Genomic DNA, 57,671 nt, shown 5'->3' with positions numbered 1-57,671 from the left:
ACACTATGTGTTCAACAGGTGTCTGCCAGACAGATGCCTGATTCCAACATCTTCTTATAAGTCATAAATTTCAATGCAATCAGATACCGTTTCGCGCAGGACAGCATGGCTTCGCGTTGTGATGATGGCTATTGCCGCATTCATCTTCAATACCACCGAATTTGTGCCCGTTGGGTTACTCTCCGACATCGCCGCCAGTTTCAATATGCAGACAGCACAGGTCGGCCTGATGCTGACCATTTATGCGTGGGTTGTCGCGCTGATGTCGCTGCCACTGATGCTGTTAACCCGCAATGTTGAACGAAAGCGCCTGCTGATCGTTATCTTTTGCCTGTTTATCGCCAGCCATGTGTTATCTGTCATTTCCTGGAGTTTCTGGAGTCTGGTGGCCTCACGCGTTGGTATCGCCCTCGCCCATGCCATTTTCTGGTCGATCACTGCCTCGCTGGCGATCAGGGTGGCACCGGCCGGTAAAAAGACGCAGGCACTCAGTATGTTAGCGACCGGCACCGCGCTGGCGATGGTACTTGGTTTACCGCTGGGCCGCCTGATCGGGCAGTATCTTGGCTGGCGTACCACCTTTATGAGCATCGGCATCGTTGCGCTGCTGACGCTGATTTGTCTGATTAAACTGCTGCCACCGTTGCCAAGTGAACATACCGGTTCCCTGAAAAGTGTGCCGATGTTATTCCGCCGCCCGGCACTGGTCGGTATGTATCTGCTTACCGCATTGATAGTGACCGCTCACTATACGGCGTACAGTTATATCGAACCGTTTATCCAGAGCGTGGCCCACATGGGTGAAAACTTCACGACTTTCCTGCTGCTTATTTTCGGCGGCGCCGGCATTCTCGGCAGCATTGCGTTCAGTTTGCTCGGCAACCGCTTCCCGGCTGCCATGCTCAGCGGCCCGATCTTACTGGTCACGCTTAGCATGCTACTGTTATTTGTGGCAGTCATGAATCCGGTCGCGATTTCAGTGCTTTGCGTGATCTGGGGGCTGGCGATGATGATTATCGGCCTGGCGATGCAGGTGCGCGTCCTGACGCTGGCGACCGACGCGACTGACGTCTCAATGGCATTGCTTTCCGGTATTTATAATATCGGTATCGGTGCCGGTGCACTTATCGGTAATCAGGTGAGTCTGCATCTGGAAATGAGCAACGTCGGCTATGCCGGTGGCCTGATCGGCTGCGTCGCATTCGTCTGGTGTCTGACAATTTTCAAACGCTATCCGCAGCTGAAAGCGACGAACTGAATACGGATTAGCAAAACGCTCAGACCGAATACAAACCCTGTATTCGGTCTTTTTTATACCCGTTGCTTCAATACGTTAGCGCAATAACTTCAGATTACCGGTCAGCGATTTAATCCATTTTTCCGGCCCCACCAGCCCGACGCCATCTATAACTTCATCGTATAAATCCCGCAGCGGAAAAGCGGTTTCGTACTGTTCGAACTGATGCATAGTGCGGGCAAATGCCGGGAACGGCACCACGCCGTGCTCGCCTCCGGCATCCAGTGCTTTAAACATCAGCGCCTTAATGTGATCGGGCGTGGCCTGCAAAATGGGCAACGGAGTTTTAGAGATAGTATCGGTCGTGACGCCCTTCACATCGCTCAGAGAAGTGCCTGCCAGCATCGGGAATTTTGCTGCTAATCCGATACCAATCACACCTGCTGTATTTGCCAGTAATCCCGGCGGGAGTTCAGGATTGAGGATAATTGCCACCCGCAGGTTATTTGCCATTTTGTCCGCCCTTTTCATCATTATTGATGACAAAAATGATAGCGTTAAGCTGCGGAAAGGTGCTTCCTTTTTGCGCGGTAAAATGCCCTAATTTGGTTATCTCTTTCTAAAAATCACATTTAAAAGGCAGATTATGTCCATATCTGAAATTTCACCGGCAGACCTTCGCATTCTTAAACAACTTCAGGGTTCGGGCAGAATGACCAATCAGGAGCTGGCCGAAAAAGTGGGCATGGCGGCATCACCCTGCTGGCGGCGCATGAAACAGCTGGAAGACAGCGGCGTGATCACCGGCTATCAGGCGAATATCGACCGGAAAAAAATCGGGCTGGGGTTGCTGGCCTTTATCCGGGTGAAAATCGACAGTCACAGCGAGGAAGATGCACAACGTTTCGAGTTACAGGTTGGCGCACTACCTTCGGTAATAGCCTGTTATGCCATTGCCGGAGACGCAGATTTTCTGTTGCAGGTGGTGGCGAAAGATCTCGACAGTTTTTCCAGTTTCGCGATGGAAGTGGTACGCCGCTTACCCGGCATCAAGGAGATGCAAACTTCGTTTGTGCTCAGGGAAATCAAACCGCTGGATGTACTGCCGCTGGAGGGAATTTAAGGACGATGCGACAAAAAACCCATCATTTTCGCGTATGCTGAAACCTCAAGTTTTCAACAGGGATGAGATAATGAGTGCTGATACAAGAACCGTAGAGATTCTGCAATACACCTTACAACCGGGTATGGGAGCCGCGTTTCATCGCATCATGAGTGAAATCAGCGTTCCCCTGCATCGCCGCTGCGCAATCGATGTCGTGTCATTCGGTAATTCGTTGCATAATCCGGACTGCTATTACCTGATCCGTGCATTTGAGAGTATCGAAAGTATGGATAAGATCCTGGAAGAGTTTTATGCAGGCGATGACTGGCGCCTCGGCCCGCGTGAAGAGATTATCGGTTGCATTGAAAACAGCCTGAAAACGATACTGATTTTGCCCCTGCAGAGTGTCGAGGGCTTGCGCGTACAGTGAATAATTTTGAATCAAATGCCGCTTTGAGGGCATGACAACTAGATAGTTATGCGATAAAATTTACATAAATATGCAAAATCCCTTTTACCCGACGCCGGTTTTGCGATATCAATATAGGCATTGAAACCTTAAGCAGACAGACCCCATTCATACAGGATCTAACGATGACAACTATTCTCAAGCACCTTCCGATTAATCAGCGTGTGGGGATTGCATTCTCCGGCGGTTTGGACACCAGTGCAGCCCTGCTGTGGATGCAGAAAAAAGGGGCCATCCCTTATGCCTACACAGCTAATCTGGGTCAGCCTGATGAAGACGATTACGATGCTATCCCGCGTAAAGCGCTGGAATACGGTGCAGAGAAAGCCCGTCTGATTGACTGCCGTAAGCAGCTGGTTGCAGAAGGGATTGCCGCCATTCAATGTGGTGCATTCCACAACACCACCGCAGGTGTCACCTACTTCAACACCACACCGCTGGGCCGTGCCGTTACCGGTACCATGCTGGTGGCTGCGATGAAAGAAGATGGCGTCAATATCTGGGGTGACGGCAGCACGTATAAAGGTAACGACATTGAGCGCTTCTATCGTTACGGCCTGCTGACCAATGCTGAACTGAAAATTTATAAACCGTGGCTGGATACCGACTTTATTGATGAACTCGGTGGCCGTCATGAGATGTCTGAATTCATGATTCAGTCCGGTTTCGATTACAAAATGTCGACCGAGAAAGCCTACTCTACTGACTCCAATATGCTGGGCGCAACGCACGAAGCCAAGGATCTGGAATTCCTCGATTCCGGCGTCAAAATCGTTAACCCGATCATGGGCGTAAAATTCTGGGACGAGAATGTAGTCGTGAAAGCTGAAGAGGTGACTGTTCGTTTCGAGCGTGGTTATCCTGTTGCGCTCAATGGCATAACCTTTGATGACAGCGTTGAGCTGATGATGGAAGCCAACCGCATCGGTGGCCGCCATGGTTTAGGGATGAGCGATCAGATTGAAAACCGTATCATCGAAGCCAAAAGTCGTGGTATCTACGAAGCCCCGGGGATGGCACTGCTGCACATCGCTTACGAGCGTCTGCTGACCGGTATTCATAACGAAGACACCATCGAGCAATATCATGCGAATGGCCGCGTGCTGGGTCGTTTGCTGTATCAGGGCCGCTGGTTCGATCCACAGGCGCTGATGTTGCGTGACTCCGCACAGCGTTGGGTCGCCAGCGAAATCACCGGTGAAGTGACGCTTGAACTGCGTCGCGGCAACGACTACACCATCATGAATACCGTTTCTGAGAACCTGACTTACAAACCAGAGCGCCTGACCATGGAAAAAGGCGACTCAGTGTTCTCACCAGATGATCGTATTGGTCAGCTGACCATGCGTAACCTGGATATCACCGATACCCGCGAGAAGCTGCAAAACTACGTTGAGACAGGCTTACTGACCTCTTCTGCTTCTACCGGTTTACCGCAGGTGGATAACAACAACCTGCCGCGCGGATTGCAGGTGAAGAATAAGTAATTGCTGTTGGTTTAAACGAGCGGGCAGGATGATCATCATTACTGATGCCCTGCCCGCTCAATAATTTGCACCTAATGATTTCGTGTACGGCGTTCAATTAACTGATGTGTTTTCGGGTCGTAATAACGACTCGGCCAGATCACCGCAGGATGCACGCCAATCGCCTGACCAATCAGTATTTCCCCTTTCGGCCACGGACGCGAAAGCGCATTCGATAGCGTCGAAGAACTTAACCCCGCAGCCCGTGATACCGCCGCCAATGTCGTGCCCTTCTTACGCAACGCCGCAATAATATCTGCCTGATGCCAGTCGTGATTATTCATGGGCTTGTGCTCCTGATGCCAGGATCACAGGGGAATGTGGGAAAGGTAAAAAGGTAGGGTTATGTGAAGTTTTCATTTTTCAATTTCCAGTGGATGAGGTGTAAAGCTACCACTGGAGTTCTCACGCTCTTGGGTGGTAGCCCAGACGGGGGTGAGAATACCGGCTCCACTAGCTACCGGCCTGACCGAAGTCAGCCCCGCCTGAGCCACCATAGAACGTCATAAATACCATCAAAAGTATGTATAACGGGTAGGCAAAAGCGGTGAAGCAAAATTTATGCTGTCACTAGTAGAGTAGACGGGTTCTCACGCCCGGCTGCGGATTTTGCCGCAGCGACGCAACTATAGCGTAAAGCGCGTGACTAAACCAAGTGGCTAAGAACGAAACTGAGGTGATGATTCCAGATAAATTTAATGGTTTGCAAGGAGTTGCAAAGACCGCAGGTTTGCTCCTCCCCCTGCGAAGGGGGAGGCTGGGTGGGGGTTTAGCAAACCATAAAATAGTAAAAGCTTCCGCATTCCGATCTGCTCTTAATCCCCCACCCCAACCCTCCCCTTAGCAGGGTATGCAGCTGATTTGCATCGTTTTTAAACTTTTGAGTTCAAAATTTAGACATGCAGAAATGACGTACAGGAAATACGAATAATCGGGATTGGGTAGACAATTTTTGGGGTATTAAACAGATTTGAGGAAGAAGCTTTTGGAGCGGGTGAAGGGAATCGAACCCTCGTATAGAGCTTGGGAAGCTCTCGTTCTACCATTGAACTACACCCGCCTAGGTGTGCGACTGGCATTATAACCGGTTACGACGGCGGAGCAAGACGTGATTGCGGATAAGCGCTGGAGTTTTAAGCAGTTAGCATTTGTCGTGATCTGCAGCATGAAAAAAGGCGCCGGAGCGCCCTTTTGTAGTTTCTGAAGAAAACTTATTTCTGAGTCTGCGGACGCATCGCCGGGAACAGAATGACGTCGCGGATGGTGTGGCTGTTAGTGAACAGCATCACCATACGGTCAATACCAATGCCCAGACCGGCAGTCGGTGGCAGGCCGTGTTCCAGCGCTGTCACGTAGTCTTCGTCATAGAACATCGCTTCGTCATCGCCTGCATCTTTCGCAGAAACCTGATCAGCAAAGCGCTGTGCCTGATCTTCCGCATCATTGAGCTCGGAGAAGCCGTTACCGATTTCACGCCCACCGATGAAGAATTCGAAACGGTCAGTAATTTCAGGGTTCACATCATTACGGCGCGCCAGCGGAGAAACTTCTGCCGGATATTCCGTAATGAACGTTGGCTGGATCAGCTGTGCTTCGGCAGTTTCTTCGAAGATCTCGGTCACGATACGGCCCAGGCCCCAGCTCTTCTCGATTTTGATACCGATAGATTCTGCGATAGCGGTCGCTTTAGCCAGATCGTCGAGATCGGCAACGTCAGTTTCCGGACGGTATTTGCAAATCGCTTCACGCATGGTCAGCTTGGCGAATGGCTTGCCGAAATCGAAGGTCTGGTCGCCATACTGCACCACACTGCTGCCCAGAACGGATTCAGTCAGGGTGCGGAACAGGGATTCGGTCAGAACGATCAGGTCTTTGTAATCCGCGTACGCCATGTAGAGTTCCATCATGGTGAACTCTGGGTTATGACGCGGAGAAACACCTTCGTTACGGAAGTTACGGTTGATTTCGAATACACGATCGAAGCCACCGACAACCAGACGTTTCAGATACAGTTCCGGCGCGATACGCAGGTACATGTCGATGTCGAGCGCATTGTGGTGAGTGATGAACGGACGCGCCGCCGCGCCGCCAGGGATCACCTGCATCATCGGGGTTTCGACTTCCATGAAGCCGTTTTCCACCATGAAGCTGCGGATGCCCGACATGATCTGAGAACGGATCTTGAAGGTTTTACGGGAATCTTCGTTAGCGATCAGGTCGAGATAACGCTGACGGTAACGCGCTTCCTGATCCTGCAAGCCGTGGAATTTATCCGGCAACGGACGCAACGCTTTGGTCAGCAGACGCAGTTCAGAACAATGGACCGACAGCTCGCCGGTCTTGGTTTTGAACAGCTTACCGGTCGCACCCAGAATATCGCCCAGATCCCATTTTTTGAATTGCTCGTTATAGATGCCTTCAGCGAGATCATCACGAGCCACGTAAAGCTGGATACGGCCGCCGACATCCTGCAGGGTGACAAAAGACGCCTTGCCCATGATACGGCGGGTCATCATACGGCCACCCACGGTGACTTCGATGTTTAATGCTTCCAGTTCTTCGTTGGTCTTTTCGCCATATTTCGCATGCAATTCATCAGAGATGCTGTCACGACGGAAATCGTTAGGGAAAGCGATACCGGATTCGCGCAGTAAAGCCAGCTTCTCACGACGAGATTTCAGCTCGTTGTTAAGATCTGGTACATTTTCTGCACTTTGCGCTGCTGGTTGTTGCTCAGACATTTTGGTTCCTCATAACCCGGCTTTCAAACTTGCCTCAATGAATTTATCCAGGTCGCCATCCAGTACGGCCTGCGTATTTCGCGTTTCAACACCCGTGCGTAAATCTTTGATACGGGAATCGTCCAGCACGTAAGAACGAATCTGGCTGCCCCAGCCGATGTCAGACTTGTTGTCTTCCAGCTGCTGTTTGTCCGCATTTTTCTTTTGCATCTCATACTCATAAAGCTTCGCACGCATCTGCTTCATGGCCTGATCTTTGTTTTTATGCTGGGAGCGGTCGTTCTGACATTGGGTCACAATGTTGGTCGGAAGGTGGGTAATACGTACCGCAGATTCCGTTTTGTTGACGTGCTGACCACCCGCACCTGACGCGCGGTATACGTCGATACGCAGGTCGGCAGGGTTAATTTCGATTTCGATATCGTCATCCACTTCCGGATACACAAACGCGGAACTGAACGAGGTATGGCGACGACCGCCGGAATCAAACGGGCTCTTACGCACCAGGCGATGGACGCCGGTTTCGGTACGCAGCCAGCCAAACGCATAATCGCCGATGATCTTGATGGTCGCAGATTTAAGCCCTGCCACTTCACCATCCGATTCTTCGATAACTTCAGTTTTGAAACCTTTGGCTTCCGCCCAACGCAAATACATGCGCAGCAACATGCTCGCCCAGTCCTGTGCTTCCGTACCACCGGAACCAGCCTGGATATCGAGGTAGCAGCTCGCACTGTCGTATTCACCGGAGAACATGCGGCGGAATTCAAGCTGTTCCAGTTTGGCGGTCAGTACATCGAGTTCAGCAACCGTCTCATTGAAGGTGTCTTCATCGTCGGCTTCTACAGCAAGTTCCAGCAGGCCGGTGACATCTTCTGCGCCCTGCAACAACTCATCGATGGTTTCAACGATAGCTTCCAGAGAGGAACGTTCTTTGCCCAGCGCCTGCGCACGTTCTGGCTCGTTCCATACGTCCGGCTGTTCCAGCTCGGCGTTTACTTCTTCGAGGCGTTCTTTCTTGGCATCATAGTCAAAGATACCCCCGAAGAACCACTGTCCGATCGGACAGGTCCTGAATGCGGTTTTTAACCGGATTAATTTCAAACATGATTTTCGCGTCTTACGTTAGATTCGGAGTTGGCCCAATGCCATTCGAACCGCAGATTCTAACGGAATTAGCGGTCTTTTTATAGCAAGGAGCCGTTTTTTTGCAGGGTTTATTGCCGGCGTAAATCGCTTATTTCGGCCATAAATGTTCGATAATCAACTGAACGTTGCGATTTCCACGGAATTCATTGATATCCAGCCGGTAGGCCAACTGCACTTCACGGATACTGCTGTCCGGCCAGAAAGTCGGATCGATATTAAAGGCAATGCCGTCAAGAAGCGGACCACCGCCGACAGGTTCAATCATCAGCTTGAGATGACGCTCCTTCAGCAGTTTCTGTTGCAGGATGCGGAACCTGCCGTCAAAGGTTGGTTCCGGGAACGCCTGTCCCCACGGGCCGCCATCGCGCAGCATTTCAGCTGTATCAAGGGTCAGCTCGCGGGCAGTCAGTTCCCCATCCGACCAGATCACACCTTCAAGATGAGCGGGATCCAGCCATTCGCCCACCAGTTCAGCGAATTTATCGCGAAATTCATCGAACTTGCTCTCTTCAAGCGATAAGCCAGCCGCCATCGCATGGCCGCCAAATTTCATCATCAGTCCGGGATTGAGTGTATCGAGACGCTCCAGCGCATCACGCATATGCAAACCGGCGATAGAACGGCCGGAGCCTTTGAGAATGCCTTCACCCGCTGGTGCAAAGGCTATCACCGGACGGTTAAAGCGCTCTTTCAGGCGTGATGCCAGAATGCCAACCACACCCTGATGCCATTCGGGGTGATACATCGCCAGCCCGAACGGCAGCGCGTCGGTGCTGCGTTCCAGTTTGTCACACAGCGCCAGTGCTTCGACCTGCATGCCCTGCTCTATCTCACGGCGGGTCTGGTTCAGCGCATCCAGATCACTGGCCAGCGCACGCGCCTGCCCGATGTCTTCGCTGAGTAAAAGCGCCACACCAACCGACATATCATCAAGACGTCCGGCGGCATTCAGCCGTGGCCCGAGCGCAAAACCTAAATCACTGGCGCACAGCGTACGGGCTTCGCGCCCGGCCACTTCCAGCAGAGCACGGATCCCCGCCCGGCATTTTCCGGCACGAATACGGTTCAGCCCCTGATACACCATGATGCGGTTGTTGGCATCGAGCGGCACGACGTCAGCCACGGTGCCAAGCGCCACCAGATCCAGATGTTCCGCCAGATTCGGGATAGCCAGGCCGTGTTGTTCAAACCAGCCGCTCTCGCGTAATGCACTGCGCAACGCCAGCATCAGATAAAATGCCACGCCAACACCCGCCAGCGATTTGGACGGAAACTCGCAGCCGACCAGATTCGGGTTAATGATCGCTTCGGCATCCGGCAATGTTTCGCCCGGCAAGTGGTGATCGGTGACCAGCACCTGAATGCCTTTTTCATGGGCAAGCGCCACACCCGCGTGGGAAGAAATGCCGTTATCAACGGTGAGGATCAACTCTGCACCGCGTGACGCCGCCTGTTCGACCACTTCCGGGCTGAGACCATAGCCATCTTCAAAACGGTTCGGCACCAGATAATCCAGGTTCCCACAGCCCATACTGCGCAACGAAAGCAATGTGAGCGCAGTACTGGTTGCGCCATCAGCATCAAAGTCGCCAACGATAATTATGCGCAGACGTTCAGCCAGTGCTTTTTGCAGTAAGGCAACGGCGGTATCAATACCATCAAGTTGCTGATAAGGCAGCATGCCACGTACGCTGCGCTCAAGCTCCTGGCTTTGTGTCACACCGCGGGCGAGATACAGGCGGCGTAAAAGCGGGGAGAGTTCGGCGGGAAGATCCACGCCAGCCGCCGCCTCCCGACGGCGAAGTTGGGTCTGCAAGGTCACGAAAAATCAACCACCGGTTTTATGTGAAGGATCCTGCTGGTCGAGCATGGCAGCCATTTCTTTTGGCGGCTGATAGCCAGGGATCAAAGTACCGTCTTCCAGCACAATGGCCGGAGTGCCTGTCACTCCGAACTGGACGCCCAGCTCAAAGTGTTTCGCAATATCACTGGATTGACAGGTTGCCGGCGTAACATCATCGCCACGCATTGCCGCATCAAAACTGGTTTTGCGGTTGCCTGTACACCAGACCGACTGCATGTCTTTCTCGGTTTTAGAATTCAATCCCTGACGCGGGAAGGCCAGATAACGCACGGTTATACCAAGATCGTTATAGTCCTGCATCTGCTGATGCAGCTTGTGACAATAGCCACAGGTGATGTCGGTAAATACCGTGATCACATGCTTTTCGTTTTTGGCTTTGTAAATGATCATCTCGTTTTGTAATGCATCCATCTTCTTCACCAGCGCTTTGTTGGTGACGTTAACCGGATGACTGCCGCTGACGTCATACAGCGGCCCCTGCAAAACGTGTTTTCCGTCGTCGGTAATGTAAAGGGTGCCGCTGTCGGAAGAGACCGCGCTCAGGCCGGTTACCGGCGAAGGCTGGATTTCGGCATGGCTCATGCCCAGTTTGCCCAGCGTGGCTTTGATGGCTGCTTCGTCAGCATGGACGGCGGAACTCATACACGCAGCCATAAGCGTCAGCAGCATTAAACCTTTTTTCATCATGTCGTCCTTTTTCTCCGGCCTGTTACGCACGGGGATGATGTTGTTGATGTAGCTGTTTGAGTCGTTCAGTCGCTACATGGGTATAGATTTGTGTGGTCGATAAGTCGCTGTGACCTAACAACATTTGCACCACGCGCAGATCTGCGCCGTGATTCAATAAGTGGGTGGCGAAAGCGTGGCGCAGAACGTGGGGAGACAGCCGCTCTGCATCAATGCCCGCAAGGATCGCATAGTGTTTGATGCGATGCCAGAATGTCTGGCGTGTCATTTGCTGTGCCCGGTTGCTGGGGAACACGATATCCAGCGATTGCCCGTTCAGCAGCCACGGCCTGCCATGCTCGAAATAGTTTTCAATCCAGTACACGGCTTCTTCGCCCATCGGCACCAGCCGTTCTTTATTGCCTTTACCGATAACCCTTACCACTCCCTGCCTCAGGCTCAGATCACTGAGCGTCAGCCCGACCAGTTCGGAAACACGCAAACCGGTGGCATAAAGCAGTTCCAGCATAGCTTTGTCGCGCAGTTCAAGAGGCACATCGACACTCGGTGAAGACAGTAAGGCGTCAACCTGCGCTTCGCTGAGGTCTTTCGGCAGGCGTTGCGGTAATTTTGGCGAAGACAGCAACGCGGTCGGATCATCCTGACGCACGGATTCGCGGTTCATGTACTGAAAGAGGCGGCGCATCGCGCTGAGCAACCGCGCTGAGCTGGTGGCTTTATATCCCCCTTCGATCCTCTCAGACAGAAACAACTGCAGATCTTCGGCGCTGACATGCAGCAGATCCGTATTATTATGATGCAGCCAGCCCAGCAGAGATTTCAGATCCTGACGATAGGATGACAGTGTATTTTCAGCAAGATTGCGTTCAATCCAGAGCATGTCCAGAAACTGCTCCGTCAGACTCTGATCGGCTTCGTTGACCGCCCGGGCCATCTGCTCAGGTGTCACATCCCGCTGGCTCGCATTATCTTGTTTTGGCATCCCGACTCCTCTTACTCATGACGGCCATTATGCCTTTCCTGTGCCCGGATCTGCTACACTGCCTGTCATTCGTATTCTGATAACGTTATGGCAGCAAGTATGAAGATCGGACTTTTCTACGGTTCCAGTACCTGTTACACCGAAATGGCAGCGGAAAAAATCCGCGACATTTTAGGTGAAGAACTGGTTGATTTGCATAACATAAAAGATGTTGATCCCGACAGGATGGAAGACTACAACATCCTGATCCTGGGCATCCCGACATGGGATTTTGGTGAAATCCAGGAAGACTGGGAAGCGGTCTGGAATCAACTCCCGACGCTTAAATTACGCGGCAAAATCGTAGCCATGTATGGCATGGGCGATCAGCTCGGCTACGGCGAATGGTTCCTTGACGCGCTCGGCATGCTTTACCATCAGCTGGTTCCCCTTGGCGTGCATTTCATTGGTTTCTGGCCGACGGAAGGCTTTGAGTTTACCAGCCCGAAACCGCTGAGTGCGGACGGTAAACATTTCGTCGGGCTGGCTCTGGATGATGTGAACCAGTTCGATCTCACCGAAGAACGTCTGCAACAATGGTGCGAACAGATCCTGCTGGAAATGGATGCGCTGCTTTAACGCCGCATAAAATCCCGGCGTCAGCTTTCCATGAACATGGCCCTTTCAGCCCGGTTTTGCCGGGCTGCGCGGTGCACCGCTGAGCAATATCTGTCGCAACCGCCGCCATTCTTCCAGACTCATGCTGTCCGATGCCAGCCATAACCGCTGCCTTGAACTGCGCATCGCCTGTGCCAGCCCGCCTTTACGCTTTTCGCGACGCAACGAGAGCAGCACACCATGGCTTATCATCCATACCGGCTGTTTAATCTGCCATTCATGGCCGCGCCACAAAAGACGATTATCTTCAAGCAGGATCATTTCGCCCGTGCGTGCTGTAATGCGCCGCTGGCTACGGATGCATTCAAACAACACCAGCAAAAGCAACGTCATCCATACCGGCCAGTAACCTGCAGGCCAGGGTGCCAGCAAAATAAGCAGCATCACGCCACCGTAACATCCCAGTGAAATGAGCTGACTGCGCCAGGACACCCGGAGATCACATCGCCACAGGGCCACGGGCTTTGTTTCGAGTCTGAATAAGGGCAACCATACGCTGTAATTCGGTGTCTTTCGGTTCACCGTGATTCATCAGCCAGTTGAACAAATCCGGATCGTCACAGGTCAGCAGGCGGACAAACACTTCTTTATCAGTATCGCTCAGCGAATCATATTCATACTCGAAGAACGGCATGATGGAGATATCCAGCTCGCGCATACCGCGGCGGCAAGCCCAGTGAACGCGGGAACGATTATTAATATCCAGTGGGTTTTTGCTTTCCATAACAAGACTCTTTTTTAGGATACACAATGAGAATTCTTTTATATAGAAAGCGATTCTAACAGCCCGTTGCGCAGGGGCGTAATTTTTCAGTGCCCTGTTTTGTCAATCTATGTGATGTGCTGGAAAACCTGATGCAAACCTGTCGCTTATCTTACATTCTCTGGAAGGTATCCTGGAAAAGGCACCAATAACTGTTTTCAAAGCGGGTGGGCTCTTTTACCATGAGGCATCAGTCACATTTCATAGACCGGGATCAGAAAATGGCTAACGACTTTCCCTTTCCACCGCAAAAACCTTCAGCATCCTCCCATCTTCCGCTAACGCTGATTTCACTGGAAGACTGGGCACTGGTGACCATGACCGGTGCAGACACCGTGAAATACCTGCAAGGTCAGGTTACCGCGGATGTCGATGCGCTGGCCGCCGATCAGCATATTCTCTGTGCGCACTGTGATGCGAAAGGGAAAATGTGGAGTGATTTGCGTCTGTTCAAGCGTGGCGATGGTATGGCGTTTATTGAACGCCGCAATGTGCGCGACACCCAGTTAACGGAAATCAAAAAGTACGCCGTATTTTCTAAAGTGACTTTCACTGCCGATGACGATGTGGTGTTGCTCGGTGTGGCAGGTTTTCAGGCCAGTGCTGCACTGACCGGGCTTTTTTCAACCTTGCCAACGGCTGAACAGCAAGTCGTGCAACAAGATGAAACTACCCTGCTGCATTTCTCTCTGCCAGCCGAACGTTATCTGATTGTCACCAGCCCGGAAAAAGCCCGTCAGGTGGTGGAAGAACTGGGTGAGCAGGCACAACGCAACGACAGCCAGCAATGGCTGGCGCTGGATATCGAGGCCGGTTTCCCGGTGATTGACACCCTCAACGCCGTACAGTTTATCCCGCAGGCCACTAACATTCAGGCGCTTGACGGCATCAGTTTTACTAAAGGCTGCTACGCCGGTCAGGAAATGGTGGCTCGTGCGAAATACCGCGGTGCGAACAAACGTGCATTGTACTGGCTGGCAGGTAAAGCAAGTAAAGTGCCAGCACCGGCTGACGACCTCGAATTACAATTGGGTGAAAACTGGCGCCGGACAGGCACCGTACTGGCGGCGGTTCAGCTCAGCGACGGTACGCTTTGGGTTCAGGCCGTACTGAATAATGATCTGGAAGCCGATGCCAGTCTGCGGGTGCGCGATGACGCCACCAGCCAGTTGAGCATTCAGCCGCTGCCTTATTCCCTGGAAGAAACGAAGTAACTTTCAGCATGAAGTCATTTCAGCATATTGCCGCCTTAAAGATATAGGGCGGCAATGGTAAATTTAATCGTTAGGGCGTCGGCCTTGCGCATTCAGCAAATCAACATACGCCTGATCCACCAGTTCCTGCCGGTTAATCCCCAGCCGTTCCAGTAAGTCCTCAGCAATGACAATGCCCTGCTCCGGTGTTTCGTCATCAGCGAGTACGACTTCGAATTCCAGATAATCGCCCAGTCCTTTTACCCTGTCGAGATGCAGTCGGGTTTGTCCGATCATAAAAAGGGTGCGCTGTTTGATGACCCGCCCGGCAGCGCCATAGGCCAGTGTCAGGGTTTCGCGCAAACTGTCAGGATCCTGCGTGGGTGAAAGCGTGTAGAAACTGGTTTTAGGGCCAACCTTGTCAGGGCGCTGATAGAAAATCAACTCACCGCGATCGGGCGCTAATGTGCGTAATTTGAGGCGGCCGTGCGGACACACGAAAAAGGTATCATCCTGATCAATGAGATCCGGCAATCCATCAGATAGCAGCGCAATTTTTTCATACAGTGCGGAAAAATCATCGATCCGGGCTTTAATCTCAATATTTCTGGCCATCACTTACTCCCTTAAAAGTTTATGTTATTTACACGGGTATAATGAACGTTAAATGACCGTACCGTGGTTTTGTGAAGATCATCATCTCCACAGAGCGCAAATTCTTTGTCACTCCTTCACGTATTTCCCCCCATTAGCAGATAAACTCGCAGCATCGGGTGTTGCATGCACCTTTCACATCACGCCAGAAAAGGCCGGAGGCCAGAGTCCAGAATGATATGGATTATGCTTGCTGCAGTAGTTGTGGTTTTTATTGTGGGTTATTGGTTTATGACAGCAGATACCCGAAAAGCGAATGATTCTCTCGCCAGTCTGTTGAAAATAAAGCCGGTTTATATCGATTCCATGCTGCTGGAAATGGGCAAACGTCAAAGCGAGATGTTTATCCGCTCAATCAGCGGCGGCTATGCTGAAGAAATCCGCAAAGCCGCGTATGTCGTTTTTATTTATCAGACATTTATTAAAGACGCTTCAGAAGAAAATATCGTCCGCTGGCGGAACATTTTAGTGCGCGCACATCTGCCGCCACAGTTAAGCAGTGAACACGCAGAACTGGCGTTGTTCTATTTTGCCGAACTGGATATCGAACCCTTCGAGCTGGCGCAATTTCGCCGCGACTACAATGAAACCTATAATCAGATCCATCTGGTTTAAAACGTAAAAAAGCCACTGAGTTCAGTGGCTTTTTTGCATCACCCGCCTGTGTATGAAGATTATCTGAATACGTTATCCAGATAGCTGGCCAGGATCTGGCGTGAACTGAAACCGTGGCAGATGCCGTAGTAGGTCTCATTGTCACTGGAAACATCCAGCGGGAAATTCTTGTAGGCTTCACTGCTGCGAAACGATGCTGTCGGTTCAGCAAAACGCTCACTGCGCTCTTTCAACGCCGGGTGTATTACCAGGGCAGTCCGGCCAAACCGCGCTTCCCGGTTTACATACACATAATGCTCACCCCGGCGGTAACCGTAGGCTTTATCATCAATAAAATCACGTTCAAACCCTGAGGTTTCTAAAACACGTGCCACTTCATCTGGCCGTAAATACATGGTTGCTCCTCGCTTCTTTAACCGCAAGGCGACCTTACCGCAATAACTCTGCCAGACAATGCGTTTATCCCAAATTTCGGCGAATTTAGGATTTATCCAAACGCCTTAACCCTGAAAAGTAAAGGGGTATTACACAGGCGTTTGCCGCGAAGTGTTTACCCACAGTCTGAGGGTCAGCAGCCAGGCAATTACCACCATAAATGCCGCTGCAAGATAAATAGACGGCGTGCCAAAATGCGAAATAATTAACCCGGCCACCGGCCCGGTAATGCCGAGCCCCAAATCCAGAAAAGCGGAATACAGCCCAAGTGCCGTGCCCTGATTTTGCGGCGGCACTTGTTTTACCGCTTCAACGCCCAGCGCAGGGAAAATGAGCGAGAAGCCGGAACCGGTAAGAAAGGCACCCAGTTGCACCGACAACGGATCCTGACCCCACCAGATCATCAGTAATCCCGCGACTTCCAATACAAAAGACACCAGTGAGACCCGCAAACCGCCGAACCGGTTAATCATATTGCCGAAAATAAGGCGCGCACCGACAAATCCGAGGCTGAATAATGTGAGCGTAAATGCCGCCCCGCTCCAGCCTTTATCGGCATAGTAAAGGGTAATAAAGGTGGCGATAACGCCGAAACCGATGGTGCCGAATCCCAGCCCGAGGCCATAAAGCCAGATGCGCCCGACAACAGCTTTGAAGGCAATCCGCTTACCGGCGGTGACAGAAATCGCCGCTTTCATGCAGGCCAGTATGGCGGCAAACGCAGCTGCGACAATAATCAGTACCGCCACACCCATCAACCCGTAAGCATGGTTGAGCAGTACGCCGAGAGGTGCACCGACGGCCATCGCACCGTATGTTGCCACACCATTCCAGGAGATCACTCGCGCGGTATGTTTCGCACCCACTGCACCAATTCCCCACAGCGTAGTCCCGGTGCTGCCAAAGCTTTCACCGACGCCCAGGAAGACACGGCCGACACAAAGCATCAGCAGACTCACCAGCGGAAACGCCGAAAACCAAAACGCCATTGCGTAAAAAATGCCGCTGACTCCGCAGCAAATCAGGCCAAAAATGACCACCCGCTTCGGGCCAAGGAGATCGGCGTATCGTCCGGCATGCGGACGACTGATGAGTGTCGAGAAATACTGAACGCTGATCACCAGCCCTGCCAGCACAGAGTTGTATCCCAGCGTGTTATGCACAAATCCCGGCAATACCGCGAGAGGTAAACCAATGGTCAGATAAACAACGAAAGTGAACAGCATGAACGACAAAATGCGTTTGTTGAGCAGCGCGTTAGAACGAAGCGTACTTAAAGACATGGGCGGACCCGAAAAATGAGATCACAAAGAATAGATTAAACAGTATAAACGGGTTTCGCCTTCAAAACGGGCTAAAAATGTTATGGCCTGTAACGCGAATTTCATTTTGCAGAAGAATCTGAACTGCATCACGCCAGCCCGCACCCCGCCTGTCTTTATGACACAGTGTCATGGACTAAAAAGCGTGGTCATCACAGACCTTTGTCCTTAAAGAACCAGCCGGTACAACATTATGGTCTATGCTTAATTCAGCAGTCACACAAGGAGAGACGGAATGTTTAAGAAAAAAGATAAAATTGAAAAAAATATCGATCAGGACGTAACCCTGCTGGCAGACACGCTGGATGAAGTGCTTCAGTCTGCAGGTGATAAATCCAGGGATGAATTGGATAAAATCCGCAGTAAGGCACAGGGTGTTCTGCGTGAAACCCGTGCTCGTTTCAACAGCGAAAAATTGAGTCAGCAGGCGCGTGATGCGGCGGCTACGGCCAATGATTATGTGAAAGATAATCCGTGGTACGGCGTCGGTGCAGGTGCCGCAATTGGTATTGTTATCGGTGTTCTGCTGGGACGCCGCTAACGTAAAGAGGCAATTTGTGATGTTTCACTCCTGTGTCGGGAATATAGCTTAAAAGCTGAAACATCCGCGTGGCTCCCTCATTGCCGCGCAGTTGCTAAAAAGACGACGGAGCCTTCGGGCTCCGTTTTCTATTTTTGCAACCCGTTAACGTTAAAAATGAATGCGAAAACTCTTTGACTGGCAGGGTTTAAACGTCCCCAGATCACCTTTTTTATGTTGAGAAGAGGCCTGCGTTTCATCCATGCGAACTTCCTGCCATTCGGCCACAGTGACATTAATCTGCAAATTATCCTGCGTGCTTTGCGTTTCCGAGGGGTTATAAACCCGCACAATCAACGCCTCTTCATCTTCGGCTTTTTTCAGGGCGCTTAACACCGTACCCGAAATGCATTTGTACATCAGGCTGAAACGCGACGGGGTCTTGTTTTTCGTCAGATTCAGCTTCATCGCGTCATACGGCATTTTGTTGTAGGTGCGCACCGGCGTCAGATAATCCCGCGCATGTTGCATAACATTTGCCTGAATAGTATCGCCGCTGAAACCGAACAGGGCGAAACGGTAAACCTGTTTGCCCGCCATCTGCGAATCCGGCGTCGGCATTTTAATGCCGGAAGGACGTCCAGGACGCAGCAACAGATTTTCCTTACCCAAAACACCGACGGCGCGAAACAGCGTCAGGGCGAAGATATTATAGGATTCGCCGACCACCTCAAACTCACGCAACCCTTCGGTAAACAGCGCCAGCCCATGATTGCCGTCCTGTAATGCCGCGAAATTCATTAGCTGCCATACCGGTACCGGCGCTTCTTTCCAATTTTCTGCTTCCCAGTTATCCATCGCCGCATCATTTACCGGGCGGGTAATACAACCAAACTGATTGTCGGCCACCACTGTCTGGCTGGCAAACGGCGTCGGGATCAGTACCCGCAACCGGTGATCTTCCGCGCGGTTTTCCAGCGCCAGTTCGATCTCAATCCGGCGGCTGTTTTTCGCCAGCGTCACGTTGATTGTTACAGGCATTTCACGGCTCAAAGTTCGCGTGGCGCGATCTGCCAGCGTCCCCGGCAGCGGCATCGTCAGCGAAATGGTCGCCGTGCTTTGCCACGGCTGATGCTGATAACTCACCTCAGCCGTCAGGCTGCCCGAGGTTAGCACCCATTCGTCACGCGCCGGAGAATAGTCATATTCATCGCCATCGTCAGAGCCGTTTTCCAGTTCCAGTACCTGCTGATAACGGTGGGAAGTCTGTTTATCAAGAATATCCAGCGTACCGTTCGGGTTAACCGTCACGCGGTAATAATCGTTTTCCAGCACCTCTTCGCCCTGCGGCGCGGGCTGCAAAATGCCCGGCTGATGCGGCGTAACGTTCAGGGTGACGTAGCCCATCGCGGGCAGCGTGGCGCAAAGCTGGATGTCGTATTCCATAAAGGGTTCGTAATTGCCGTAATGCACAATCTGCCTGTCCACCAGCCCCGGATCGATTTCCCGCGCTTCGCGGATGAAATAAGGCACCGTACTGCCCTGCCCGTCAGTCAGGCTGAAAGAGGACGCCCTTATCCGCCCGGTGGTATTGACCGTTTCCTGCCGCGGATGCAATGAGAAGTTGAACAGCGTCAGCCGGTCAGCGATGTGACCGTCAGGTTGCAGGTTATCGATGATTTTACGCATCGTGAACTGAATGAGGTTTTCGGCCATGTCGTCAGCGAGAATAAAGCGCGACATAATTTCCTGATGAACCTTGTCGCTGCAACAACAGCCGATGCTGTCATGCGCGTGGTTCTTCATAATTTCCTTCCACATTTTTTCGATCAGGCCATGATGGTAATCAAAACCTAAGCGCCAGGCTATGGAACACAAGGGTTCCAGCACATTGACGATTTTGTTTTCAATCGCTGCGTTGGCTTGTTTGATGTCCATACGGGTAGAGGAAATGGTGCGGTGAACGCGCATGTATTTGCCATCGTTAAATTCCCCCCGCAACAACGCCAGTTGCGGTTTGATGGCATCGATGCGTTCAAAAATATCTTCAAAACGGCTGAGCTGGAAACTGCGCTGCGGGTAGATCCGCCGCAGCATCTCTATGATGGTAAAGATATTTTGCTGCAGCGGCATCTGATCATGACCGTTAGGCAGCAGAATATCGCCGGTCAGCGACGCCGCTTCCAGCACCGGCAGATACTTATCCAGCCGTTCGCGCAGCGCCTCTTCATTCTCGGGTAAATATTTGCCGATGGCATAACCCAGCGGCAGCACCTGCACGGTGACTTCGCTGCCGTCGTTACTCTGCCAGCGGAACTCGGTTTTATCCGTGCCGTGGCGTTCCGAGCAGCCGCGCCAGAACATGGCATGTTGCAGGCCAAACCCGTTAAAGATATGCGGAAGCTGGGAGGACATACTGAAGGAATCCGGCAGATAGCCGATTTTCATGGGCTCACCAAACTCGCGGCAATCACGCATGCCGTACAGCAGGTTGCGCAGGATGGACTCACCACTGACCACCATCGTGTCGGTCTGCGTATACCACGGCCCGATAATCAGCTTTCCGGCCCTGGCCAGCGCCTTCACACGGGGACGGTTTTCCGGGCAAACCGCAAAATAATCTTCGAGGATCGCCGTTTGTCCGTCCATGACGTAAAACGGATAGTCAGCGTCATTTTCCAGACGATCGAGGATCTCCGCCATGTTATTGACCAGCAGGATCCGCGAGGCTTCCGTCGTGAAATACCATTCGCGATCCCAGTGCATATGCGGGGTCAGATGAACGCGGGAAACAGTCATAAAATCATTCCTTTCAAGCCCTGCAGGGCACAATGTGAATTAACCCGAAATTAAGAAGAAGGGATGTCGCCGGTGAAATGTCCCTGTCGTACCGCGTAACCCCGCCAGCTCAGCAAAACCACCGTGGAAATCACCGTGCCCGCCAGCGCGGCACCCAACCAGATAGCTGCCGACAGCCAGCCACCCCATCCGCCATCATGCAGCAGGAACATGGAGAAAATGCCCGCACCTGGCGTGGAAAGGCCGATCCCCGAAGCCCCGACGATCGCGCCAGTCACGACCGATCCCGCCAGGAAGGAGCCGATGACGCGTAGCGGATCTTCAATCGCCATCGGGATCGCGCCCTCGGTGATCCCCGCCAGGCCGAGCAGCCAGGTGGACTTTCCGGTTTCGATTTCAAAAGATTTAAACAGTTGGGGTGCCAGCAGAGTTGACGCGGTCACGGTAAATGCCGAGACCATTTTGGTCGCACCGAAAATAGCGTAAGGGCCGTAAACACCGTTTGCCATCGCGCCCAGACAAAACGCATAAGCCGCTTTGTTGATCGGCCCGCCCAGATCAAAGGAACACATAAAGGCAATCAGCGCGCCGAGTACCATCGCGTTACTGCCGGATAATCCGTTCAGCCATGCGGTCAGACTGGTATTGAGCCACGCCACCGGTTCGCCGATCACAAATAACATGATGCTGCCGGTGACCAGCGTGCCGAGCACCGGATAGAGGTAAAACATAAGGAAGCCGTTGAAGCTGGCGCGCAGGCGGACATGTTTTTTCATCCAGCGCATGACATAACCGGCAATCAGGCCCCCCGCCACACCACCGAGAAACCCTGCGCCGATCATGTTGGCGCACAGTCCGGCGGCAAAGCCCGGCGTCAGCGCCGGTTTGTCTGCCAGCGAATAAGCGGTGTAGGCCGACAGCACCGGTACCATCAGAATGCCCAACATGCCGCCGCCGAGCTGACGGTACATCCACAACCATGACTCTTTCTGCGCGTACAGTTCCTGCCAGCCAAACAGTTGCGCGATCAGCACAGTCACCGCCAGCAACGAGCCACCGGCGACAATCAGCGGCACGGCAAAGGAAATTCCGCTCAGCAAAGCCTGTTTTAAATCTGCTTTTATGCTGGTTTTCTGCGGCTTAACCGGCGCTGAAGCCACGATTTCACCGGGCTGCCGCCGTATCGCCAGCGCCTGTTGCAGCACCGCTTCGGCGTGGCGGATCGGTTCCGCCACCGGCACCTGAACGCAGGGGATCCCGTCAAAACGCTGGCTGTCTTTGATTGCCACTTCAGCGGCAAAAACGCAGGCAACGGCACGATCACATTGCGCGGCAGTGATCGCATTCTCAATGCCGTTAGCGCCCTGCTTTTCCACATCAATGTGGATACCTAATTTTTTCGCCGCTTTTTCCAGATATTCCGCCGCCATATAAGTGTGCGCGATCCCCGCCGGACAGGCAGTGATGCACACTACCCGCGGCGCATCGTCAGGCAAAGCCCTCAGTTTCTGAGTTTCCGGCACAGACTCTTCGCCCAGTAACCTCAGCACCTCCTGCACGTGTCGCGCCACCAGCAGCGCTGCACGGGTTTGATCATCAACCAGCCGCGTGGTCAGTGCCGTCAGCAGTTCCATGTGAGTCGAACCCGCCTCCGCTTCGGGGATCGCCAGCAGGAAGATCATGTTTACCGGCTCCTCGCCATCCACGCCCTGCCACGGCAGCGGATTTTCCAGCGTTGCCAGCGCAAACGCCGCGCGCCGGACACTGGCCGATTTGCCGTGCGGTACCGCCAGTCCTTCGCCCAGCGCAGTCGGGCCTTCGTTTTCACGTTCCGTCACCGCCTGCAAAAAATCCTGTGCGTTATCAAGGATCCCCTGCTGATCGAGTTGCTGAACAAGAAAAGCGATCGCCCGTTCACGGCTGGAAAAATGGCTATTGAGGTGTATCAGTTCGGGAGACGTCAGTAATGTAAGATCCATAAGTTGTCCTGTCTGAATCGATGAAAAACGATATTTGTATTATTTTTGTATTGTATTTGTATTAAACATCAGACCCGCAAGAGATGACTGTGATCCAGATAGAAGATCTTTCGTTGGGTTGTATTGTTTTTGCAGGGTCTGTGAACTGTTACACTCGTCCGAACGTGCCCGACAGGAACCTGAAACGTGAGTAATCAGCCGCTTTACCGCCAGATCGCTTCGCAGATCCGCGATCAGATCCAGCGCGGAGAAATCAAAACAGGCGATGCGCTGCCGACAGAATTGCGTCTGCGCGAGCAGTTTGGCGTCAGTCGTGTGACGGTACGGCAGGCGATCAAGCTGCTGGTCGAACAGGATGTGCTGGAAAGCGTGCAGGGCAGCGGGACTTACGTGAAGGAAGCGAAGGTCAATTACGCTATTTATCAGCTGACCAGCTTTGATGAGAAGTTACAGCCTCTGGACAGACCCTCGCACAGTGAGGTTCTGGCGTTCTCCATCGTGAAACCGCCGATCGGTATCGCCGAAGCGCTGGCACTGGCTGAACAGGCGCGGGTGTATTACATCAAGCGCCTGCGCTATATCGCCAGCAAACCTGTGACGCTGGAAGAAACCTGGATGCCGCTGGACTTGTTCCCTGACCTGACTTACGAGGTGATGCAGGGTTCGAAATATGCCTGGATGGAGCAGACCAAACATCTGGTGATTGACCGCAGCGAGCAGGAAGTTATCCCGCTGATGCCAACCAAAGAGATGGTGTCGCTGCTGGGCGTGGCCGCAGATCAGCCGATTTTACAGAAGATCTCGAAGGGTTTTCTGGCGGATGGCACGGTGTTTGAATTCAGCCGCAATACCTTCCGCACGGATGATTATAAATTCACACTGGTCGCCAGACGGATGCCGCACTGATTAACGGCTGTTTTCAAACACAACAGCCAGCCGTTGCACCAGTCCGTCCGCCTGTTGCTGAGAACTGATATTCACAAACCCCATCAGCAGGCCATTCGGACGTAAAGCCTCACCCCTCACGCGGCGCTCAACCTGCCAGTCAGACAGCGCCTGCACTGCCAGCCCCTGTTCGCGGGCATTTTTCGCGATCAGCGCATCGTCCAGAACGGCATTGAGTGTGGTGCAAAGTTGGATCCCGCCGGTCTGCTGACTGACGCGCAATATCTGCGCCGGAAACGCCGCCGTCAGTGCCTGTTCCAGATAGCCGCGCCGCTCAGCATAAAGCTGGCGCATCCGCTTCAGGTGCCGGTAGAAATACCCCTGCTCGATAAAATCCGCAATGCTGCTTTGCACCAAAGGCGGCGTGCCGCAAATACGCAGCGGACAATACGCCTCGATTTTTTCCACCAGACTCTCCGGCACCACCATATAGCCGCAGCGCAGCGCCGGAAACATCACTTTGCTGAATGTACCGGCGTAAATCACCCTTCCCTGCGTATCCAGGCTTTTCAACGAAGGCAGCGGCTGGCCGTGATAGCGGAACTCACTGTCGTAATCATCTTCAATAACCCATGCCTGCTGATTCGCCGCCCAGTCCAGCAGCGCCAGACGTCGCGATAAGCTCATGGTCACGCCGGTCGGGCTTTGATGCGCAGGCGTCACCACGGCAAAACGGGCATGGGGGAAATGTTTTACCGCCTGCGGCACGTTCATGCCTTCGTCATCGACATTCACCGCCATCGGAGTGGCACCTGCCGCGCGGAAAAATGCCTGCGTCACCGGATAACCGGGATCTTCCAGCCAGACGCCGTCACCCGGTTGCAGCAGGCTGCCGGTAATCAAGTCCAGTAACGGCGCATAGCCACCGCAGATAAATATCTGTTCCGGACGGCAGGTAAATCCACGGGAGAGTTGCAGATAACGGGCGACGGCGTGGCGTAAAACGTCCGTACCGGTCAGCGGCGGATGGCCTAAATCATTCATGCTGGTATGACGGATTTGCCGCGAGACAATGCGCGACCAGATCGCACGCGGGAACGCATCCAGCGCCGGCAGCCCGAGCTGGAAAGGAAGGGAAGAAACTGAAGGCAGCATCGGATTGATGGGTTTACGTGCAGCGTCTTTCCTGATCACCTTTGGCGCAGGTGCGGATAAGCTCTCCGGCGCGCTGACCACCGTGCCAGCCTGCCCGCGGCTTTGCAGAAAACCTTCCGCCATCAGCAGGCTATAGGCATTTTCAACCGTGGCCCGCGCCACGCCGAGCTCGCTGGCCAGCGCACGGACAGATGGCACACGGCTGCCGTGCCTGAGTTGCCCTGCCATGATCGCCTGCTTCACCCGCTGATAAATCTGCCGGTAAAGAGGTTGTTTGTGTCGGGGATCGAGAGGGAAGGCAAGACTGAAGCGGCTCATCATGACCTGCTTAAAGAGACATTTTATGGCCCTGTAGTATAGACCATGTACCGCGTAAAGTAGCGCCTGTTGAGACGCGCTTTGCGTCGCTGTTTAGTCCAGAAATCCCAGAGGAAATCATCATGAATGCACTTCGCCTGCCTTACTATTCCCTGTCTTCTTCCGTGATGGAATCAATGAAAGCGGCGCTCGGCGCACTGGAAAACGGTCCGCTGGATAATGTGATTATCGAGCTGGCTTTTCTGCGTGTGTCACAAATTAATGGCTGCGCGTATTGCCTGGATATGCATTCCAAAGCGTTGCGCAAAATGGATGTCGAACAAACCACACTGGATCAGCTGGCGGGCTGGCAGGTCAGCCATGCATATTCGGAACGTGAACGCGCGGCACTCGCCTGGGCAGAATCACTTACTCTGATTGCCGCCACCGGCGCACCGGATAGCGCCTTTGAACCGCTGAAAGCGCAGTTCAGCGACGTGGAAATCTCGGAACTGACCTTCGCCATCAGCCTGATGAATGCCTTTAACCGCCTCGCCGTCGGTATGCGTCAGTAATTATTCTGTTGTTTTTTTGAACTGAAAAAAGTTTTCTCTCTCCAGCCCGCTCCCTGCGGGCTTTGCCATTTTTGCAACAGGCAAAATTGTAAAATCTACATATTGTGTGGTTGAAAATTTAAATCACCACATCTAGTATTCAAAGCATCGGGACGCCACGATGGCACCGACTATCACGCCTTTCCCCCGGCTGAAGCAGCCGCACAGCGGGAAGGCAAAAATTGTCTCTGATTTTTCACTAAATGGAAATACGAATCATGAGCATTATTATTTACAGTAAACCAGACTGTGTCCAGTGCAACGCGACTTACCGTGCATTAGATAAACAGGGCATCGCTTATCAGGTAGTGGATTTGACTCAGGATGAGCAGGCGCTCGGCCAGGTGCGTGCCATGGGCTATCAGCAGGTACCTGTGATTGTGGCCGGTGACGACCACTGGTCCGGTTTCCGTCCGGATAAAATTTCCGCCCTGCGTCAGCTCCAGAACGCGTTCTGAGGCCCGGCGGATGAATCCGTTGGTCTATTTTTCCAGCAGTTCAGAAAACACCCATCGCTTCGTGGGCAGAACGGGATTACCGGCGATCCGCATCCCGATAGATCGTCAGCCTGAAAAATTGCGGATGGACTTGCCGTATATTTTGGTGGTCCCAAGCTACGGCGGCGGTTCGGCCAAAGGCGCGGTGCCGACACAAGTGATCCGTTTTCTGAACGATGAACATAATCGTTCACTCATCCGCGGCGTGATCGCCGCCGGAAACACCAACTTCGGCGCAGCGTATTGCATTGCCGGCGATATTATTTCCCAGAAGTGTCAGGTCCCTTACCTGTACCGTTTTGAGTTACTGGGAACGCCGGAAGACGTTGCAAAGGTCAGACAGGGAGTAACAGAATTTTGGCAGCGACAGAACTAGCAATTACCGACCCCGGCACCCGCAGCCCGGACTATCACGCGCTTAACGCGATGCTGAATCTGTTCGACGCTAACGGCCAGATCCAGTTTGATAAAGACCGCCTGGCCGCGCGTCAATACTTCCTGCAACACGTCAATCAGAATACGGTTTTCTTCCATAACCTGGCGGAGAAACTACGTTATCTGGTGGAAGAAGGCTATTACGAAGCCGACGTGCTCGGCCAGTATGAATTTGACGACATTAAACGCCTTTTCAAACAGGCTTATGCCAAAAAATTCCGCTTCCAAACCTTTCTGGGTGCCTTCAAGTATTACACCAGTTACACACTGAAAACTTTCGACGGCAAACGCTACCTTGAACGTTATGAAGATCGCGTGTGCATGGTGGCACTGACGCTGGCACGTGGCGACATTCAGCTCGCCAGCCATTTTGTCGATGAGATCATTTCCGGCCGCTTCCAGCCTGCCACGCCGACGTTCCTCAACTGCGGCAAAAAACAGCGCGGCGAGCTGGTTTCCTGCTTCCTGTTGCGCATTGAAGACAACATGGAATCCATCGGACGCTCGGTCAACTCGGCATTGCAACTTTCCAAACGCGGTGGCGGCGTGGCGTTTATGCTGACCAATATCCGCGAAGTCGGCGCGCCGATTAAGCGCATCGAAAACCAGTCTTCCGGCGTGATCCCGATTATGAAAATGCTGGAAGATGCTTTCTCTTATGCCAATCAGCTCGGTGCGCGCCAGGGCGCGGGCGCGGTCTATCTCAACGCTCATCACCCGGATATTCTGCGTTTCCTTGATACCAAACGTGAAAACGCTGACGAAAAAATTCGTATTAAAACGCTGTCGCTGGGTGTGGTTATTCCTGATATCACCTTCGAACTGGCGAAGAATAACGAAGATATGTATCTGTTTTCGCCCTATCACGTCGAGAAAGTGTATGGCGTGCCGATGTCAGAAATCAGTATCAGCGAGAAGTACCGCGAGATGGTGAATGACAAGCGCATTCATAAAAGCAAAATCAATGCGCGTGAATTCTTCCAGGTGCTGGCAGAAATTCAGTTCGAATCGGGTTATCCGTACATGATGTTTGAAGACACGGTTAACCGCGCCAATCCGATCAAAGGCCGCATCAACATGAGCAACCTCTGTTCGGAAATTTTGCAGGTAAATTCGCCGACAATCTACGGCGAAGATCTGTCGTATCAGGAGATTGGTAAAGACATTTCCTGTAACCTCGGTTCGCTGAACATCGCCTCGGCGATGGATTCGCCGGATTTCGGCAATACCGTAGAAATGGCGGTTCGTGCGCTGACGGCGGTTTCTGACATGAGCCATATCCGCTCGGTACCGTCTATCGATCAGGGGAATCAGGATTCGCATGCCATCGGCCTCGGCCAGATGAATTTGCACGGTTATTTGTGCCGTGAGCGTATTTACTACGGCTCGGCAGAAGGTCTGGATTTCACCAACATCTATTTTTGCGCCGTGGCGTTCCACGCAATCCGCGCATCAAACCAGATCGCCATCGAACGCCGGCAGTCGTTTAAAGGCTTCAGCGATTCCACTTACGCCAGCGGCAGCTATTTCGACAAATATGTCGATGAGGCGCAGGCTGAGAAATGGCAGCCGAAAACAGCGCGCGTGCGCGAACTGTTTGCAGACGCCGGAATTGCCATTCCGACGACCGCTGACTGGGCGGCGCTGAAAACCTCCGTCATGCAGCATGGCCTGTATAACCAGAATTTACAGGCGGTGCCGCCAACCGGTTCTATTTCTTACATCAATAATTCGACATCAAGTATTCACCCGATTGTGTCCCGCGTGGAAATCCGCAAAGAGGGCAAAATTGGCCGTGTGTATTATCCGGCGGCGTTTATGACCAATGACAATCTGGATTATTACCAGGATGCGTACGAAATCGGTCCGGAAAAAATTATTGATACCTACGCCGAGGCCACGCAGCACGTCGATCAGGGGCTGTCGCTGACACTGTTCTTCCGCGATACCGCCACCACACGCGACATCAACAAAGCGCAGATTTATGCCTGGCGTAAAGGCATCAAAACCATTTATTACATCCGTCTGCGCCAGATGGCGCTGGAAGGCACCGAAGTTCAGGGCTGTGTTTCCTGCACGCTGTAACCGATTGAAAGGATTTAAAAATGAGCGCAGTAAAACAATTGTTAGTGCCACAACCGGTCAGCAAAGCCATCAACTGGAACAAAATCCAGGATGATAAAGATCTGGAAGTATGGAACCGCCTGACGTCGAACTTCTGGTTGCCGGAAAAGGTGCCGTTGTCGAATGATATTCCCTCCTGGGCGACGCTCAGCGCACAAGAGAAACAGCTGACGATCCGCGTATTTACTGGCCTGACGCTGCTGGATACGGTCCAGAACGTGGCTGGCGCACCCACGCTGATGAAGGATGCGGTGACGCCACACGAAGAAGCGGTTTACTCGAATATCTGCTTTATGGAAGCAGTGCATGCGCGTTCTTACAGTTCGATTTTTTCGACGCTGTGCGCCACCGTTGACGTGGATGAAGCCTACCGCTGGAGTGAGGAAAACGTCGCGCTGCAAAACAAGGCTGCAATCATTTTGTCGTATTACGACGGTGAAGATCCGCTGATGAAGAAAGTTGCCAGCGTGTTCCTTGAATCCTTTCTGTTCTATTCCGGTTTCTATCTGCCAATGTACTGGTCAAGCCGCGCCAAGCTGACCAATACCGCCGATCTGATCCGTCTTATCATTCGTGATGAAGCGGTTCACGGTTACTACATCGGTTATAAGTTCCAGAAAGCCCTGGCGCTGGAAAGCGCAGAACGGCAACGTCAGATTAAGGAGCAGACTTTCGATCTGATTCAGGATTTGTATGACAACGAGATCCGCTACACCGAAGAACTTTATGACAGCGTAGGCTGGAGCGAAGACGTGAAGAAATTTCTGCACTACAACGCCAACAAAGCGCTGATGAATCTCGGCTACGAAGCCCTGTTCCCTGCCAGCATGGCCGACGTCAATCCGGCGATCCTCTCCGCCTTATCGCCAAACGCCGACGAAAACCATGACTTCTTCTCAGGCTCCGGATCGTCGTATGTGATCGGCAAAGCCGTCAACACCGAAGACGAGGACTGGGATTTCTGATTCTCCTCGAGATGAGCAAGGTTTGCTTGTGCTCCTTCCCCTCTCACGAGGGGAAGGTCGGGATGGGGTGTGGGTCAGCGACTCAGTGGCCATTTATACCCCACCCCGGTCTAAACACCTCCCCTTCGCAGGGGAGGGAGCTAAAACCCTCTTTCTGATGTTGCCGTTATTTTTCCCCGCGCTAGTATAGAAACAGTGTTTCAAAACCCTACGCGATCAGAAAAAGGAAACATCATGACGCCTTATACGGCTTCCCCTTCCCGCTATGAAACCATGCAATTCCGTCGCTGCGGCCAGAGCGGTTTAAAACTCCCCGCTCTTTCTCTTGGCCTGTGGCACAGCTTTGGCCATGTCAGCCCGCTGGAATCCCAGCGGGCCTTGCTGCAAAAAGCCTTCGATTTAGGCATTACCCATTTTGATCTGGCGAATAACTACGGCCCGCCACCGGGCTCGGCGGAAGAAAATTTTGGCCGCTTGCTGAAACAGGATTTCGCGCCATATCGCGATGAACTGATCATCTCCACCAAAGCAGGTTACGACATGTGGCAGGGGCCGTACGGTTCCGGCGGCTCGCGCAAATATCTGCTCGCCAGTCTGGATCAGAGCCTGCAACGTATGGGGCTGGATTACGTTGATATCTTCTATTCGCACCGTGTGGATGAAGCAACACCGATGGAAGAAACTGCCGCGGCGCTGGCTTATGCGGTGCAAAGCGGTAAGGCGCTGTACGTCGGGATTTCTTCATATTCGCCGGAACGTACGCAGAAAATGGCGGAACTGTTACGCGAGCTGAAAGTGCCGCTGCTTATCCATCAGCCGTCCTACAATCTGCTAAACCGCTGGGTAGACAAGAGCGGGTTACTGAATACGCTGGAGCAAAATGGCACAGGCTGTATCGCGTTTACCCCGCTGGCGCAGGGGCTGCTGACCGGTAAATATCTTCAGGGTATTCCGGACGGTTCACGCATGCAGGTGGAAGGCAATAAAGTACGCGGTCTGAATGCCAATATGCTGTCAGAAGAGAACCTGAACAGTCTGCGGTTGCTCAATGACATGGCGCAACAGCGCGGACAGACCATGGCACAAATGGCGCTGAGCTGGCTGCTGAAAGATGATCGGGTAACGTCGGTGCTGATTGGTGCCAGCCGCCCGGAGCAACTGGATGAAAATGTGCAAGCGCTGAACAATCTGCGCTTCACCGCTCAAGAACTGGCGACGATCGATAAGCATGTGGCGGATGGTGAGCTGAATCTTTGGCAGGCTTCGTCAGATAAGTAGTGTTATAAAGATCAGCATTCTGAATTAACACTAAAATTAAAGTGTTAATTCAGATGCCGGGGGGTTTTAAATGAATACTGGTTAACGAATAACAATGAGATTATTTTTTGGCTTCCGGTGTTTTAACCGTCGGCTGCGGTGCCACTTTCGGCATCAGTTTAGGCATTTCGGCAAAAGTCACTTTTTCATTTTTCAACTGAGCCGCTAACTCTTTACTGATATCCAGATCTTTCGAATAACTTACCGTCGTTTGGACAGGGAAGATAACATCGATCTTATGGGCAACACGGTATTGTTCAGCCGACTTTTTAACCTGATCTGCAACAACCTGACGCGCCGCTTGCAGCTGTACCTGCCATTGGGCATCCAGAGCTTTAGCATCAGCCTGACGAACCTGGGCTGCTTTTTCCGGTGTCATGGTTTTATAAAGTTCTTCCGCTTGTTTAGCCGTGCCCTGAAGGCTCTTGTAAACCGCTTCGAGATGGGTTTTTTGTTGGGTAGCAAGACCAGATTCATCGACCACTTGTTGAATGTTTACGAATTTCACTTCCTTTTCCCCACCAGTTTGTGAATCACACCCGGAAAGCAAGCTTCCTGCAAGAATGGCTAAAGCAAGCGCTTTGCTGAAACGACGATTAATGACTGAATTCATAAAAATCCTAATTTGAATTGCTATATTAAATAAGAAATGAAAAATTATTATCCATAATTAATCGAACAATTCTAATTAATGAATTCTAAAGCATTCGTTAATCGAAAGCTTAATCCTGAAAATTCATAAGATTAATAAAATCTTCTTATATCGATCAGCATTTTGGAAGTGCTTATTCTTCCCCGGGTAGGAAAATCCCTTTTGTATAGGAAAGGAGAAGGCATCGGCACTCAATTAAAAGGGAATAAGAAGCATTAAGGCTGAATAAGCGCGTTAATACGGGACATGCGGAGGATTATTTCATCGGAAAAATACCCCCGCAATGTGTCTAAAAACAGACGCAGGGGCGTTCTCTGTGTCCCCCTTCGGCTGAAGGGGGGAAGATGTTATGCGAAGAATTTCGCCAGCACGAATAATCCGACGGATACGTTAATTGCGCCGCCTATGCGGGTAGCAATTTGCGCGAAGGGCATCAGCGTCATGCGGTTACCGGATGTCAGAATTGCCACGTCACCGGTGCCGCCCTGCCCGCTCTGACAGCAGGAGACGATCGCCACATCGATAGGATGCATGCCGATTTTCTTACCCACATAAAAGCCGGTGCCGACCAGCGCCATTACGGTGGTCACAATCACCAGCAGGTTCTGAATAGTGAAAGCGTTGATCAGCTCCTGCCAAGGCGTAATGGCCACCCCCACCGCGAATAACACCGGATAAGTTACCGCCGTACGGAAGAATTTATACACCGTCATTGAACCGTGCTGAATAGTCGGCGAAACGCCGTTAGCCAGTTTCACCAGCACCGCCGCAAACAGCATGCCCACGGGCGCCGGCAGGCCAATCCATTTCTGGCCCAGCATTCCGACCATGTACAACAGGATCGCCAGCAGTGCGCCACAGGCCAGCGCATTGACGCCCGGGTTACCGTTAAATTCCTCAGTACCGCTGCCCATCTTGCCGTTGCCCGACGGCATCAGCTGGCCTTCACCCGTCAGATGTGGATAACGTTTCCCCAGCTGATTCAGCACACCCGCCAGCACAATGGCCGTCAGACCGCCAAGCATAACAATCGGCAGAATGCGCCCAAGCGCCACACCTTGCTCCATATGCAGGATGGTCGCGTAACCCATCGACAGCGGGATTGCGCCTTCTCCTACACCACCGGCCATGATTGGCAGGATCAGGAAAAAGAAGGTTTGCACCGGCGGTAAACCTAAAACCGTGCCCATCGCCATACCGGCGATCATCCCGACAACTTCGCCGCACAGCATCGGCACAAAAATACGCATAAAGCCCTGAATCAACACCTGACGATTCATGCTCATGATGCTGCCGACAATAATGCAGCAAATATAGAGGTAGAGAATATTGGTGGATTTATAAAATTTGACCGTGGAGTCAACAACAACATCCGGCAGCAGACCATAATGCACCATCGCCGAAGGAATAAACGTGGCACAAATCGCCGCGGCCCCCAGTTTCCCTACCACAGGTAAGCGTTTACCGAACTCACCGCAGGCAAAGCCGAAGAAGGCCAGCGTGGCGACCATCACCACGATGTCGCTCGGCAACTTGCCGTTCAGGCAGTCAAGCAGGATCAGTACGCCCGCCAGCAGAAAAAATGGCAGCGGGATGATGCCTATTTTGTAGTTATCAAGAATGTGCCACCATTTTTGTCTGGCTGAAAGGCCGGAGGTTTTCGTTTCTTTGACAGCGATGTAGGAATCGTCGGTTGTGCTCATGACATTGCCTCTTTCTTCGGGAGTCTTTTCTTATTGATGGTCTGAGCATATGAAAACGACCGGTCAGCCGGATGTGAGGTTGTTCAAATTAAAATCGCAGGGATAAAGGTTGTTATGGTGTTTATGGTGTTAATGCACCTTGCTTTATAAGGATTATAAGATTAGTAGTAAAACCCACCTTTAACCCTGTCATTACTGTGTGAAATCATCGCCATTTTAATCTCCTGTTCACAACTCTGCTTCTCTGCGATTACGGCTCACATTTTGCCGTGATAGGCTTATTCAATGTATGTTTTAAGTTCGCCTTGCAGCAGGTCGTATGAAATTCAGATTACCTTTTCAGGTAAAACTCTTTTTATCTCTGGTGGTATTTTCCTGCGTGTTGCTGGCACTGCTGGGGGCGATTTTATTTCATATTATCGACCGCCAGTTGCATCATGATCTCGGTCAGCGTGCCCGGGTTCAGGCCAGCGAGATTGCGCTGATGCCAGGGCTGGCGCAGAAAGTTAAGGCGCGGGATATTTCCGGCATCGCGCAGCTTATCCAGCCATTACGCGATAAAAGTGACGCCAGTTATATCGTCATCGGCGACACCCGCGAGCTGCATCTTTATCATTCCGAATCGCCGGATCGCGTAGACCTGCCGATGATCGGCGGTGATAACGCCGGTGTACTGGCCGGTAAAACCATTATTTCTGTGCGTCAGGGCGGCATTGGCGTTTCATTACGCAGCAAAGCCCCGATTCTGGATGCGAATAACCAGGTGATCGGGATTGTTTCGGTCGGTTATCTCACCTCATATATCGACAATATTAATGGCCGCCGTCTGGCGCAGGCCGGTTTATACGGTTTGCTGCTTTTATTATTGTTGTTTATCTTTTCCTGGATGTTTACCCGTAACGTTAAAAGACAGATGTTCTGGCTGGAACCCAAAGATATCGCCCTGCTGGTTCGCCAGCAAAAAGCTTTACTGGAAGCCATGTATGAAGGCGTATTTGCGGTTAACGCTGAAAAGCAGCTGATTTCCATTAACCGGGCTGCGCGTGAATTGCTCGATATCCGCCGGCCCGAAAACGAACTGCTGGGTAAACCCCTGGCGGAGGTGCTTCAGACGCCTCCCGCATTCTTCACGCAAAGCGGCATCAGTGGAAATAACAGTCAACATGATCAGATTACGGTACTTAATCAGCGCCAGGTGATCGTCAACCGCGTGCCAATCGAACTGGAACCCGGTGCAGAGAGTGGCTGGGTATTCAGTTTCCGCGATAAAAATGACATTAATACGCTGAGCAGCCAGTTGAGTCAGGTGAAACGCTATGCTGATAATCTGCGCATCATGCGCCATGAACAGCTCAACTGGACCGCCACGCTGGCAGGTTTGTTGCAAATGCAGCGTTACGATGACGCCATGCACTATATACAGGCGCAATCGGAAGGCGCACAGGCGGTGCTGGATTTCGTCTCAGCGCGCTTTACCTCACCCGCGCTGTGCGGCCTGCTGCTGGGGAAATACGTCAGCGCGCGTGAAAAAGGCGTCGGGCTGAGTTTCGACCCGGCTTGTCAGCTCACCCGCATTCCGGCAGGCATTAGCGAAACCGAGCTGATGTCCGTAGTCGGTAACTTGCTCGATAACGCCGTGGACGCCACGCTGAAAGCGCTGTCGCCGCCTGCACCGGTTGAATTGTATATTTCCGACAGAAACCAGGAACTGCTGATTGAAGTCGCCGATCAGGGCAACGGTGTGGAAGATGCGCTCAAACCGCACCTGTTTGAACAAGGCGTCACCAGTAAGCCTTCCAGCGGACAGGACGCCACGGGTGCAGAACATGGCATCGGCCTGTATCTGGTTGCCGGTTATGTCCGTCAGGCGGGTGGTAGCATCGAAATATCAGACAACACGCCGCAAGGTACGATATTTTCAGTCTTTATCCCGTACCCGGCTGAAGCGTTAACAGGACAGAACCATGAATAACAGCAGCGCACTTGATGTCGTGATTGTGGAAGATGAGCCGCATCTGGCCGGTCTGCATCGTGATTTTATCGAGCAAAATTTTAATCTGCGCGTGGTGGGCATTGCGGCCACACTGGAACAGGCGCGTTCTCTGCTGCGGCTGCATCAGCCGCGGTTGATCTTGCTGGACAATTATTTGCCCGATGGTCAGGGCGTGGATCTGATCGACAGCCCGTTGCTGAAAAGTGTCGAATGTTCGGTCATTTTCATCACCGCCGCCAGCGACATGCAAACCTGCAGCCAGGCAATGCGCAGTGGCGCGTTCGATTACATTATCAAGCCGGTGTCATTTCATCGCCTGCGCAGTTCACTTGAACGCTTCATGCAACTGGTGCAAACCCTGCGTAATGTCAAAGTTGTTGATCAGCGGGCGCTGGATAAACTGTTTAATCTGCCCGCTACCGACACACCTTCAGCGCCTTCAGCCAAAGGCATTGAGCCGAATACGCTGGAACTGGTTCAGCGTGCGTTCACCACCAAACCTGATGTCAGCTGGTCAGTCGAGCAGGTGGTAGAAGAAGTCGGGATCAGCAAAACGACAGGCCGCCGTTATCTGGAATATTGCGTGGAAATTGGCTTTATCGCCGTGGAGATGCAGTACGGAAATATCGGTCACCCGAGGCGCCTGTATCGCAAAATAGCCGATGGCGGGAAATCTGCGTCATGATGTCCAATTGTGTCGGTTTCCCTGAGCGAATTACCCCCTCCCTGCCGGTGTTCTCACCGGCCAATTTCCGGCTTACCCCACCTGTTCAGGCTATTATTTCAGTGCATATTCATGTTTCAGACAACCGGTAAATTTCCGGCTTTCACGCAAATCTGAAATCTCTATTTACACCTGCCAATATGCACCGGCCATCACACGTTAATTTCATTTAAATTACAAAATTCAAACCCGCTAAAACCCCACAAAGAAAAAAGTTATTAATTTTATTAAAATCAACAAATTAACTATATTCTTAACGGATTACCCTGTCCTTTAATTAGGGGGATAACCTCAAATATTTTCACCCGGAAATTTGTCATTAATTGTCAACGCTCACCGGGCGAAATTAGCCACCCCAAATACCAACAAATACATAACCTGGAAATCAATCATGATTATTCCCCGGAAACATTGAGACTTGTCTCAGAATTTCGATGTGTTAGGGTATAACGCGTTCACTATTTCGTTACAGGCAAAATCCTATACGGTCCAACACAAAAACTAGACATCGAGCCGATACGGCTATTTATATCCAAGGAATGCACATTGCATGGCAATTAAAATCGAAGTAAAGAATCTTTATAAGGTATTTGGTGAAAATCCGGACCGCGCTTTCAAGATGATTGACGCAGGTAAGGGTAAAGAAGAAATTTTTGAGAAAACCGGTCTTTCACTTGGCGTTAAGAATGCCAGTCTGGCCATTGAAGAAGGCGAGATTTTCGTCATCATGGGGTTATCCGGTTCAGGTAAATCCACCATGGTACGCCTTCTCAATCGTCTGATAGAGCCCACCCGCGGCGAAGTCCTGATCGACGGCGAAGATATCGCCAAAATCTCAGAAGCAAAATTACGCCAGGTACGTCGCAGTAAAATCAGTATGGTGTTTCAGTCCTTTGCGCTGATGCCACACCTGACCGTGTTGAATAACACTGCGTTTGGTATGGAACTGGCCGGCGTGCCGGTGGAAGAGCGCAACGCCAAAGCGATTGACGCATTGCGTCAGGTCGGGCTGGAAAACTATGCCAATTCTTATCCGGATGAATTGTCAGGCGGGATGCGTCAGCGTGTCGGTTTAGCCCGGGCGATGGCCAACAACCCTGACATTTTGCTGATGGATGAAGCCTTCTCCGCACTCGACCCGTTAATTCGTACTGAAATGCAGGATGAGCTGGTGAAGCTTCAGGCTCAGCATCAGCGCACCATCGTGTTCATTTCTCATGATCTGGACGAAGCCATGCGTATCGGTGACCGTATCGCTATTATGCAGGGCGGCGAAGTGGTGCAGGTCGGCACACCGGAAGACATTCTTAATAATCCGGCCAATGACTACGTTCGCACGTTCTTCCGTGGTGTCGATATCAGTCAGGTCTTCAGCGCCAAAGACATTGCCCGTCGTCGTGGCGCGCTTATTCGTAAAACCCCCGGTTTTGGTCCGCGTGCCGCGCTCAAGTTGCTCGAAGATGAAGACCGCGAATATGGTTATGTGCTTGAACGTGGTCAGAAATTTATCGGCGTGGTGTCGATTGAATCCCTGAAAACTGCGTTGAAAGCCAATCAGTCGCTGGAAAGTGCCCTGCTGGAATCGCCGGCAGCCGTACAGGCGGATATGCCGCTCAGTGAACTGATCTCTCACGTTGCCGCTGCGCCTTGCGCCGTGCCGGTTATCAATGAGGACAATAACTATATCGGCATTATTTCCAAAGCCATGCTACTTCAGGCTCTGGACAAAGAAGGGGGTAACGAATGAGCACTTCAATCCTAAATAACACCATTACACAACACGCTCAGGCCGCTCAGGCACAGGCTCTTGATCCTTCCGTGGATCCGTGGAGTGCTGATAACGCCAGTGGCGGTGTCGCACCGCACGCTGACGCCGCAACCTCTGCCGCACCGGCCGATGCGGGCAGCAGTGATCCGTGGGGCGGCGGCAGCGATGCCGCGACCAGCACACCGGACGCCACACATCACGCCGCGGCCCAGACCAACGACTGGCTCAGCATCGCGCCGGAACATCATCAGCATTTTAATGTTCTCGATCCGTTTCACAGCACGCTGATCCCGCTCGACCGCTGGGTCACGGAAGGGATCGACTGGCTGGTGGGCAACTTCCGTCCGGTATTCCAGGGGATCCGTGTTCCGGTCGATTTCGTCCTGAGTGGTTTCCAGCACGGTCTGGAATCCCTCCCCGCGCCGATTGCGATCCTGGTCTTCGCCTTGCTTGCCTGGCAAATGGCCGGTTTCGGCATGGGTGCCGCCACGCTGGTTTCGCTGGTGCTTATTGGCGCAATCGGTGCCTGGTCACAGGCCATGGTGACACTGGCGCTGGTTCTGACGTCTCTGTTTTTCTGTATTTTGATAGGGCTACCCCTCGGTATCTGGCTGGCACGCAGTCAGAAGGCGGCCAAAATTATACGGCCGTTGCTTGATGCCATGCAGACCACACCGGCGTTCGTGTATCTGGTGCCGATCGTTATGCTGTTTGGTATCGGGAACGTGCCAGGCGTCGTGGTGACAATCATCTTCGCCCTGCCACCGGTGGTGCGTCTGACCATTCTGGGTATTAATCAGGTTCCGGAAGATCTGATTGAAGCAGCCAAATCCTTTGGTTCAAGCCCGCGACAGATGCTGTTTAAAGTTCAGCTACCGCTGGCTATGCCGACCATTATGGCCGGGATTAACCAGACGCTGATGCTGGCGCTGTCGATGGTGGTTATCGCCTCCATGATCGCCGTAGGCGGGCTTGGCCAGATGGTACTGCGTGGTATCGGACGTCTGGATATGGGTCTGGCATCAGTGGGTGGCGCGGGTATCGTTATTCTCGCCATTATTCTCGACCGTCTTACCCAGTCGATGGGTCGCGACAGCCGCAGCAAAGGCGGTCACCGCTGGTTCACCCGTGGCCCTGTCGGTCTGGTGATGAAGCCTTTCACCAGGAAAGCCTGATTCACACACTGCATTTTTCCCGGCGGTCCGCTGCCGGGAACACTCAACAGCTAAAACAACGCAGTCCACTCTTAGGTATTCATAAACAATCCTCAAAAACATTCGGGCAGCCAACGCAGAGGCAACCTGAATGATAAAGAGGAAAAGAAATAAGGGTTCACCATGCGCACAACGCCTATTTGGGCACTAGCCCTGAGCACACTCGTCACATCCTCAACAACGTTCGCTGCCGATTTACCGGGTAAAGGCGTGGTCGTCAAACCGTTGCAAAGCACCATTGCAGAAGAAACTTTCCAGACCGAACTGGTTAACCGCGCACTGGAAAAACTGGGCTACGACGTTCAGCAAACCGGCGAAGTGGATTACAACGTCGCGTATACCGCCATCGCCAGCGGCGATTCCACCTACATGGCGGTGAACTGGGAGCCGCTGCAAAAAGACATGTATAACGCAGCCGGTGGCGACCAGAAGTTCTACCGTCAGGGCACTTATATCAGCGGCGCAGCACAAGGCTATCTGATCGACAAAAAAACCGCCGACAAGTACCACATCCACGATTTGTCGCAGTTGAAAGACCCGAAAATCGCCAGACTGTTTGACGAAGACGGTGACGGCAAAGCTGATATGGCGGGCTGTAATCCGGGCTGGGTCTGCGGCCAGGTAATCAATACCCAAATCAAAGCTTACGGACTGAGCAATACCGTGACGCAAAACGAGGGCAACTATTCGGCCATTATTGCCGACACCCTTACCCGGTTTAAATCCGGTAAGCCGGTTCTGTACTTCACCTGGACGCCTTACTGGGTCAGCAACGAGATGAAACCGGGCAAAGACGTGGTCTGGCTGACCGTGCCGTTCTCGGCAAATCCGGGTTCGCAGAAAGATCTCGATACCACGCTGCCGAACGGTAAGAACTACGGCTTCCCGGTCAACAACGAACACATCGTGGCGAACAAAGCCTGGGCTGAGAAAAACCCGGCAGCAGCGAAACTGTTCGCCATCATGAAATTGCCGCTGGCCGACGTTAATGCACAGAACCTGCGGATGCATGAAGGGGAATCGTCTTCAGATGATATCCGGCAGCACGTTGATGGCTGGATCAAAGCGCATCAGGCGACCTTCGATGGCTGGATCAAAGAAGCTACCGCCGCAGCAAAATAACACATGATAAAAACTGAGGTAATGATGAAAAAGACAGGACTCTGGGCCGTTGCCGCCCTCACCACATTTGCAACAGCAACCCCATTCGCTGCCGAACTGCCGGGTAAAGGTGTCACCGTGACGCCAATTCAGAGCACCATCAGCGAAGAGACATTTCAGACTGAGCTGGTGAATAAAGCGCTGGAAAAACTGGGCTACGATGTACAGCCAATCCGCGAAGTCGATTATAACGTCGGCTACACCACCATTGCGGCCGGAGATGCGACATTCACCGCCGTCAACTGGTCACCGCTGCACGATGAAATGTACAAAGCCGCCGGGGGCGATAAGGTATTTTACCGCGAAGGGACTTATGTGACCGGCGCGGCGCAGGGCTGGTTAATCGATAAGAAAACTGCTGAGAAATATCACATCACCAATATTGAGCAGTTGAAAGACCCGAAACTGGCTAAGTTATTTGATACCAACGGCGACGGTAAAGCCGATCTGACCGGTTGTACACCGGGCTGGGGTTGTGAAGCGGCACTGAATGAACAGCTGAAAGCCTACGGCCTGGAAGATACCGTGACCCACAATCAGGGTAACTATTCTGCAATGATCGCCGACACCATCACGCGTTACAAAGAAGGTAAACCGATCTTCTATTACACCTGGACGCCATACTGGGTCAGCAATGTGCTGGTTCCTGGCAAAGACGTGTTGTGGATGCAGGTACCGTTCTCTGTCGTACCGGGTGATAAAAATGCCGATACCACACTGCCAAACGGTAAGAACTATGGTTTCCCGGTGAGCACCATGCACATCGTGGCGAACAAAGCCTGGGCTGAGAAAAACCCGGCGGCGGCGAAACTGTTTGCCATCATGAAACTGCCGCTGAAAGACATCAATGCGCAGAATGCTGCCATGCATGCCGGTAAAAATTCAGAAGCCGATATCGACGCACAAACCGACGGCTGGATCAAAGCCCACCAGGAACAGTTCGACGGCTGGGTAAAAGAAGCGGCTGCTGCAGCGAAATAACGCTACATCAGATTCAGTCAGGCCAGCGGGCGGGGAGAAATCTCCGCCCGTTTTTTGTGAAGAAAATGTCCATTACAAAACCAAATAGTTGCCATGAAAACTATTCATTGGTTTAATATTTCAACCAAAACGATAATTACCATTCGCTTTCCTCTGCTCCTTCAATAAGATACGTTTATTCATATTATGAAAAAAACTACAGCACATTCTCCACTCAGCCCGGCGCTGATTATTCTGATGGCAGTGGCCACCGGGCTTGCCGTCGCCAGTAACTATTATCCACAACCGCTGCTGGAAACCATCGCCCGGGCGTTCAGCCTGTCGGTGAATCAGGCCGGATTTATCGTCACGGTCGCTCAGCTCGGTTACGCCTGTGGCCTGATGTTTATCGTGCCGCTCGGCGATATGTTTGAACGCCGCAGTCTGATTGTGCTGATGACATTACTTTCTGCTGCAGGTCTTCTGATTACTGCGATGGCGCCCACGCTGACCATCATGCTGATCGGGACGGCGCTCACCGGATTGTTCTCGGTAGTGGCACAAATTCTGGTGCCGCTGGCTGCCACGCTGGCAGAACCGGAGCGTCGCGGTAAAGTCGTCGGACTGATTATGTCTGGCCTGTTACTGGGGATCCTGCTGGCACGTACCGTCGCGGGTGCGCTGGCATCACTGGGAGGCTGGCGGACGGTGTACTGGGTCGCCAGTGCGTTGATGGTCGTGATGGCGCTGGTGTTGTGGCGTAAATTGCCAAAGCACCAGCAGAAAACCGATCTCAATTACCCGCAGTTACTGAAATCTATTTTCACACTCTTCATCCGTACGCCAGTTTTACGCACCCGTGCGCTGATAGGCATGTTCTGTTTCGCCAACTTCAGCATTCTCTGGACCTCGATGGCATTCCTGCTCGCGGGCCCGGCGTATCACTATTCCGAAGGGGTTATCGGCCTGTTTGGTCTGGTGGGTGCGGCGGGTGCGCTGGCAGCCACCCGCGCAGGGAATCTGGCGGATAAAGGCAAAGCCCATCTGACCACCACGGCGGGTCTGATCCTGCTGTTGCTATCCTGGGCAGCGATTGCATACGGGCAATATTCGGTGATCTCACTGATTATCGGTATCATCGTTTTGGACCTTTCGGTTCAGGGCGTCCACATCACCAATCAAAGCGTTATCTATAAAACGATGCCGGAAGCGCGTAACCGCCTGACAGCGGGTTACATGACGACATACTTTATCGGGGGTGCGGTGGGGTCACTGGTGTCTGCTTCGGCTTATCAGGCGGCGGGTTGGTACGGGGTCTCAGCAGCGGGTACTGTCATGTGTGTGCTGAATTTACTGGTCTGGTGGAAAGGACATCAATACACCCTGGCCTGATAACGTACGAAACTACATCAGGAGGGAACCATCACTCCTCCTGATTAGCTTGCGAATAGTCATTAAAGAAATTTATTTGAACCAAAGGGTGTCAACAATACTTACAGTCTGGTAATGTTTACGCCATGAATTATTTGCCGGCAACCATCCGGTTTCACAATGTTTTAAACACCCATGCAAACCAATCCAGATCTCGAAGCACCCGACCCCGTTCGTGTTTCCACTTTCGCACAAGGTATTACCGATAGCCTCCCTATCGTGATGGGTTATCTGCCCATCGCTTTTGCATTCGGTCTCAGCGCCGTCAAACTGGGTTTCACCCCTTCTGAAAGTCTGCTGTTTTCCATTCTTATCTACGCTGGCGCCAGCCAGTTTGTGATCACCGCGTTGCTCAGTGCAGGCATGTCGTTATGGGTTTCCGCCCTGACAGTGATGGCGATGGATGTGCGGCATGTGCTGTATGGTCCTTCACTGCGCAATCGTATTGTGGGAAAACTCTCTGGCAAAAAAACCGCGCTTTGGGCATTCGGCCTGACGGACGAAGTCTTTGCTGCCGCAACGGCCAAACTGATCCGCAATAAACGTAGCTGGAGCGAAAACTGGATGTGCGGCATTGCGCTGTCATCATGGCTTTCATGGGTTTTTGGCACCGCAGTGGGTGCGCTGTTTGGTAATGGTCCGCTGGAAGATTTCCCCGCCATCGAAGCCGCACTCGGATTTATGTTACCGGCGCTGTTCCTGAGTTTCCTGCTCGCGGCCTTTAAGCGCCAGCAGAGTGGAGTGTTTGTCGCCTCACTGACCGGTGCGCTGGGCGGGTTGCTGTTCTGGTCGATTCCCGCCGCCATCGCCTGCGGCCTGGGTGCGGGGTGCCTCGCCGCCTTGCTGCAACGCCCCGTTCCCCCTTCTGCCACGGAGATCACCTCAGATGAGCACTGATGTCATTTTGGTTTGTCTGCTCGTCGGCACCGTCAATTACCTGTTCCGGTATCTGCCTCTGCGCCTGGGTTCGCGGCAGAAGTCAGCACTGAAAAGTGGCCCGTTATCCCGCGTACTCGACAGCATTGGTATCGCATCAATTTGTGCGCTGCTGGTGGTTTCAGGCACCCCAGAAATTCTGCGCGATCAGCAAAAGCTGCTGCCGTCACTGGCCGGTTTTGCTCTGCTGGCACTGATTTTCTGGCGTACCAAAAGCATTGTTATTGCCACCCTGACCGGCGCTGTGGCGTACGGTCTGGTGTTCAAGCTGATGCTGATGGCAGGCTGAAGACCATTTTTATCAGGGGGATAAACAACGGGCGAAGTCCGCCTGTTACAGTCAATATCGAATAATTCACCGGAGTTATGAATAACACTAATTGCTAAAGAATAGGTGATTCATAACATTGATATTATTAATTACCGTCGTTACTATGTCATTCGTAACTAATGAGGCTTCTCATATGGACAGTTCGTTCACGCCAATTGAAAACATGTTAAATTTCCGGGCTAAAAAGCAAAAAGATTTCCCCTATCAGGAAATTTTGCTGACCCGCCTGTGTATGCACATGCAAAGTAAATTGCTTGAAAACCGTAATAAGATGCTGAAAGCGCAAGGCATTAATGAAACGCTGTTTATGGCGTTGCTCACCCTTGATGCACAGGAAAGTCACAGTATTCAGCCTTCGGAGCTCAGCTCTGCGCTGGGTTCATCACGCACCAACGCCACCCGGATTGCGGATGAGCTGGAAAAGCGCGGATGGATCGAACGCCGTGAAAGCGATAACGACCGCCGGTGTCTGCATTTGCACCTGACAGCTGACGGTGAAGCCTTTATTCAAAAGTTACTGCCGCCTCAACATAAGAGCCTGCATTTTCTCTGGTCGACATTAGACGCAGATGAACAGAAGCAGTTAGAAACCCTGACGCGCAAACTGTTAACTCGCCTTGATCAGATGGATGCGACAGCACTACAACAATTCTAGATTTCTGTTCAGGTAAACTACACATGTCACTCCAAGTTCGCTGGAGGCTTACGCCGCTGTTTGCAGTTTTTATTTTGGCCGGCTGCGCTTCCGGTAATAATATTGCTCCTCAGTCGTCGCTGCTCGATACGCAACAGCTTCATCTGCAGCAGGCAAAAGTCAGTTCCCTGACCATCGGTCCCCAGTGGTGGCGCAGTCTTAATGATCCGCAACTCGATAATCTGATGACCACGACGTTGCAGAACTCGCCATCATTACGTCAGGCAGCCGCACGGGTGCGCGAAGCGCAAAGTGTGATGGGCGAAGCCGATGCCGCCAATGGCCCTTATCTGGATTTGAACGGTTCAACGCGTCGTGAACGTGTCGCAAAAAACACGATCCCGCCGTTTCTGACCAGCTATCCCGAAGCGCCAATTTACGACAGCAGCAACAGCCTCGGGCTGAATCTGAGCTATGAGTTTGACTGGTGGGGTAAATACCGCAATCAGGTGAATGCCGCGAAAGCACAGGTGGATTCTGCCCGTGCAGAACAGGCTGAAGCCGCCCTGACGCTGACCAGTTCGGTGGCGTCAGCTTATTATCAGTTGCAGGCAAACCTTGCCTTGCAGGATATTCTGCAACACGAAGTGGATAATAATCAGCACCTTGCCGATTTGCGCAAAGCGCAATATCAGGCAGGCGTCTACGGCGTTGAAATTCCGCAACAAACTCAGGCTCAGGCCGACAGCGCCAAACAGCAGATCATCAATCTGAAATCGCAAACTGAACAGCTGAGACATCAGCTTTCTGCGCTGGCCGGACGTGGTCCGGACGCGATGGACGGTTTGCATGCCGTTGCGTTGCCATCACCCGACACGCTGGCACCCAAAGGTGAACTGACCCTGGATTTACTCGGCAAACGCCCTGACATCGCCGCACAGCGTGATCTGGTGGAGTCCTATTCCCAGAGCGTCAGTGCCGCGAAAAAAGAGTTTTATCCAAGCCTTTCTATCAGTGCCTTCGGGGGTCTGACGACCACCAACTTCGGCGGCACCAGCCCGAATCTTTTTGAAGCAGCCAGCAAAGCCTGGAATATCACACCGGCGATTTCGCTGCCGATTTTCCACGCCGGTGCGTTGCGCTCCAAACTGGGCGAAGAGTCCGCGTTATATGACCAGTCCGTTGAGTCGTATAACCAGACCATCCTGAACGCCATCCAGCAAACTGCGGATGCCATTACTGTCTCGAAAAGCAGCGTTGAACAATTGCAGCAGGCTTCTTCTGCCGCTAAATCGCTGGAAGAGGTGTATCGCGTTTCAGATGCAAGGTACAACGCTGGCGTCATCGGACGGGATGAGCTGTTAACCAGCCAGTCAGCACTCCTGCAACAACAGCAGGCACAACTTACCGCCAGCAGTCAGTTGATGCAGGCAAAAATCAGTCTCGTCCGTGCGCTTGGGGGAGGTTATCAGGCCCCGGCAGCGGATCCAAAATCATAATAAAAGACTCAGTGTGGAGAAGACCATGAGCGCAAATGCCGATACTCAGGCAACGCCGCAAGCTCCGAAAAATAAGAAGAAAACGCGCAAAGTCGCGATGCTCTTGTTAACCGGGATTTTCATTATTATTGCCATCGCCTACCTGTTTTACTGGCTGCTGGTATTACGTCATTTCCAGTCTACCGACGATGCTTATGTGGCCGGTAACCAGGTGCAGATTATGGCGCAGGTGTCGGGCAGCGTAACCGACGTCAATTTCGACAGCACCGACTTTGTAAAAAAAGGTGACGTGCTGGTGACCATCGATCCTACCGATGCTGAGCAGGCGTTCGAACGCGCTAAAACGGCGCTGGCGAACAGCGTGCGGCAGACGCATCAGTTGATCATCAACGGTAAGCAATACCAGGCCAATATCGCGCTGCGTCAGACGCAACTGCAACAGGCGCAGACAGACCTTAAGCGCCGCATTGTGCTGGGAAATGTCGATGCGATTGGCCGTGAAGAACTGCAACACGCACGTGATGCCGTCGATACCGCAAAAGCGCAATACGATGTCGCTGTTCAGCAATACAACGCCAATCAGGCGATGATTCTGGATACCCCGGTCGATAAGCAGCCACAAGTTCTGCAGGCCGCCGCTCAGGTCCGTGACGCATGGCTTGCCCTGCAACGTACTAAAGTGCGCAGCCCTGTTGACGGTTTCGTCTCGCGCCGTGCTGTTCAAATCGGCCAGCAGATCAGCCCGACAACGTCCCTGATGGCTGTGGTGCCCGCGCATCACATCTGGGTCGATGCCAACTTTAAAGAAACCCAGCTGGCGAACATGCGTATTGGTCAGGTGGCCACCGTGGTCAGCGATATGTACGGCGATGACGTGAAATATCACGGTAAAGTGGTCGGCATGGACATGGGCACCGGCGGTGCGTTCTCGCTGTTACCGGCGCAGAATGCCACCGGCAACTGGATCAAAGTGGTTCAGCGTCTGCCGGTACGTATCGAACTCAACGATCAGGAAGTGGCTGAACATCCGCTGCGTATCGGGTTATCCACGCTGGTGACGGTTGATACTCAGAACCGTGATGGCCTGGTGCTGGCCAATAAAGTGCGTAGTGAACCGCTGTACCAGACTTCAGCGCTGACGCTGGATCTGACACCGGTTAATGCCATCATTGCTGACGTTATTCATGCTAATGCAGGCTAAAACATCCGGAGGCCTCTGTGGCAAATAAACCGCTGGTAGGCGCCCCGCTGGCCTGGATGACGGTGGCTTTGTCTATGGCCACCTTTATGCAGGTGCTGGACTCTACCATCGCCAACGTGGCGATCCCGACCATTGCCGGGAATCTGGGTGCCTCGAACTCACAGGGTACCTGGGTTATCACCTCGTTCGGGGTGGCAAATGCCATCTCGATCCCGATCACCGGCTGGCTGGCAAAACGCATCGGTGAGGTCAAACTGTTCCTGTGGTCCACCGTGCTGTTTGCCCTCGCCTCCTGGTTGTGCGGGATGTCCAACAGCCTGGAAATGCTGATTTTCTTCCGTGTGGTACAGGGCGTGGTAGCAGGTCCGCTGATCCCGCTTTCACAAAGTCTGTTACTGAATAACTATCCGCCGGCCAAGCGAAGTACCGCACTCGCGCTCTGGTCGATGACGGTGATTGTCGCCCCGATTTGCGGGCCGATCCTCGGCGGGTATATCAGTGACAACTACCACTGGGGCTGGATCTTCTTCATCAACGTGCCGATCGGTCTGGCCGTGGTGTTCCTGACGCTCAGAACGCTGAAGGGGCGCGAGACCGCCACGCAGATCCGTCCGATCGACAGTGTGGGGTTAGTACTGCTGGTGCTGGGTATCGGGGCTTTACAGGTGATGCTCGACCGGGGTAAAGAACTCGACTGGTTTAACTCGACGGAAATTATCGTGCTGGCGGTCGTGGCCGTGGTCGCGCTGTGCTTCCTTGTCGTCTGGGAGCTGACCGATGACCATCCGATCGTTGATTTGTCCCTGTTTAAATCACGAAACTTCACCATCGGTGTGTTGTGTATCAGTCTGGCTTATATGCTCTACTTCGGTGCCATTGTATTGCTGCCGCAGCTATTGCAGGAGGTCTACGGATATACCGCCACCTGGGCCGGTCTGGCGTCCGCGCCGGTCGGTATTTTGCCAGTACTGATGTCGCCGATCATCGGGCGTTTTGCGCACCGTCTGGACATGCGAAAGCTGGTGACTTTCAGCTTTATCATGTATGCCTATTGCTTCTTCTGGCGCGCCTATACGTTCGAACCGGGGATGGATTTTGGCGCATCCGCCTGGCCGCAGTTTATTCAGGGCTTCGCGGTGGGTTGCTTCTTTATGCCGCTGACCACCATTATTCTGTCGGGATTACCGCCGGAACGTATGGCGGCGGCATCGAGTCTGTCAAACTTTATCCGTACGCTGGCGGGGTCGATTGGTACTTCAATCACCACCACCTTGTGGTCGAACCGTGAATCGCTGCATCACGCGCAGTTAACGGAAAATATCACACCGTTTAATCCGACAGCGACGCAGACCTACCAGCAGCTCGAAGGCCTCGGCATGAGCCAACAGCAAGCTTCAGGATGGATAGCACGGGAGATCACGAATCAGGGATTAATCATCTCTGCCAATGAGATTTTCTGGTTATCCGGTGGCGCATTCCTGGTGTTGCTGATTTTAATCTGGTTCGCCCGTCCGCCGTTCACCAGTGGCGGGGGCGCGGGTGGCGCGCACTGATTCAGATAAACCTTGAGTATCAGAAAATAAAACGGACGCCTTAAGCGTCCGTTTTTTTATGGCTAAAACCAGGTTATTACGCCTGGTTCTGGCGCCACCATTCTGCCAGTAAAATACCGGATGCGACGGAAACGTTGAGGCTTTCCACTTTACCCGTACCACCGATAGAGACACTCAGGTCGCCCTGCTGCCATGCACTGTCAGACAAACCATCACTTTCTTCACCCAATACCAGCACCATTTTGGCCGGTAATTGTGCTTTGCCCAACGCCGTACCTTTATGGCTGGAGGTGGTGACGATGGTGTATCCCGCTTTACGGAAGGTTTCCAGAACATCAAGGAAGTTATCCGCGTTAATGGCTTTAACGTGTTCCGCGCCGCCTTCTGCCGTACGCACTGCCGCACCGGATTCCAGTTGAGCCGGATCCTGAACCATCATCCCGTTGATACCAAAATGCGCACAAGAACGCATGATACCGCCGAGGTTGTGCGGGTTGCCGACGTTTTCCAGCGCCAGTACACAGTCTTTTGCCGGCGCAGTTTGCAGATAAGTTTCCGCATCCAGACCCTGACGTTTTTTAATCAGGAAACATACGCCGCCGTGGTGTTCGGTGCCGGAGGCTTTCGCCAGTTCGTCATCTTCAACCACATGATAGGCTTTGCGGTTAGCTGCCATCCAGCGCAGCGCTTCACGAAAACGCGGAGTGACGGATTGCACAAACCACGCCCGCACAATCGCGTCCGGACGGCTGGCAAACAGGGCCTGACAGGCGTTTTCGCCATACACGCGGGTCTCTTCCTGACGCTGACGACGCAGCTGCTCAGGATCGATAAAACTTTTACCGCTGATACCGCCGTGATCCGGTACGGCATCATCTGCCGGTGGACGTGAGACCGTTTTCCACGGCGAAGAGTACGGGCCATCGTCGTCACGGGCCGGACGACGCGGGCGATCGTCCCCACCACGGCGCGGTGCCGGGCCGCGGGAATCACCACGGGAATCGCTGCTGCGACGCTCATTGCGGCGGGCATCGTCTGGACGGGAACCCTGGCGAGGTTTATCGCCCGGACGTCCTTTATTGTTGGAAGGACGTTTATCGTTATTGCGGTTATCGCCGTCGTCGTCACTGCGGACGTACATCACTTTGACTTTGCCGTTCTTGCCACTGAATGAATCGTTCATTTTTCTCTCCACCTACGCGCAGGGCGCGAAGATTACCTGATGTCTGTGAGCTAAGCCACAGGCTTTGGACCAAAAGCTAAAAACTATCGTAATCATTGAATAAACCACGTTGTTTACATGACGTAGCAACCTCATACTTACAACATACAAGTAACATATCAGCCGTGTTGTTTACCGCTTTTAAGGATAAAACCGGGGTTGTGGTTGATACCATTCTCACGTTAAGCAATGTAGAGGCTATTTTATGAATACGGTTTGTTCATCTTGTCAGGCCACCAACCGCCTGCCTGAGGATCGTATCGACGACGGCGCAAAATGTGGCCGATGCGGCCATGCACTTTTTGAAGGCGATGTCATACACGCGACTGCCGCCACGCTGGACAAATACCTGCAGGATGATCTGCCGGTTGTCGTCGATTTCTGGGCACCATGGTGTGGCCCTTGTGTTAATTTTGCGCCGATTTTTGAAGATGTGGCGCAGGAGCGCGCCGGTAAAATCCGCTTCATCAAAGTGAATACCGAGGCAGAACCTGAACTGAGCGCGCGGTTCCGCATCCGCAGTATTCCGACCATTATGGTGTTTAACGAAGGCAAAATGGTCGATATGTTGAGCGGGGCGATGCCTAAAGCGCCGTTCAATAACTGGCTTAATGAATCATTGTAACGCATAAGCGGTTATAAAGCCCTTGAAGGCCCGTCACTGTACGGGCCTTTTTCTGTTTATAACAGATGTCCCTTGCCTGCCAGCATCGGGGGATTAGAATAACCGTTTTTCAAAAACCGGAATGCCTATGTCAGACAACGCCGTCCTTCGCCTGCGTGAGCAGCGTTTAGCCCGCTCCACCCGCCCTTTTCTTGCACGCGGTTCACGGGCGATACGCTGTCAGCACTGTCTGTTGCCCAAACGCAACTGCATCTGTGCTACGCGCGAAATTCATCAGGCCGCCAGCCGTTTTTGTCTGGTGATGTTTGACACGGAGCCGATGAAACCGAGCAATACGGGTCGCTTAATCGCGGATGTACTGCCCGATACGCAGGCGTTTTTGTGGTCACGCACGCAAACTGATCCGGCTCTGCTGGAAGCCATTGCCGATCCGCAGCGGCAGGCTTATGTGGTTTTTCCGGCCTCTTTCGCCGCACCGCCACGTCAGGTGTTTACCGACGTTCCGGCAGGCAGCAAACCGCCTTTATTCATTATGCTCGACGGTACCTGGAACGAAGCGCGTAAGATGTTCCGCAAAAGTCCTTATCTGGATAATCTTCCCGTTTTCTCTCTCGATGTGAGTGCCAGCTCTGGCTATATCCTGCGTGAAGCCTCACGTCCGGAATTGCATTGCACCGTAGAAGTCGCCGCCGCATTGTTGGAAAAAGCCGGGGATCTCAATGCCTCAGCGGGCCTCTCGCGCCACTTTACCCATTTCCGCACCCAGTATCTGGCCGGAAAACCCCATCATCCGGTGCATCAGCTCACAGCAAAGAACGAAGAAAGCCTCTAGAATCAGTTAAGGATAATTGTTCGGAGTACTCATGAGTCAGCGCGGACTGGAAGCACTACTACGACCTGAATCTATTGCGGTCATCGGCGCCAGCAATAAAGCGGGACGGGCCGGATATCTGATGATGCGCAATCTGCTCGACAGCGGATTCAACGGCCCGGTCTTACCGGTCACTCCGGCTTATCGCGCGGTGTGTGGTGTGCTGACCTGGCGGGACGTCGCCAGCTTGCCGATGTCACCGGATCTCGCCATTCTTTGCACACACGCAGACCGCAATCTTACGTTACTTGAACAACTCGGCGAACGTGGCTGTAAAACCGTCATTGTGCTTTCCTCACAGCCACAACAATTCGCTGAACTTAAAACCTGCGCCCAGCGCTTTTCGATGCGTCTGCTCGGTCCCAACAGCCTTGGTATTCTCGCGCCGTGGCAAAAGCTAAATGCCAGTTTTTCGCCGGTGCCCATTATTCCCGGCAAACTGGCATTTATTTCGCAGTCGGCGGCAGTTGCCAATACCATTCTGGACTGGGCGCAACAGCGTGCCGTGGGCTTTTCCTATTTCGTATCGCTGGGCGACAGCCTGGATATCGATGTCGATGATCTGCTTGATTTCCTCGCCCGTGACAATAAAACCAGCGCCATTCTGCTGTATCTCGAACACATCAGTGATGCACGACGCTTTCTTTCCGCCTCACGCAGCGCCTCACGTAATAAACCGATTCTGGTGATCAAAAGTGGCCGCAGCGGACAGGCGCAGCAATTACTTAATAGCCCGCTAAGCCTTGATGCCGCTTACGACGCGGCGATTCAGCGCGCCGGTTTACTGCGTGTGCAGGATACCCATGAGCTATTTTCCGCTGTTGAAACGCTGAGCCATATGCGGCCGTTACGTGGCGAGCGGTTGCTGGTCGTCAGTAACGGTGCCGCGCCCGCTGCGATGGCGTTGGATCAGTTGCTTTCACGCAATGGTAAACTGGCGCAACTGAGTGAGGAAACCTGTCGAACAGTGCGTGCCATTTTGCCTGAGAATATCACTGTTTCGAATCCGCTGGATTTGCACGATGACGCCACACCGCAGTTGTATCAGGCGGTGATGACCGCTCTGCTCGGCAGCACCGATTACGATGCAATACTGGTGATCCACGCCCCCAGCGCTGCCGCACATGGCACGGTGACCGCCAGCCACGTCATCGACGCAGTGCATACGCATGCCCGGGGTAAATACATCACACTGCTGACCAACTGGTGCGGTGAGTTTTCCTCGCAGGAAGCCCGTAAGCTGTTCACAGAAGCAGGGATCCCGACTTACCGGACCCCGGAAGGGACAGTGACGGCGTTTATGCATATGGTGGAATACCGCAGGAACCAGAAGCAACTCAAAGAAACGCCGGCACTTCCGGCCGACCTTGGGCAGAACACCGGTCAGGCGCATCAGGTGATCGCCCGCACGCTGGCGGAAGGTACGACACAGCTGGATACGCATGAGGTACGCGCCATTTTGCAGGCATACGGCATGAATGTGCTGCCGACATGGATTGCCAGCGACAGCGCAGAAGCGGTGAATATCGCCAGCCAGGTGGGTTATCCGGTGGCGCTGAAATTGCGCTCCCCGGATATCCCGCATAATTCTGAAGTACAGGGCGTAATGTTGTATCTGCGTACCGCCAGCGAAGTTGCACAGGCTGCCAATGCTATTTTTGACCGTGCCAGACAGGCGTTTCCGCAGGCAAAGATCCTGGGGCTGCTGGTGCAAACCATGGCCAACCGGCCGGGCTCACAGGAACTGCGCGTGGTTGTCGAACAGGATCCGGTATTCGGCCCGCTGATCATGTTGGCAGAAGGCGGTACTGACTGGCGACCGGAAAGACAGGCGGCGATTTCTCTCCCTCCGCTGAACATGACGCTGGCGCGTTATCAGGTGGTTCAGGCACTCAAAAGTGGCAAAATTCGTGGCCGTAATGCCCTGCATCCTTTTGATATTCCGGCGCTGAGCCAGTTACTGGTGAACGTGTCGAACCTGATCATCGACTGCCCGGAGATCGAAAGGCTGGATATTCATCCTCTGCTGATTTCCGGCAGTGAACTCAGCCTGCTTGATGTGTCCATGCAGCTTTGTGTACAGGGAGCAGACACCCGATCGCGACTGGCGATTCGCCCTTATCCGCGTGAACTGGAAGAGCACGTTATACTTAAAGATGGTTCACCGGCGCTGTTCCGCCCCATCCTTCCGGAAGATGAGCCGCTGCTAAAAGCGTTTATCCTGAAGGTCACTAAAGAAGACCTGTACTACCGCTACTTCAGTGAGATTAATGAGTTCACACATGAAGATTTAGCGAACATGACACAGATCGACTATGACCGTGAAATGGCATTCGTCGCCATTCATAGTGTGGATAATGAAAACGAAATTATTGGCGTTACCCGGGCGGTGTCTGATCCTGATAATATTGATGCAGAATTCTCGGTGCTGGTACGGTCGGATCTGAAAGGACTGGGGCTCGGAAGACGGTTGCTTGATAAGATGATTCATTACGCGGCAGAGCACGGCCTGCAACGCCTCACAGGCATTACGATGCCCAATAACCGCGGCATGATCACGCTGGCCAGGAAACTCGGATTCGACGTTGATATTCAGATCCAGGACGGCATTGTGAACCTCTCACTGACACTGGAAAAGGCCCGGATTTCGCAGCAGAAAACCGTGAGCCTGCGCCGCGAACAGGCAAAAGATGCGCACATGAGACAGGACTAATGGTATTATCGACCGATTGTGCGGTCACCACTGTCTGCTTGTGCCGCTAAAGCCATTACATAAAGAGAGAAGAAGCGCACTGTGATGTTGTCAAAATTGAAACGTAATAAACATCAACAACACCTTGCTCAACTGCCCAAACTCCCCCAAACGGTTGATGCTGTAAAAACGCTCTACTGCCCTGCAGATTTCCGTAAGACGCTGCTCGAAGCGATTGCCAACGCCACCCAACGGATTTATCTGGTCGCGCTCTATTTAGAGAATGATGACGGCGGTCGTGATGTGCTTTCGGCGTTGTATGCCGCCAAGCAGCGACGTCCTGACCTGGAGATTTGTGTGCTGGTTGACTGGCACCGCGCTCAGCGTGGCCGCATTGGCGCGGCAGCCTCAAACACTAATGCTGACTGGTATTGTCGCATGGCAAAAGAGCATCCTGAGCTTTCCGTGCCGGTGTATGGCGTTCCGGTTAATACCCGTGAAGCGTTAGGTGTTTTGCATCTGAAGGGCTTTATTATTGACGATCAGGTGATCTACAGCGGTGCAAGCCTCAATGATGTTTACCTGCATCGCCATGAAAAATACCGCTACGATCGCTACCAGTTGCTGACTAACGCTCCGCTGGCCAATACCATGATCGACTTTATGAAGAAATCGATCCTGACTGCGGCTGCCGTACAGCGTCTTGATCGTGAAGATCGTCCTAAAAGCATTGAGATCAAAAACGAAACGCGTCAGTTCCGTCAGAACCTGCGCGCCAGCGGTTATCATTTCAAAGACAGTGCAGGAAATGATGAACTGGCAGTGACGCCTATCGTGGGTCTGGGCAAACAAAATGAACTAAACCGGACCATCCATCATCTGATGTCCAGTGCGGAACATAAGCTGACGCTGTGTACGCCTTATTTCAATATGCCTGCGATGCTGGCGAGAAATATCATTCATCTGCTGCGCCGGGGTAAGCAGGTGGAAATTATCGTGGGTGATAAAACCGCCAACGATTTTTATATCCCGCAGGATCAGCCATTCAAAATCATCGGTGCCTTACCCTATTTGTATGAAATTAACCTGCGTCGCTTCCTGAGCCGCTTACAACGTTTCGTTGACAGCGGGCAGCTGATTGTTCGCCTGTGGAAAGATGGCGATAACAGTTACCATCTTAAGGGAATGTGGGTTGATGATCGCTGGCAGTTGATCACGGGCAATAACCTGAATCCACGCGCATGGCGTCTGGATTTGGAAAATGCCATTCTGATCCATGATCCGCATAAGGAGCTGGCATCCGCGCGACACAAAGAGCTGGAAGAAATACGCCAGCACACGCAGGTTGTTTCGCATTATATGGAACTGGAAAGTATTCCTAATTATCCGGTGAAAGTCCGTAAACTTATCCGCCGTCTGCGCAGGATACGTATCGACAGATTAATCAGCCGGATTCTGTAATTGCCTATACTAAAAGCCTGATCATTCTGATCGGGCTTTTTTATATCAGGAAATCCACTTTATGATACAAAAATTATCGTGGGCCCTCAGGCTTCCCGTCATTATTCTGATATCCGCATGTAGCGGATGTACGCATTACGCAAATGACGCCTGGACTGGCAAAGATAAGGCAGAGCACTTTGTAGGTTCCGCTGTATTAGCAGCAGCGGGGGCAGCATACGGTGATCATCAGGGATGGAATGAAGCACGCAGCCGCTCATTTGGATTACTGTTTTCCGTCGGACTTGGCGCGACCAAAGAAGTTTATGACAGCCGCGCGGGTGGCAGCGGCTGGAGCTGGAAAGATTTTAGCTGGGATATTGCAGGCGCAGCCACTGGCTACAGCGCTTATCATCTGACTCATTATTAAAGTGCATCCGTGCACCCTCTCAGCGCGGACTACAGCTGTATTTCCTTTCCCTTACGATGTAATTTCATCGACACAATAAATGCAACGAAACACATTACGCAGACATACCAGAAAAACACTTCTTCAATATTCCATGATTTAAAGGTCAGCGCGACATATTCTGCCGAACCGCCAAACACAGCATTAGCAACCGCATAAGATAATCCCACACCTAATGCCCTGACTTCAGGTGGAAACATTTCTGCTTTTAATAATCCGCTGATGGATGTGTAAAAACTGACAATCAGCAGTGCCAAAACAATAAGCCCGAAGGCAATATAAGGACTGGTAACGGTTTGTAGAATATACAAAATCGGTAGGGTTAAAACAGTCGCCAGACCGCTAAATATCAGCATAGAACTGCGCCGACCTATTTTATCTGACAGCCCGCCAATAATAGGTTGCAGGCACATGAAGACAAAAAGAGCGATAGTCATTAAGGCGCTCGCTGTTTTGGTTTCCATACCGGCCGTATTCACCAGGTATTTTTGCATATAAGTCGTGAAGGTATAGAAAGTCAGGGAACCTGCCGCAGTAAATCCTAATACCATGAGGAATACTTTTTTATGCTTCCATAATCCCGAGAGTGTACCGGCATCTTTATGCTCACGGGTTTGTTTATCTGATGTTTCATTCAATGAACGACGCAGAAACAGCGCCACAACAGCAAGTATCGCGCCCAATGCAAAGGGGATGCGCCATGCCCAGGATTTCAGCTCATCATTTGAGAATATCTGCTGCAATATAACCAGTACCAGAAGTGCCAGTAATTGCCCTCCGATAAGGGTCACATATTGGAATGAAGCATAAAAACCGCGACGGCCTTTAATCGCCACTTCACTCATATAAGTGGCGCTGGTTCCATATTCACCACCAACGGAAAGCCCCTGGAACAGGCGGGCGACCAGCAATAATATCGGGGCCCAGCCGCCTATAGTTGCGTAAGTTGGCAAACAGGCAATCACCAGCGAACCACAGCACATCATACAGACTGAGATCATCATAGAGTTTTTACGCCCATGTTTATCGGCAATGTAGCCAAATAACCATCCACCAATCGGACGCATAAAGAATCCGGCGGCAAACACACCTGCAGTTTGTAATAACTGAGTTGTGCTGTTTCCGCTCGGGAAAAATGAAGAAGCGAAGTAGAGCGAACAAAAGGAATAGACATAAAAATCGAACCATTCGACCAGATTTCCCGAAGAAGCCCCCACAATAGCGAAAATACGTTTCTTCTTATCCTGCTGATCGTGATTCCCAGACTGAGATCCCAGAGTATCCATTGTATTAATATCCCCAATAGTTCCTGTTAAAAACGAGGTTATGGCTATTTTTTATCGATAGGAAATATTGAGTTAAGCAACGAATCGGCGAGTTGGGGAGATGAATTTGAATATTACCTGGAGTTGCGGTGCCTTTTGTGAAGTGAAGCGCAGTAAAAGGTGATTGTAATCACCACCTGATAGCAATAAAGCCAAAAGCCCCGCACTTTCGTACGGGGCTTTTGGCTTTATTTGATGCCTGGCAGTTCCCTACTCTCGCATGGGGAGACCCCACACTACCATCGGCGCTACGGCGTTTCACTTCTGAGTTCGGCATGGGG

53 protein-coding genes and 1 tRNA gene are annotated in these 57,671 nt (G+C 52.4%); 33 read left to right on the top strand and 21 right to left on the bottom strand.

From position 1 onward, the window contains the following. The first annotated feature begins 73 nt into the window (after window positions 1–73). Complete coding sequence (locus tag ETV65_RS20390; RefSeq protein WP_129954907.1) at window positions 74–1,258, top strand: sugar transporter; 1,185 nt, start codon at window positions 74–76, stop codon at window positions 1,256–1,258. A 75-nt stretch (window positions 1,259–1,333) separates the two neighbouring features. Here ETV65_RS20390 and ETV65_RS20385 read toward each other — a convergent pair whose 3' ends face one another. Beyond that, window positions 1,334–1,750: a DUF2000 domain-containing protein gene (locus tag ETV65_RS20385; RefSeq protein ID WP_129954906.1), complete on the bottom strand. Its 417-nt coding sequence runs from the start codon at window positions 1,748–1,750 to the stop codon at window positions 1,334–1,336. 133 nt (window positions 1,751–1,883) lie between these two features. Here ETV65_RS20385 and ETV65_RS20380 point away from each other — a divergent pair, with 133 nt between their 5' ends. From ETV65_RS20380 to argG, 3 genes are all read left to right on the top strand, one after another. Further along, window positions 1,884–2,360 (top strand): Lrp/AsnC family transcriptional regulator, encoded by a 477-nt coding sequence (locus tag ETV65_RS20380; RefSeq protein WP_129954905.1) that lies wholly within the window; start codon window positions 1,884–1,886, stop codon window positions 2,358–2,360. 70 nt (window positions 2,361–2,430) lie between these two features. Next, the gene (locus tag ETV65_RS20375; RefSeq protein ID WP_129954904.1) at window positions 2,431–2,772 is read left to right on the top strand and encodes an NIPSNAP family protein; all 342 of its coding nucleotides are present in this window, start codon (window positions 2,431–2,433) and stop codon (window positions 2,770–2,772) included. Window positions 2,773–2,936: 164 nt separating this feature from the next. Next, complete coding sequence (gene argG, locus ETV65_RS20370; RefSeq protein WP_129954903.1) at window positions 2,937–4,298, top strand: argininosuccinate synthase; 1,362 nt, start codon at window positions 2,937–2,939, stop codon at window positions 4,296–4,298. A gap of 71 nt (window positions 4,299–4,369) precedes the next feature. On the opposite strand, the gene ETV65_RS20365 is transcribed toward argG, so the two are convergent. The 8 genes from ETV65_RS20365 to xerD all read right to left on the bottom strand — a co-directional run bounded on the left by ETV65_RS20365 (window position 4,370) and on the right by xerD (window position 11,712). After that, window positions 4,370–4,621, bottom strand: coding sequence for a helix-turn-helix transcriptional regulator (locus tag ETV65_RS20365; protein WP_129954902.1), 252 nt, complete (start codon window positions 4,619–4,621; stop codon window positions 4,370–4,372). A 72-nt stretch (window positions 4,622–4,693) separates the two neighbouring features. After that, on the bottom strand, window positions 4,694–4,834 hold the full coding sequence (locus ETV65_RS20360; protein WP_129954901.1) for an ash family protein: 141 nt from the start codon (window positions 4,832–4,834) through the stop codon (window positions 4,694–4,696). A 489-nt stretch (window positions 4,835–5,323) separates the two neighbouring features. Beyond that, window positions 5,324–5,397, bottom strand: a tRNA-Gly gene (locus ETV65_RS20355). Between the two features lie 151 nt (window positions 5,398–5,548). Further along, window positions 5,549–7,078, bottom strand: a complete 1,530-nt coding sequence (gene lysS, locus ETV65_RS20350; RefSeq protein WP_129954900.1) for a lysine--tRNA ligase — start codon at window positions 7,076–7,078, stop codon at window positions 5,549–5,551. Window positions 7,079–7,087: 9 nt separating this feature from the next. Continuing rightward, a protein-coding gene (gene prfB, locus ETV65_RS20345) for a peptide chain release factor 2 (protein ID WP_129954899.1) occupies window positions 7,088–8,186 on the bottom strand; the annotation gives its coding sequence in 2 pieces (ribosomal slippage) (window positions 7,088–8,110 and window positions 8,112–8,186; 1,098 coding nt in all). 129 nt (window positions 8,187–8,315) lie between these two features. Continuing rightward, window positions 8,316–10,049 carry a single-stranded-DNA-specific exonuclease RecJ gene (recJ, locus tag ETV65_RS20340; RefSeq protein WP_129954898.1) on the bottom strand — a complete coding sequence of 578 codons (1,734 nt, stop codon included), beginning with the start codon at window positions 10,047–10,049 and terminating at the stop codon, window positions 8,316–8,318. Between the two features lie 6 nt (window positions 10,050–10,055). Further along, a complete protein-coding gene (gene dsbC / locus ETV65_RS20335) occupies window positions 10,056–10,775 on the bottom strand; it encodes a bifunctional protein-disulfide isomerase/oxidoreductase DsbC (RefSeq protein ID WP_129954897.1) in 720 nt (239 codons plus the stop codon). A 25-nt stretch (window positions 10,776–10,800) separates the two neighbouring features. After that, window positions 10,801–11,712, bottom strand: coding sequence for a site-specific tyrosine recombinase XerD (xerD, locus tag ETV65_RS20330; protein ID WP_129955006.1), 912 nt, complete (start codon window positions 11,710–11,712; stop codon window positions 10,801–10,803). A gap of 147 nt (window positions 11,713–11,859) precedes the next feature. On the opposite strand from xerD, the gene fldB reads away from it, so the two are divergent. Beyond that, a complete protein-coding gene (gene fldB / locus ETV65_RS20325; protein WP_013574110.1) occupies window positions 11,860–12,378 on the top strand; it encodes a flavodoxin FldB in 519 nt (172 codons plus the stop codon). Window positions 12,379–12,423: 45 nt separating this feature from the next. Here the strand turns inward: fldB and ETV65_RS20320 are convergent, their stop codons facing one another. Both ETV65_RS20320 and sdhE read right to left on the bottom strand, forming a co-directional pair. Continuing rightward, entirely contained in the window at window positions 12,424–12,876 is a 453-nt protein-coding gene (locus tag ETV65_RS20320; RefSeq protein WP_129954896.1) for a protein YgfX, read from the bottom strand. Then, complete coding sequence (gene sdhE / locus ETV65_RS20315) at window positions 12,857–13,123, bottom strand: FAD assembly factor SdhE (protein ID WP_129955005.1); 267 nt, start codon at window positions 13,121–13,123, stop codon at window positions 12,857–12,859. The genes ETV65_RS20320 and sdhE overlap by 20 nt, the downstream gene beginning before the upstream one ends. Before the next feature lie 278 nt (window positions 13,124–13,401). Between sdhE and ygfZ the strand changes: the two genes are divergently transcribed. Further along, window positions 13,402–14,394: a tRNA-modifying protein YgfZ gene (gene ygfZ / locus ETV65_RS20310; protein ID WP_129954895.1), complete on the top strand. Its 993-nt coding sequence runs from the start codon at window positions 13,402–13,404 to the stop codon at window positions 14,392–14,394. A 63-nt stretch (window positions 14,395–14,457) separates the two neighbouring features. Here the strand turns inward: ygfZ and ETV65_RS20305 are convergent, their stop codons facing one another. Next, window positions 14,458–14,988, bottom strand: coding sequence for a class IV adenylate cyclase (locus tag ETV65_RS20305; protein ID WP_129954894.1), 531 nt, complete (start codon window positions 14,986–14,988; stop codon window positions 14,458–14,460). 213 nt (window positions 14,989–15,201) lie between these two features. On the opposite strand from ETV65_RS20305, the gene ETV65_RS20300 reads away from it, so the two are divergent. Further along, entirely contained in the window at window positions 15,202–15,642 is a 441-nt protein-coding gene (locus tag ETV65_RS20300; protein ID WP_129954893.1) for a DUF1198 domain-containing protein, read from the top strand. A gap of 59 nt (window positions 15,643–15,701) precedes the next feature. Here ETV65_RS20300 and ETV65_RS20295 read toward each other — a convergent pair whose 3' ends face one another. Next, entirely contained in the window at window positions 15,702–16,037 is a 336-nt protein-coding gene (locus ETV65_RS20295) for a DUF2002 family protein (protein WP_013574102.1), read from the bottom strand. 129 nt (window positions 16,038–16,166) lie between these two features. Continuing rightward, window positions 16,167–17,360 (bottom strand): MFS transporter, encoded by a 1,194-nt coding sequence (locus tag ETV65_RS20290; protein ID WP_129954892.1) that lies wholly within the window; start codon window positions 17,358–17,360, stop codon window positions 16,167–16,169. A gap of 274 nt (window positions 17,361–17,634) precedes the next feature. Between ETV65_RS20290 and ETV65_RS20285 the strand changes: the two genes are divergently transcribed. After that, window positions 17,635–17,940 carry a DUF883 family protein gene (locus ETV65_RS20285; protein ID WP_129954891.1) on the top strand — a complete coding sequence of 102 codons (306 nt, stop codon included), beginning with the start codon at window positions 17,635–17,637 and terminating at the stop codon, window positions 17,938–17,940. A gap of 150 nt (window positions 17,941–18,090) precedes the next feature. On the opposite strand, the gene mngB is transcribed toward ETV65_RS20285, so the two are convergent. Then, window positions 18,091–20,718: a mannosylglycerate hydrolase gene (mngB, locus tag ETV65_RS20280; protein WP_129954890.1), complete on the bottom strand. Its 2,628-nt coding sequence runs from the start codon at window positions 20,716–20,718 to the stop codon at window positions 18,091–18,093. 50 nt (window positions 20,719–20,768) lie between these two features. After that, window positions 20,769–22,697 (bottom strand): PTS 2-O-a-mannosyl-D-glycerate transporter subunit IIABC, encoded by a 1,929-nt coding sequence (gene mngA / locus ETV65_RS20275; RefSeq protein ID WP_129954889.1) that lies wholly within the window; start codon window positions 22,695–22,697, stop codon window positions 20,769–20,771. A gap of 186 nt (window positions 22,698–22,883) precedes the next feature. Here mngA and ETV65_RS20270 point away from each other — a divergent pair, with 186 nt between their 5' ends. Further along, complete coding sequence (locus ETV65_RS20270; protein WP_129954888.1) at window positions 22,884–23,603, top strand: GntR family transcriptional regulator; 720 nt, start codon at window positions 22,884–22,886, stop codon at window positions 23,601–23,603. Here ETV65_RS20270 and ETV65_RS20265 read toward each other — a convergent pair whose 3' ends face one another. After that, on the bottom strand, window positions 23,604–25,055 hold the full coding sequence (locus tag ETV65_RS20265; protein ID WP_129955004.1) for a PLP-dependent aminotransferase family protein: 1,452 nt from the start codon (window positions 25,053–25,055) through the stop codon (window positions 23,604–23,606). 122 nt (window positions 25,056–25,177) lie between these two features. Between ETV65_RS20265 and ETV65_RS20260 the strand changes: the two genes are divergently transcribed. The 6 genes from ETV65_RS20260 to mgrA all read left to right on the top strand — a co-directional run bounded on the left by ETV65_RS20260 (window position 25,178) and on the right by mgrA (window position 30,947). After that, complete coding sequence (locus ETV65_RS20260; RefSeq protein ID WP_129954887.1) at window positions 25,178–25,609, top strand: carboxymuconolactone decarboxylase family protein; 432 nt, start codon at window positions 25,178–25,180, stop codon at window positions 25,607–25,609. A gap of 257 nt (window positions 25,610–25,866) precedes the next feature. Further along, window positions 25,867–26,106 (top strand): glutaredoxin-like protein NrdH, encoded by a 240-nt coding sequence (gene nrdH, locus ETV65_RS20255; protein WP_095923387.1) that lies wholly within the window; start codon window positions 25,867–25,869, stop codon window positions 26,104–26,106. A gap of 10 nt (window positions 26,107–26,116) precedes the next feature. After that, window positions 26,117–26,521, top strand: coding sequence for a class Ib ribonucleoside-diphosphate reductase assembly flavoprotein NrdI (gene nrdI, locus ETV65_RS20250; protein WP_129954886.1), 405 nt, complete (start codon window positions 26,117–26,119; stop codon window positions 26,519–26,521). Next, window positions 26,503–28,665 (top strand): class 1b ribonucleoside-diphosphate reductase subunit alpha, encoded by a 2,163-nt coding sequence (nrdE, locus tag ETV65_RS20245; RefSeq protein WP_129954885.1) that lies wholly within the window; start codon window positions 26,503–26,505, stop codon window positions 28,663–28,665. The genes nrdI and nrdE overlap by 19 nt, the downstream gene beginning before the upstream one ends. A 20-nt stretch (window positions 28,666–28,685) precedes the next feature. After that, window positions 28,686–29,669, top strand: coding sequence for a class 1b ribonucleoside-diphosphate reductase subunit beta (nrdF, locus tag ETV65_RS20240; RefSeq protein WP_129954884.1), 984 nt, complete (start codon window positions 28,686–28,688; stop codon window positions 29,667–29,669). Window positions 29,670–29,903: 234 nt separating this feature from the next. Then, complete coding sequence (gene mgrA / locus ETV65_RS20235; protein WP_129954883.1) at window positions 29,904–30,947, top strand: L-glyceraldehyde 3-phosphate reductase; 1,044 nt, start codon at window positions 29,904–29,906, stop codon at window positions 30,945–30,947. 100 nt (window positions 30,948–31,047) lie between these two features. Here mgrA and ETV65_RS20230 read toward each other — a convergent pair whose 3' ends face one another. Together ETV65_RS20230 and ETV65_RS20225 are read right to left on the bottom strand one after the other, a co-directional pair. Next, complete coding sequence (locus tag ETV65_RS20230; RefSeq protein ID WP_129954882.1) at window positions 31,048–31,599, bottom strand: hypothetical protein; 552 nt, start codon at window positions 31,597–31,599, stop codon at window positions 31,048–31,050. Window positions 31,600–31,985: 386 nt separating this feature from the next. Further along, window positions 31,986–33,341: a 2-hydroxycarboxylate transporter family protein gene (locus ETV65_RS20225; RefSeq protein WP_129954881.1), complete on the bottom strand. Its 1,356-nt coding sequence runs from the start codon at window positions 33,339–33,341 to the stop codon at window positions 31,986–31,988. Between the two features lie 319 nt (window positions 33,342–33,660). On the opposite strand from ETV65_RS20225, the gene ETV65_RS20220 reads away from it, so the two are divergent. From ETV65_RS20220 to emrB, 13 genes are all read left to right on the top strand, one after another. After that, window positions 33,661–35,313 carry a sensor histidine kinase gene (locus ETV65_RS20220; RefSeq protein WP_129954880.1) on the top strand — a complete coding sequence of 551 codons (1,653 nt, stop codon included), beginning with the start codon at window positions 33,661–33,663 and terminating at the stop codon, window positions 35,311–35,313. Then, window positions 35,306–36,019, top strand: coding sequence for a response regulator (locus tag ETV65_RS20215; RefSeq protein ID WP_129954879.1), 714 nt, complete (start codon window positions 35,306–35,308; stop codon window positions 36,017–36,019). The genes ETV65_RS20220 and ETV65_RS20215 overlap by 8 nt, the downstream gene beginning before the upstream one ends. Before the next feature lie 589 nt (window positions 36,020–36,608). After that, window positions 36,609–37,805: a glycine betaine/L-proline ABC transporter ATP-binding protein ProV gene (gene proV, locus ETV65_RS20210; protein WP_129954878.1), complete on the top strand. Its 1,197-nt coding sequence runs from the start codon at window positions 36,609–36,611 to the stop codon at window positions 37,803–37,805. Continuing rightward, the gene (gene proW, locus ETV65_RS20205; RefSeq protein ID WP_129954877.1) at window positions 37,802–39,001 is read left to right on the top strand and encodes a glycine betaine/L-proline ABC transporter permease ProW; all 1,200 of its coding nucleotides are present in this window, start codon (window positions 37,802–37,804) and stop codon (window positions 38,999–39,001) included. Before proV ends, proW begins: the two co-directional genes overlap by 4 nt. 162 nt (window positions 39,002–39,163) lie before the next feature. Further along, entirely contained in the window at window positions 39,164–40,162 is a 999-nt protein-coding gene (gene proX / locus ETV65_RS20200; RefSeq protein WP_129954876.1) for a glycine betaine/L-proline ABC transporter substrate-binding protein ProX, read from the top strand. 24 nt (window positions 40,163–40,186) lie between these two features. After that, the gene (gene proX, locus ETV65_RS20195; protein ID WP_129955003.1) at window positions 40,187–41,182 is read left to right on the top strand and encodes a glycine betaine/L-proline ABC transporter substrate-binding protein ProX; all 996 of its coding nucleotides are present in this window, start codon (window positions 40,187–40,189) and stop codon (window positions 41,180–41,182) included. A 186-nt stretch (window positions 41,183–41,368) separates the two neighbouring features. Beyond that, window positions 41,369–42,553: an MFS transporter gene (locus ETV65_RS20190; protein WP_129954875.1), complete on the top strand. Its 1,185-nt coding sequence runs from the start codon at window positions 41,369–41,371 to the stop codon at window positions 42,551–42,553. 174 nt (window positions 42,554–42,727) lie between these two features. Next, the gene (locus ETV65_RS20185) at window positions 42,728–43,489 is read left to right on the top strand and encodes an AzlC family ABC transporter permease (protein ID WP_129954874.1); all 762 of its coding nucleotides are present in this window, start codon (window positions 42,728–42,730) and stop codon (window positions 43,487–43,489) included. Further along, window positions 43,479–43,817, top strand: a complete 339-nt coding sequence (ygaH, locus tag ETV65_RS20180) for an L-valine transporter subunit YgaH (RefSeq protein WP_129954873.1) — start codon at window positions 43,479–43,481, stop codon at window positions 43,815–43,817. The genes ETV65_RS20185 and ygaH overlap by 11 nt, the downstream gene beginning before the upstream one ends. 175 nt (window positions 43,818–43,992) lie before the next feature. Continuing rightward, window positions 43,993–44,514, top strand: coding sequence for a transcriptional repressor MprA (gene mprA / locus ETV65_RS20175; protein WP_101079342.1), 522 nt, complete (start codon window positions 43,993–43,995; stop codon window positions 44,512–44,514). Window positions 44,515–44,537: 23 nt separating this feature from the next. After that, window positions 44,538–45,992 carry an efflux transporter outer membrane subunit gene (locus ETV65_RS20170; RefSeq protein WP_129954872.1) on the top strand — a complete coding sequence of 485 codons (1,455 nt, stop codon included), beginning with the start codon at window positions 44,538–44,540 and terminating at the stop codon, window positions 45,990–45,992. A 25-nt stretch (window positions 45,993–46,017) separates the two neighbouring features. Continuing rightward, entirely contained in the window at window positions 46,018–47,193 is a 1,176-nt protein-coding gene (gene emrA / locus ETV65_RS20165; protein ID WP_129954871.1) for a multidrug efflux MFS transporter periplasmic adaptor subunit EmrA, read from the top strand. Between the two features lie 17 nt (window positions 47,194–47,210). After that, window positions 47,211–48,746, top strand: a complete 1,536-nt coding sequence (gene emrB, locus ETV65_RS20160; protein ID WP_129954870.1) for a multidrug efflux MFS transporter permease subunit EmrB — start codon at window positions 47,211–47,213, stop codon at window positions 48,744–48,746. Between the two features lie 76 nt (window positions 48,747–48,822). On the opposite strand, the gene ETV65_RS20155 is transcribed toward emrB, so the two are convergent. Continuing rightward, window positions 48,823–49,929 carry a tRNA/rRNA methyltransferase gene (locus ETV65_RS20155; RefSeq protein WP_129954869.1) on the bottom strand — a complete coding sequence of 369 codons (1,107 nt, stop codon included), beginning with the start codon at window positions 49,927–49,929 and terminating at the stop codon, window positions 48,823–48,825. 244 nt (window positions 49,930–50,173) lie between these two features. On the opposite strand from ETV65_RS20155, the gene trxC reads away from it, so the two are divergent. From trxC to ETV65_RS20130, 5 genes are all read left to right on the top strand, one after another. Next, window positions 50,174–50,593 (top strand): thioredoxin TrxC, encoded by a 420-nt coding sequence (gene trxC / locus ETV65_RS20150; protein WP_013574074.1) that lies wholly within the window; start codon window positions 50,174–50,176, stop codon window positions 50,591–50,593. A 127-nt stretch (window positions 50,594–50,720) separates the two neighbouring features. Then, on the top strand, window positions 50,721–51,425 hold the full coding sequence (locus ETV65_RS20145; protein ID WP_129954868.1) for a tRNA-uridine aminocarboxypropyltransferase: 705 nt from the start codon (window positions 50,721–50,723) through the stop codon (window positions 51,423–51,425). A 31-nt stretch (window positions 51,426–51,456) separates the two neighbouring features. Then, window positions 51,457–54,177, top strand: coding sequence for a bifunctional acetate--CoA ligase family protein/GNAT family N-acetyltransferase (locus ETV65_RS20140; protein ID WP_129954867.1), 2,721 nt, complete (start codon window positions 51,457–51,459; stop codon window positions 54,175–54,177). Between the two features lie 84 nt (window positions 54,178–54,261). Beyond that, complete coding sequence (gene pssA / locus ETV65_RS20135; protein WP_165383763.1) at window positions 54,262–55,617, top strand: CDP-diacylglycerol--serine O-phosphatidyltransferase; 1,356 nt, start codon at window positions 54,262–54,264, stop codon at window positions 55,615–55,617. Between the two features lie 61 nt (window positions 55,618–55,678). Beyond that, window positions 55,679–56,026: a YfiM family lipoprotein gene (locus ETV65_RS20130; RefSeq protein ID WP_129954865.1), complete on the top strand. Its 348-nt coding sequence runs from the start codon at window positions 55,679–55,681 to the stop codon at window positions 56,024–56,026. 29 nt (window positions 56,027–56,055) lie between these two features. Here ETV65_RS20130 and ETV65_RS20125 read toward each other — a convergent pair whose 3' ends face one another. Next, the gene (locus ETV65_RS20125; RefSeq protein WP_129954864.1) at window positions 56,056–57,351 is read right to left on the bottom strand and encodes an MFS family transporter; all 1,296 of its coding nucleotides are present in this window, start codon (window positions 57,349–57,351) and stop codon (window positions 56,056–56,058) included. Between the last annotated feature and the right edge of the window lie 320 nt (window positions 57,352–57,671).

Source organism: Rahnella sp. RFA10(1/100) (assembly GCF_004195115.1).
GTDB classification, from domain to species: domain Bacteria; phylum Pseudomonadota; class Gammaproteobacteria; order Enterobacterales; family Enterobacteriaceae; genus Rahnella; species Rahnella perminowiae.
This window is presented reverse-complemented; position numbering and strand designations above follow the sequence as displayed.

Excerpts from the sequence above, each read along its gene's own strand:
- ETV65_RS20390 (WP_129954907.1), top strand. The coding sequence starts at position 74 with ATGCAATCAGATACCGTTTCGCGCAGGACAGCATGGCTTCGCGTTGTG.
- ETV65_RS20385 (WP_129954906.1), bottom strand. The coding sequence starts at position 1,750 with ATGGCAAATAACCTGCGGGTGGCAATTATCCTCAATCCTGAACTCCCG.
- ETV65_RS20380 (WP_129954905.1), top strand. The coding sequence starts at position 1,884 with ATGTCCATATCTGAAATTTCACCGGCAGACCTTCGCATTCTTAAACAA.
- ETV65_RS20375 (WP_129954904.1), top strand. The coding sequence starts at position 2,431 with ATGAGTGCTGATACAAGAACCGTAGAGATTCTGCAATACACCTTACAA.
- argG (WP_129954903.1), top strand. The coding sequence starts at position 2,937 with ATGACAACTATTCTCAAGCACCTTCCGATTAATCAGCGTGTGGGGATT.
- ETV65_RS20365 (WP_129954902.1), bottom strand. The coding sequence starts at position 4,621 with ATGAATAATCACGACTGGCATCAGGCAGATATTATTGCGGCGTTGCGT.
- ETV65_RS20360 (WP_129954901.1), bottom strand. The coding sequence starts at position 4,834 with ATGGTGGCTCAGGCGGGGCTGACTTCGGTCAGGCCGGTAGCTAGTGGA.
- lysS (WP_129954900.1), bottom strand. The coding sequence starts at position 7,078 with ATGTCTGAGCAACAACCAGCAGCGCAAAGTGCAGAAAATGTACCAGAT.
- dsbC (WP_129954897.1), bottom strand. The coding sequence starts at position 10,775 with ATGAAAAAAGGTTTAATGCTGCTGACGCTTATGGCTGCGTGTATGAGT.
- xerD (WP_129955006.1), bottom strand. The coding sequence starts at position 11,712 with ATGGCCCGGGCGGTCAACGAAGCCGATCAGAGTCTGACGGAGCAGTTT.
- fldB (WP_013574110.1), top strand. The coding sequence starts at position 11,860 with ATGAAGATCGGACTTTTCTACGGTTCCAGTACCTGTTACACCGAAATG.
- ygfZ (WP_129954895.1), top strand. The coding sequence starts at position 13,402 with ATGGCTAACGACTTTCCCTTTCCACCGCAAAAACCTTCAGCATCCTCC.
- ETV65_RS20305 (WP_129954894.1), bottom strand. The coding sequence starts at position 14,988 with ATGGCCAGAAATATTGAGATTAAAGCCCGGATCGATGATTTTTCCGCA.
- ETV65_RS20300 (WP_129954893.1), top strand. The coding sequence starts at position 15,202 with ATGATATGGATTATGCTTGCTGCAGTAGTTGTGGTTTTTATTGTGGGT.
- ETV65_RS20295 (WP_013574102.1), bottom strand. The coding sequence starts at position 16,037 with ATGTATTTACGGCCAGATGAAGTGGCACGTGTTTTAGAAACCTCAGGG.
- ETV65_RS20290 (WP_129954892.1), bottom strand. The coding sequence starts at position 17,360 with ATGTCTTTAAGTACGCTTCGTTCTAACGCGCTGCTCAACAAACGCATT.
- ETV65_RS20285 (WP_129954891.1), top strand. The coding sequence starts at position 17,635 with ATGTTTAAGAAAAAAGATAAAATTGAAAAAAATATCGATCAGGACGTA.
- mngB (WP_129954890.1), bottom strand. The coding sequence starts at position 20,718 with ATGACTGTTTCCCGCGTTCATCTGACCCCGCATATGCACTGGGATCGC.
- mngA (WP_129954889.1), bottom strand. The coding sequence starts at position 22,697 with ATGGATCTTACATTACTGACGTCTCCCGAACTGATACACCTCAATAGC.
- ETV65_RS20265 (WP_129955004.1), bottom strand. The coding sequence starts at position 25,055 with ATGAGCCGCTTCAGTCTTGCCTTCCCTCTCGATCCCCGACACAAACAA.
- ETV65_RS20260 (WP_129954887.1), top strand. The coding sequence starts at position 25,178 with ATGAATGCACTTCGCCTGCCTTACTATTCCCTGTCTTCTTCCGTGATG.
- nrdH (WP_095923387.1), top strand. The coding sequence starts at position 25,867 with ATGAGCATTATTATTTACAGTAAACCAGACTGTGTCCAGTGCAACGCG.
- nrdI (WP_129954886.1), top strand. The coding sequence starts at position 26,117 with ATGAATCCGTTGGTCTATTTTTCCAGCAGTTCAGAAAACACCCATCGC.
- nrdF (WP_129954884.1), top strand. The coding sequence starts at position 28,686 with ATGAGCGCAGTAAAACAATTGTTAGTGCCACAACCGGTCAGCAAAGCC.
- mgrA (WP_129954883.1), top strand. The coding sequence starts at position 29,904 with ATGACGCCTTATACGGCTTCCCCTTCCCGCTATGAAACCATGCAATTC.
- ETV65_RS20230 (WP_129954882.1), bottom strand. The coding sequence starts at position 31,599 with ATGAATTCAGTCATTAATCGTCGTTTCAGCAAAGCGCTTGCTTTAGCC.
- ETV65_RS20225 (WP_129954881.1), bottom strand. The coding sequence starts at position 33,341 with ATGAGCACAACCGACGATTCCTACATCGCTGTCAAAGAAACGAAAACC.
- ETV65_RS20220 (WP_129954880.1), top strand. The coding sequence starts at position 33,661 with ATGAAATTCAGATTACCTTTTCAGGTAAAACTCTTTTTATCTCTGGTG.
- ETV65_RS20215 (WP_129954879.1), top strand. The coding sequence starts at position 35,306 with ATGAATAACAGCAGCGCACTTGATGTCGTGATTGTGGAAGATGAGCCG.
- proV (WP_129954878.1), top strand. The coding sequence starts at position 36,609 with ATGGCAATTAAAATCGAAGTAAAGAATCTTTATAAGGTATTTGGTGAA.
- proW (WP_129954877.1), top strand. The coding sequence starts at position 37,802 with ATGAGCACTTCAATCCTAAATAACACCATTACACAACACGCTCAGGCC.
- proX (WP_129954876.1), top strand. The coding sequence starts at position 39,164 with ATGCGCACAACGCCTATTTGGGCACTAGCCCTGAGCACACTCGTCACA.
- proX (WP_129955003.1), top strand. The coding sequence starts at position 40,187 with ATGAAAAAGACAGGACTCTGGGCCGTTGCCGCCCTCACCACATTTGCA.
- ETV65_RS20190 (WP_129954875.1), top strand. The coding sequence starts at position 41,369 with ATGAAAAAAACTACAGCACATTCTCCACTCAGCCCGGCGCTGATTATT.
- ETV65_RS20185 (WP_129954874.1), top strand. The coding sequence starts at position 42,728 with ATGCAAACCAATCCAGATCTCGAAGCACCCGACCCCGTTCGTGTTTCC.
- ygaH (WP_129954873.1), top strand. The coding sequence starts at position 43,479 with ATGAGCACTGATGTCATTTTGGTTTGTCTGCTCGTCGGCACCGTCAAT.
- mprA (WP_101079342.1), top strand. The coding sequence starts at position 43,993 with ATGGACAGTTCGTTCACGCCAATTGAAAACATGTTAAATTTCCGGGCT.
- ETV65_RS20170 (WP_129954872.1), top strand. The coding sequence starts at position 44,538 with ATGTCACTCCAAGTTCGCTGGAGGCTTACGCCGCTGTTTGCAGTTTTT.
- emrA (WP_129954871.1), top strand. The coding sequence starts at position 46,018 with ATGAGCGCAAATGCCGATACTCAGGCAACGCCGCAAGCTCCGAAAAAT.
- ETV65_RS20155 (WP_129954869.1), bottom strand. The coding sequence starts at position 49,929 with ATGAACGATTCATTCAGTGGCAAGAACGGCAAAGTCAAAGTGATGTAC.
- trxC (WP_013574074.1), top strand. The coding sequence starts at position 50,174 with ATGAATACGGTTTGTTCATCTTGTCAGGCCACCAACCGCCTGCCTGAG.
- ETV65_RS20145 (WP_129954868.1), top strand. The coding sequence starts at position 50,721 with ATGTCAGACAACGCCGTCCTTCGCCTGCGTGAGCAGCGTTTAGCCCGC.
- ETV65_RS20140 (WP_129954867.1), top strand. The coding sequence starts at position 51,457 with ATGAGTCAGCGCGGACTGGAAGCACTACTACGACCTGAATCTATTGCG.
- pssA (WP_165383763.1), top strand. The coding sequence starts at position 54,262 with ATGTTGTCAAAATTGAAACGTAATAAACATCAACAACACCTTGCTCAA.
- ETV65_RS20130 (WP_129954865.1), top strand. The coding sequence starts at position 55,679 with ATGATACAAAAATTATCGTGGGCCCTCAGGCTTCCCGTCATTATTCTG.
- ETV65_RS20125 (WP_129954864.1), bottom strand. The coding sequence starts at position 57,351 with ATGGATACTCTGGGATCTCAGTCTGGGAATCACGATCAGCAGGATAAG.